This window comes from Hungatella effluvii (genome assembly GCF_003201875.1).
Lineage (GTDB): Bacteria > Bacillota > Clostridia > Lachnospirales > Lachnospiraceae > Hungatella > Hungatella effluvii.
Window position 1 is genome coordinate 57,672 of record NZ_QJKD01000017.1, and the last position, 57,671, is coordinate 115,342.

The following is a 57,671-nucleotide window of genomic DNA, read 5'->3' on the forward strand; positions in this document are numbered from 1 at the left end:
GTTGGGTTCCAGAAGAAGCCCTTCCTCCGGAATCACGATCCGCTTAGTCGGATTGGGCTTTTTCATATCCAGCTCATCCTGCTCGTAAACCAGAAGTTCATCCGCCAGAGACAGGTTATAGCTGTTAGGATTAATTCTCTTTTCATCAAATGGAGTAATGATGATCTCTTTCCCCATGTGCTTTAATATTTCTTTTCCCGAAAGAATCATGATTCATGCCCCTCATCCCAGATAGTCGCCCAGCTCCGCCTCGTTCTTCTTCCCATAATGCTTCATCAGATCCCGCTTTTCCGCGGAACTTAAGCTGTTCCAGAGCTTCTGAACCCTCGGGTCCTTAAAACCGATGTAGGGAACGCCGTTTTTCTCACATTCATAGGATGACAAATAATGATTCAGCGCACTCCACTCCACGAAAAAACTGTTAATTTTTGTGCTAAACCTCTTTACCTTCGCCATAAAGGTATTCCTCCCCTTCGGACAACCGTCCTGATACTTTAGACCTGTTTGTGCCTTGCCGATTCCATTGCTTTAAGTATATCACAGAGACTGCCGGCAGGCAAACAGGGATTTGGGAACCTTAAGTATTTTTACAGAAAATTAATAAATTCCTCCCGCGCAGCCGCCATGCGCGCCTCAAACTGCTGATAGAAATCCAGCTCCTTCTGAAACGAAATCATATAGAAAAGCTTAAGCACCCCCATAGCAGTCCGCTTCCTCGCATCTTCCCCACCGGCCTGTTCTGATCCCTCTTCCGGTTTCCGCTCCGGATTCTGCTCCCGTTTCTTCTCCAGTTCCCTGAGGAAGTAATGCCACTCCACAATATAGCTCTCATAACGGCCCATATCCGGAGTATCCATCCACTTGCGGATCTTGACCTTCGTCTTCTGCTCCTTCCGGCATTCGTGAATCTGGTTAAAATACCGGAAGCCGTGGTCCTCATAGATTCGGCCAAGCGGAAACATCCGGCAGATTCCCGGTCTGAAGGGATGAATCCGGCAGCGCCCCTCCTCGTTTAAAAAGGTGCAGGCCTCCCCCTCTCCGGACATCTTCAGGTTTGGCAGAATTATGCCATCCACCAGATTCAGCTCCACTGCCTCCGCCAGCAGCCCCTCAAAGGACAGGCCGAGGCCCGTCTCCAGCCGAAAGACGTCATAGGGATCTAAAACAATGGAACTTCCCATGCCCCGGCAGCAGGCGGAACAGCCGCGGCAGTCGTCACAGCCCACCTTCACCATGTCGCTGCTGCCATACAGTTTCCCATCTGATATCTCTTCCAGGCTGACTTCCCGTTTCATCCAACCTATTCCCCCTTTACCTATCCATTTCAGCAAACAGCTCCGGACAGCCCGGTTCATGAATCTGCAGCACTCGCTGATTGCTGCTGCCCCGGAATTTCAGTTTGAGATCGTAAAGCTCCTGGTCGAATTCGCCATCCACCAGGATATCGATGCACGCAAGAAATTCGGGCGTCACCTCGCAGTGTGCCCGTCCCTCCTGCACCAATAGATCCGTCTCGTACGTATAACCGGTGTAGCACCAGATCGTCTTCTCCGGATACAGCTCCTTAAACCGGAGAACCAGAGGCAGAAGCGCCCGCTGGTTCTCCGGCTCCATCGGCTCTCCGCCCAGCAGAGACAGACCGGATATATAGCTTTTTCCACAGGAATCGAGGATCTCCTGTACCGCCTCGCCCGTGAACTCATTTCCATAATTAAAATCCCATGCGATCTCATTAAAACAGCCCCGGCACCGGTGAGTGCAGCCGGACACAAAAAGGCTCGTCCGCACTCCGGTGCCGTTGGCAACGTCACAATGTTTGATATCGGCGTATTTCATGATATTATTGCTCCTCAAATGTAACAGTTCAGCCATGCATCAGACTACAGATGAAGCACTCTGGCCTTGATTTCCTTTGTCTTTCCGGCATTCCAGAAATTCTCGCCCAGGTAACCGCAGGTTCTTCTGGTCACGTTCATCTTGTCCTTGTCCTTATTATGACACTGCGGGCATTCCCACTCCATGTCCTCATTGATGATGATCTCACCGTCGAAGCCGCATTCCTGGCAGTAGTCGGATTTGGTGTTGAACTCCGCATACTGGATATTGTCATAGATAAATTTGACCACTTCTTCCATAGCCTCCAGATTCTTCGCCATATTCGGAACCTCCACGTAAGAGATAGCGCCGCCGGAAGAAATCTTCTGGAACTGGCTCTCAAATGTAAACTTGCTGAACGCGTCGATCTTCTCTCTCACGTCCACGTGGTAGGAATTCGTGTAGTAGCCCTTGTCCGTCACATTCTCTATCTGGCCGAAGCGCTCTCTGTCGATTCTGGCGAAACGGTAGCAAAGGGACTCAGCCGGAGTTCCGTAAAGGCCGAATCCAAGACCGGTCTCCTCTTTCCAGCACTCAACCGCCTCTTTCATGTGGTTCATAACGCGGAGGGCAAACTCCTCTCCCGCCGGGTCCGTGTGGCTGACTCCTTTCATCAGCTTCGTCATCTCGTAGATACCGATGTATCCTAAAGAGATCGTGGAGTATCCGTCATGAAGCAGCGGATCGATCTTCGCCCCCTTCGGGAGTCTGGCGATCGCTCCGTACTGCCAGTGAATCGGGCTCACATCGGATAATGTGCCTTCCAGGGCCTTATGCCTGCACATAAGCGCCTCGAAGCAGATGGCAAGACGTTCGTCTAAAAGCTTCCAGAAAACCTCCTCGTCGCCCTTTGCCAGGATTCCGATCTGCGGAAGATTCAGGCTCACAACGCCCTGATTGAAACGGCCTTCAAATTTATATTCCCCGTTCTCGTCCTTCCAGGGAGATAAGAAGCTGCGGCAGCCCATACAGCTGAACACATTGCCCTCATAGTTTGCCTTCATCTTCTTCGCGGAAATATAATCGGGATACATACGCTTTGAAGAGCAGCGCACCGCAAGCTTCGTGATGTAATCGTATTTTCCGCCCTTTAAGCAGTTATTCTCGTCCAGAACGTAGATGAGCTTTGGAAATGCCGGTGTCACATAGACGCCCGCCTCATTCTTGATCCCTTCCAGTCTCTGGCGCAGAATCTCTTCCACGATCAGCGCGTTCTCATCGATGTATTCATCCTCGTCGTCCAGGCGAAGGAACAGCGTCACAAACGGCGCCTGGCCGTTGGTCGTCATCAGGGTGTTGATCTGATACTGGATCGTCTGAACGCCTGATTTCAGTTCATCTCTCAGACGAATCCGCGCCATCTTCTCCACCGCCTCGTTATCCAGGCTGTCGCCAAACTCTTCCCGGATCTGTCTGTGGAATTTATTGCTGCTCTTCCTTAAATACTTACCAAGATGTCTCATATCCACGGACTGGCCGCCATACTGGTTGCTGGCCACCGCCGCGATGATCTGGGTCATAACCGTACAGGCCACCTGAAAGCTTTTGGGGCTCTCGATCATCTTCTCGTTCATCACGGTGCCGTTATCCAGCATGTCCGCGATATTGATGAGACAGCAGTTAAAGATCGGCTGAACAAAGTAATCCGCGTCATGGAAATGAATCGCTCCCTGTTCATGGGCCATGGAAATGCGTTCCGGCAGAAGCATACGCTTCGTCAAATCCCTGGATACCTCTCCGGCGATGTAATCCCTCTGTGTGGATGCCAGAATCGTATTCTTATTGGAATTTTCCTCCGCCAGCTCCTTGTTTTCATTCCGGATCAGCTTCAGGATCGATTCATCCGTCGTGTTCGCTTTTCTCAGAAGCGCCCTCTGATACCGGTAAATCATATATTTTTTCGAGAGAGTGTACTTGTTCTGCTTAACCAGGCGGCTCTCAATCATATCCTGAATGCTCTCGACATGGACAACATCCTCACATTCCTTCTCCACATCATCCAGAATACCGTCAATCAATGCCTCCCCGGCGCGTTCTGCCGCGTCCACTTCCGCATTCGCCTTCTGAATAGCCCTTACAATCTTCTCTCTGTCATAATTTACAATTCTGCCGTCACGTTTCTGTACCTTAATCATCGCTGTCTCCTTATTCCCTTTAATCCATATTCTACTTTATAATACTGCTAAAAAATAACACAGCAGCTGTTACTTTGCCGTGAAATCTTCTACATTTTGCGTATGTAATTATTTCCTCACCATATATAGTGCTTTTCCATTATACAACAGATATGGCAAAAGTAAAGGCCTTTTTCTCTTTTTCTTTCTCTCTAAAGCCCTGAAAAAACACATCAGCGCTCTCCGCAGGCCGTTTCCGGGGCATTAAAATTTTTTCTCAACGGAGTCAGTACACAGCCGAAGAACCAGCGGGCAATGAAAGGATTGCTCCTTCCGCCGCCCGCCGGTTCTCCGGCGTAACCTCCAGTTTTAACGGATAAAGTTAGTCTTAAGCTTCTGCTCCGCTTCCGGCGTCGTGATTCCTGCCGCCTTACCCGCCTCGATGCAGCGAAGCATCCACGCCATATTCTTCCCCAACGTGCGCATGATCTGCAGCCCCTCCAAATCCTGCTCTACGTCCTCCGGCGAATTGCCGTGAACCATGTTCCAGTACTGGGACGATACGACCGGCATCTGGGAAATCGTAAAGTATTTATTCAGGGTATCGAGCGTAGCCGTCGTTCCCGCGCGCCGTGCAGAAGCCACCGCGGCAGCCGGCTTGAACGCAAAACAGCTTCCCGCGTAGAACAGACGGTCCAGAAAGGAATAGAGGGAGCCGTTAGCCGACGCATAGTAGACCGGAGAGCCGACGATCAGTCCATCCGCGTGCTCCATCTTATCCAAAAATGCATTGACCGGATCTCCCTTGAAGACACAGCGGCCCGTCGCGGCGCATTTGCCGCATCCGATACATCCATGAACGGCCTGATTGCCGATATGGACGATCTCCGTCTCGATTCCCTCCTTCGTAAGAGCCCCCGCCACTTCCGTGAGCGCACGGTATGTACAGCCCTTTTCGTGAGGGCTTCCGTTTAACAGCAGTACTTTCATCTTAATCCATCCTTTCTTTTTCAACTGAAAATAAGCACACCCTAATCTAGTCCAACCGGCGCATTTACGCCGGGGGACACCAGCAGGCCGATGAGATCATCCTTCGTCAGGCTGCCTAACGAGACGGTGCCTTCTGTTATGATCTGTTCCGCCAGATTCTTCTTTGATTCCTGAAGCTTTAATATATTTTCTTCAATGGTTCCCTTCGTAATCAGCTTAAACACGGTTACCTGCTTTTCCTGGCCAATCCGGTGGGTACGGTCCGTCGCCTGATTCTGCGCCGCCACGTTCCACCATGGATCGTAATGGATAACCACATCCGCGGCCGTTAAGTTTAATCCCGTTCCTCCGGCCTTCAGGGAAATCAGGAATACCGGCACACCGTCGTCCTTAAAGGAGTTGACCATGTGAAGGCGCTCTTCCTTGGGTGTCGCACCCGTCAGAATATAATATGCCATCCCCTCTTTTTTCAGCCGCTTTTCGATGATTTCCAGCATCGATGTAAACTGGGAAAAGAGCAGAATCTTATGGCCGCCCTCCACGCCGTTCCGGATCAGATCGATACACGTCTCGAGCTTGGCGGAGCTGCCGTTATAGTTGCTGTAGCAGAGATGCGGATCGCAGCAGATCTGGCGCAGCTTCGTCAGCTGAGCAAGGATCTGAATCCTGTCGGAGCCGCCGTCTCCGGCCTGCTCCAGCTGCTGTCTGACCTGCCATGCATTGGCGGTGTACAAATCCTTCTGTTCCTTTTCGAAGCCGGAATAGATAACATTCTCCAGCTTATCGGGAAGTTCCTTCAGCACATCCTTCTTTAAGCGGCGCATGATAAACGGACCGATCATACGGTGCAGCCCCTTTAAACAGGCTTCATCCTGATCCCGCACGATGGGGAGCTCATACTCCTTCTTGAATCTCTGATAGGAAAACAGGAATCCGGGCATGAGGAAGTCAAATATACTCCACAGCTCGCTGAGCCGGTTCTCAATCGGCGTTCCCGTCAGGGCGAATCTCGTTCTGGCATTCACCGATTTAACCGCCTTCGCGCTCTGGGTCGAGGCGTTCTTGATATACTGTGCCTCGTCGATGATCTGAAAACGGAATTCCTTTTCCTCGTAAAAGGCGATATCCCGCTTCAGCAGATCGTAGGAGGTAACTAATATCTCCCCCTCCGAGGCCGCATTCAGAAGTTCTTCCCGCTCCTGTGCGGTACCGCTTATTGTACGGACTTTCAGGGTCGGTGCGAACTGATGAATCTCATTTTCCCAGTTGTACACCAGGGACGCCGGGCAGACGATCAACGCGGACGTGTCCGGCTCGCGGTTCCTCTCATCCAGGAGGAGCGCGATAACCTGAATCGTCTTTCCAAGGCCCATATCATCCGCCAGAATTCCGCCAAACCCGCAGGAATCCAGGGTCTTAAGCCACCGGAAGCCCGTTTTCTGGTATTCTCTCAGCACGGGACGGAGCGTCAGCGGTATCTCAAAATCACTGTCTTCCACGGATTTCATGCCGCGGACCACGGCCTTAAACAGCGCATCGCGGTAAAGCGTGATGCCTGTGCCCTCTTTTAAAATACCATCCAGATAGAGCGCCCGGTATTTGGGAAGACGAATCTTCTGACTCTGTAAATCCGACTTGTTGACTGCGAGGCCCTCCACCAGCTTCGCCACCGTCATCAGGCCGTTATCGTCCAGAGCCAGAAACTCGCCGTTTTTCATGCGGTAGTACCGTTTTTTCTGGCTGTACTCTGAGAGCAGCCTCGTGAGCTCGGCCCCCGACATTCCGTCCGTGTCCACCGTCAGCTCCAGCCAGCTGCCGCTGCTCTTCACACCGATGGAAATCTTCGGGGGCGGAAGAACCTTCAGTTTTTTAAAGGACTCCGACAAATATACCTCACCCTGAGCCATGAACTCGCTCATGCCCTCCGTTAAAAGGCGGTAGATGGCCTCCTCGTCGTCGCGGATCGCCGGATATTCGGTATCGTGTTCCTTGTATTTAAAATACTTTGTAATCAGCTGGCTGACCCGGAATTCTCCCGGCACATCCCGGCATACGGTTCTGGGAAGCTTCTCATCCTCCACCGGCTGAAACGAGTATTCTCCATAAGACAGAACCGGTTTTAAGACCAGGTCGTTCGGCCCCTGGCTGTCAAACTCGAATCTCGCTTTCAGTTCCTCCGGCTTGTATGCCTCCAGTTCCACGTCGCCTGCGTCGATCGTACTGTAGGCAGCGATCTTTTTCAGCACGCGCTCATAGAAAAGCGGCATATCCTTGTCATTCACTTCCGCCTCACAGTTGGAGCCGAAGCTCTTTATCATCTGTTCCAGGAAGACGTGCAGTGTGGCACTGCATGCTTCGTCACAGCGAAAGATCCGTTCCTTGTCCACCACATAGAGATGGCGCTCTCCCTCAAAGATCAGAAGCCCCTTGTCGATGGATACCAGGATGCCATCCCGTCCCTTTCTTCTGACTTTGACCGCCAGATCGGGATTATGATCCGTCACCGTCACCATTCTCTTGTGGGCACGGTAGTCCTCCAGTTCCAGCGTCTCGCCCATCATCAGGCTGAAGAAGCGGTCCCGGTTGCCCCGGCTCAGATTTAAGCCCCGCAGAGTCGGCAGGTTCGAAAAAGAGCTCTTCTGAAACTGTTCATAGTGCTCACAGTAAATGCCCACCAGCTCCATGATGAATTCCACCAGCGGCCTGCTCTCCTTTGCAAAGACGGACAGATTGTGGTGGAAGGCCAGGTTCTTCCCGTATTCCACCAGCGAACCGCTCTCTACTGCCCTCGTAAACGCCACAAGATCCTTGAGCACATAGAAACGTTCCCGCCCCAGACGGAATTCCAGCTTCACATCGCTTCGGTCCGCTATGATACGGACAGCCAGCTGCACCTGCTTTTCTTCTCCCTCAATAATGATCTGAGCCACTTCCCGGTTGGTGTACTCCCGGATCATGGTTCTGGCCTGCTGGGAGGTGGTGACGGGCCGTCCCGAATTCTCAGCCGCCTTTTCCCGGTACTCCCTGTAGAGCTCCTGACAGTGCGGACACATCCCCTTATAGGAATTTCCCTGCACACAGGAACAAGAGTAGTCATAAACCTGACTACCCTTGATATATAAATTAGCTTTATACTGTTTTCCCTGGTCTTCAACCAGGCCTTTTACGCCCGATTCGCCTTTCCAGAAGGCGCTTGTTGTCATCTGTGATACTTTCATAAGTTTTTCACATCCGTTCACACATTACATACGTTCCGGAGCCTCAATTCCAAGCAGATCGATACAGGCGGTAAGGACATCCTTCGCCAGACTGATCAGACTGAGCCAGGAAGCACGCTGTTTTTCGTTTTCCTCGGCAATGATCTTCGTGTCGTGATAGAACCGGTTGAACGCGTTAGCCAGTTCATATACGTACTGGCAGATCTTATGGGGAGCCAGTTCCAGAAAACTGGTCTCGATCACCTCATTATATTTCGAAAGCTGAAGCATCAAATCTTTTTCCACACCGGAGGCGGCCGGAAGGATATCTCCCGTGCACACGCTCTGCACTTCCAGCTCGGAAGCCTTAGCAAGGATGGACTTGATACGCACAATCGTATACAGGATATAGGGACCTGTGTTTCCCTCAAAGGAGACGAAACGGTCCATATCGAAAATGTAATCCTTGGAAGCCTGATTCGATAAGTCGCCGTACTTGAGAGCCGCCATACCGACGATCTTCGAGGTCTTTAACGCCTCTTCCTCGGACACGGAGCGGTTCTCCATGATCTTATCGTAAGCCGCTGTGTCAATATCGGAAATCAGTGTCTCCAGACGCATCACGCCGCCGTCTCTTGTCTTAAACGGCTTGCCGTCCTTTCCATTCATGGTGCCGAAGCCTAAATGGGACATCTTCCGCTCTTCCGGTACGAATCCGGCCTTCTTGGCCACGCGGAATACCTGGGTAAAATGAAGCTCCTGACGCTTGTCTGTTATATAAATATACCAGTCCGGGCAGTATTCCTTCTCACGCTCCAGAATAGTTCCCAGATCTGAGGTAGAATAGAGGGCCGCGCCGTCGGATTTGCGGATGATGCAGGGCGGGAGTTCCTTGGAATCGCCTGGCTCGGCGATATCGACCACCAGCGCTCCCTGGCTTTCATACGCCAGCTTCCTGTCTTCCAGTTCCTTAATCAGACCCGGAATATAGTCCTGCGCGTCGCTCTCTCCCTTCCATAAATCGAAGGTTACATTTAAGCTGCCGTAATTCTTCTTTAAATCCGTTACGGAAACATCGATAATGTGATTCCAGATCGCACGGTACGGTGCGTAGCCGTTCTGCAGCTTCAGTGTCGCCTCATGGGCTCGCGCGCTGAATTCCTCGTCTGTCTTAGACTTTGCGCTGGCCGCCGGATAGATCTCTTCCAGCTCGCCGATGGTAAACGGAGCCTCCTTCGGATACTCTCCGGTATAGTTCTGATCAAAATAGGCAAGCTCCGGCTTTCTGTCGCGGAGTTCCTCAATGATCAGGCCCATCTGAAGCCCCCAGTCTCCCAGATGAACGTCGCCGATCACCTTATGTCCCAGGAAACGTCCCATCCGCTTAATGCTCTCACCGATCACAGCAGAACGGAGATGGCCCACGTGCAGCGGCTTTGCCACATTGGCTCCGCCGTAATCCACAATGATCGTGAGAGGCGTTTTGGCCTTTTCACAGCCGCAGTGGTCTCCCTCTCTCATGTTGTTCATGTAGGTTGCCAGATATCCGGCTTCCAGTTTTATATTAATGAAACCCGGCATCACGGCATTTACTTCTGAAAACATATCGCCGCCAGCCAGCTTCTCCACAACTTCGTTCGCAATGTCGATCGGTTTCTTCTTATATGCCTTCGCGGCTGCCATGGCACCATTACACTGGTACTCACAGAGGTCCGGCCGGTTGGACAGTGTAACCTTCGCAAAGCTCTCATCGTAACCACAGGCTGCGAATGCCTCTTTTACCTCTGATGTGATTAAATCAAGAATCTTTTTCATCGGTTCCTGTTCTCCTTTTTGAATATTCTTCCTGTTTCTCTTTTTCCTATGCATTCCCATTTCACTAATTTCAAGATACTTCCAGGCTAAAAGTTAATTATATTACAACCAGGTTGAAAAATCAACATTTTTTCCAGATCTCCTGAAATCCAAAAACACACCGGGCTGCAGTTCACAGCAGAAAACGAATACAGAAAGTTTTTTTCGAAAAAGCTAAACATTTTCACCGCCTGTACGATAAGGATAGTAACGGACATCAAAGATCGGAGGAAATGGAATGAGAGTAAATCTGAATTTCAACCTGCATAAAAATACGCTTATCAATACCGCACGGGTAAATGCATCATTCGCCAAATACCAGTCAGGGCAGGATAGCAAAAGCGGGGGCATACTGGGAAACCGTCCGAAAAACGACCGTTTCACCCTCTCCCCTCAGGGTAAATTAATAAACATGATTGAGAATCTGACCAAGCAGAAACAGGCGCTTGTGGATCAAAGAAACAGTCTGGTGGAAACGACCTTAGGCGACGGCGGAAAGATGGAGGACATCAAGGATCAGCTCAAATCGTACAAGAAGCAGATCGAAGCCATTGATAAACAGATCTCTAACGCCTACACCCAGCAGGCCAAACAGTGCATAGAGCCGGAAGACAAAAAGAGTTCTGACAAAACAGACAAGAGTAAAACCGACGATCAGCTGACGACTGAACACCTTACGACTCTGGCCGCTGTCTCCCAGGATCTCTGCCATGCGGAAAAGATTTCCGCAGTTCAGAGCCACATAGAGGGTGAAGCCAGAATCAAAGAATCGGAAATTGATCTTGGAGCGGCTCACGTCGACGCCTTAGTGAGCAAGGGACTCGACGGCGACACGGTAGGCGCCCTCATAGAAAATGAGATGGACTCCATCGGACGTTCCGAGCAGGAAGCCGGACAGCTGCATGACAAAGCATCGGAGCTGGCGCTTCGTCAGGGAGAACAACTCCGGAAATCCCGGGAGGAATTAGAGCAGACGGATGACGCCCAAACGAAAGGGGCAGCGGCACCGGAAGGCACGGAAGGGCCGATGGTTGATCAGGGGAAAGATGGGAATGACGAGAGGGATGGGGAGTAGAGCCTGAACCTGCATTTGTATATGGCACTATGACAGAAACGGCCGATAAAAATTATTTTATGGCCGTTTTTGTCATGCTGTTTCGTTTATTAGTAATTGGGCTCCAGATCGCTGAACAGACAAGGAAAGATTGTTGTCTCCTCACAGGATTTGAGATCGGTTTATACATCCATCATCCGGCGGTGAACCGTCCTGCCGTCCGGCAGGCTTATATAAATCTCCAGATCCAGTCTTCGGTTGGGAAGGGCATCCAATAACACTCCGTCGTCACCCAGGATCGGCTGATTCTTATATAATAAAACCGTATAAGGAACACTTGGATAATCTTCGGCGGTCCATCTTTTTACATGGTTATTTGGAAATGTTGAATTAATATCATGGTAGAATAACTGATCTGTCTCTGCTCTTGCTTTATTATTTACTGCCTGCTCTTACACCCCATGCGCCTCTCTCCACGCCTTCACTTCCTCCAGCCGCTTCTTCGCCGCCTTCTCATTCCCCTCTTCCGTGGGAACATAATACGTTCTGTCTTTCAGAGAGTCAGGCATACACTGCATGGCGGCGATCTTGTCCTCTGTCTGGTGGGCGTACTGATAGCCTTCTCCGTAATGCAGCTCCTTCATCAGTCCCGTAGGCGCGTTGCGGATCACGAGGGGAACCGGCTCTGCCAGTGTATGCAGGGCGTCCTCCTTGCAGTGTTCATAGCCTGCGTAGGCGGAATTAGATTTTGGCGCCATGGATAAGTAGATCACCGTGTGCGCCAAATTGACGTTGCACTCAGGCATTCCGTTAAAATGACAGGCCTGATAGGCAGAGACCGCCAGCGTAAGCGCCTGACTGTCCGCCATGCCGATATCCTCGCTGGCAAAACGGATCAGCCGCCTTGCCACATAGAGCGGATCTTCTCCGGCCTCCAGCATGCGGGCGAGCCAGTAAAGCGCCGCGTCCGGATCACTGTTTCTCATGGATTTATGAAGGGCGGAAATCAGGTTGTAGTGCTCTTCGCCATTTTTATCGTACAGGAGGGACTTACGGCTGATGCACTGCTCCAGCACCTCGGCTGTCACCGTGGTTTCCTCCGCGCTGATCTCCCCGTTTAAGACTGCCATCTCCAGCGTATTGAGTGCCGTTCTCGCGTCACCATTGGCAAACTGAGCTATCATCCGGAGCATGTCCTCCGTAATCCCGATTCTCTGATCCCCCAGTCCGAGAGGACTCGTCAAGGCATGGTGCAGAAGCTTTACCAGGTCATCGGTCTGGAGTGCCTGGAGTACGAAAACCTTGCATCTCGAAAGAAGAGCCGCGTTAATCTCAAACGAGGGATTCTCCGTCGTTGCTCCGATCAGGATGATACTCCCCTTTTCCACATAGGGAAGAAATGCATCCTGCTGGGCCTTATTAAAACGGTGGATCTCGTCCACAAATACGAGCGTGCGCAGACCTATATGACGGTCCCGCTCCGCCTGGGCCATCACTTCCTTTATTTCCTTGATTCCGCTTGTGACAGCGGAAAAGTCCACGAAGGAAGCCCTGGTCCGGTTGGCAATAATTCTGGCCAGAGTAGTCTTTCCTACTCCCGGCGGTCCCCAGAATATCATGGAACACACCATGTCCTGATCAATGATCCGGCGCAGCACCTTCCCCTCGCCCAGGAGGTGCTTCTGGCCTACAAACTCTTCCAGCCCACTTGGTCTCAACCTGCTTGCCAGCGGCCCCACGGCAGCCCGGTCGTCAAAAAGCGATAATTGTTCCATCATATCTCAACCACCTTTTTCATTCGATCCATTTATTCCCGCGAGCAGCGAGCCGGACGGACATGCTGGCATGTCCATCCGGCGACTGCCGCGAGGTATTCGACTTAGCTTCTATTTTACCATGGCCTGAATAAAATATCAAACTCCATACCAGGCAAACTTATACTTATTTGTGTATAAACAAACAGGGGAGTCCGAAGGAGGCCGTGATCATTTTCCTGGCAGAATAGTGAATGAGCAGCCTCCCGACTTCTTTATATGGTATACTGGCATCATAGCACCGCAGTGCAAACAAGATACTTTATTTACCGGATTATCGCCGGAGAACGAAAACGGTTAGAGGAGGAGAAAATGAAACTATCTGCATTGATCGGACACTGGGGTCTGGAATCCGGGGAAATCCGGCAGATCCAGGACTGCGTATGGGAAGTCTCAGGAACATATATTATAAAGGCATATGAAAGGCTTGGTGATTTGGAGCGGAATGTACAGATTATGAAGGTGCTGCGCTCCATGGGCATACCGGCGGCTGAAGTGATTTCCACCAGCGAGGGCACAGATTACTTATACAGCGATGAGCGATGTTATATGGTGACAAGGAAGCTTCCCGGAGCACCAGAAAAGGATATCAAAGAGTTGAAAAATCTTGCCTGGCAGATGGGTGACATAATCGGCAGACTTCATCTGGCCTTCCAAAAATGTGAGGATAAGCTGGAGTTCTGGGACAACAGCCTGTTAAGCGAGATGAGGGGCTGGGTAAAGGATGAACTGAACAAAAATGGCTGGATGGTAATTGCACAGTCTGATTATGAGTCCACGGTTTCCAGCCTGGAACGCGTGTATGACAGGCTTCCATTTCAGCTGATTCACAGAGATGTCCATTTTGGAAACTTCCTTTTCCAGGAAGGGGAATTTACCGGTTACATCGATTTCGACTTAAGCCAGAAAAATATCAGGGTTTTTGATCTCTGCTATTTCCTGATGGGACTGCTGGCAATGGAGGAAGGTCACCGCCCCGGCAAAAATGAATGGCTTCAGATAATCGCTGAAACGGTAGCCGGATATGAGAGCCAGATTACACTGACAGCCGTGGAAAAGGAGGCATTTCCCTGGGTAATGGAAAATATCGAGCTTCTCTTCGCCGCCTGGTCCACCGGAATTTCCGACATACGGTGCGCGGAGGATGCGGTAAAGCTGTTTCATTTTGTGCAGGAAAATGAAACAGCGATAACGGAGGCGCTCAAAATTGTAAGTGTTTAATACCAGAAGAGGGACTGTTTTAAGAATACTCCTAAAACAGTCCCTCGCTCTTTTTATTCTGTTATTCCATATATTCTGTTATTCCATAATTTCTGCTGTTCAATCGACCCTGACACCATTTTTATCGACTCTGCCGCCGTCCGGTGTCACTGTATCTGCCAGCATATGGCCGGATTCATCCAGGTAATACCACTTTCCGTCTGTCTGAACCCAGCCGGTCTTCATCGCTCCGGATTCTCCCATATAATACCAATAGCCTTTTTCCTGAACCCAGCCGGTCTTCATCGCTCCGGACGGGTTGAAATAGAACCAGTGGTCTCCTGTATTGACCCATCCGGTCTTCATTGCCCCTGACGGGCTGCAGAAATACCAGACATTGTTTAAATGAATCCAACCGGTAATCATCCGGCCGTCAGCACCGATCCAGTACCACTCTCCGCCGACTTTGATCCACTCGCTCTGCGCATAGGTACCGTCCTCCTTTTCGAAGTTCCAGATTCCGTCCTTTGCCTTCCAGCTTCCGCTCGTTTCTTCCGGATCATTCCAGACGCTGTTTGATGAATCTTCCCGATCTGACTTTTCTTCCGGTACATTGCCCTCCGGCGTCTCGTCTGGTGTCGTCCCATCCGGCGTCTCGTCTGGTGTCGTCCCATCCGGCGTCTCGTCCGGTGTCGTTCCATCCGGCGTCTCATCCGGTGTCGTTTCGTCCGGCGTCTCATCCGGTGTCGTTTCGTCCGGCGTCTCGTCATCTGCCGTATCCCGCTTAACCGTATAATCGTCCTGGCTTCCGAACACAGTGAGCGTTCTTTCCGTAAACGTTTCATCGGCTACTTTGCAGCCTTCCGTCTCAACCGAAAACGTCACATCACTGTCCGCGGTTACCACAATCGTTCCGAGATTTAGCGCTGTACCCTTTTTCAGGATATCATCCGCTGTACCCGATACGTAGATCGTAAATGTTCCGTTATCCCGGTTATAGCGATACGACTGCACCGTAATATCGGAATTATTTTTTATGGCGCTGTCGAACTTAAAATCTATGCTCTCTATCCCATCCGAATCATCGGAGGCAACTCCGAGCTGAACCTGAAAGGTTCCCGCTTTCTGCACATCCTCCCGTGCAGAAAGCATGATACTCACTTTTACCTCATGATCATTGGTTCCCTTTTCCCATGTGACAAACCGGTATTCCTCCGCCGGTGTTGTCATAATACGGCCAAACGCTGCAAGCAGGATCAGGATTCCCAGCAGGCCAATTATTACTTTCTTATTCATAAGTCGCTGCAACATATTTTCTCCTCCTGTACGTTCAGTCCTGTGCTTTTATCTCGATCTCCGGCAGCGTCTCCGGCACATCGACAAACAGAGTGTTGCTGACAAGACGTTCTCCCTTGTTGTCATGTGCGTTGTCTACCCGGTAGAGCTCCGCTCTCACACGTTTAGGAAGAGCGGCATTTTTAAGGTTTTTGGGTTCAATGTAATAGATCCACGTTCCGCTGCTGGTCTCACCCAGCTCTCCGTGCTTTGGCACTTCCGCAAAGATCATCTGTGCTGCCAGTATATTTCCTTCTGCATCGGTACCGCCTACAATCTTTCCCTGCTCATCATACAGCAGGACCACATTGTACGCCGGATTCCCTTTATACGTTCCTGTGAACAGGAGGGAGCCCGCCGGAATAACGGCCTCGCCGCTCTCTCCATTTCCCGCATGGTAATCCTCATTTAAAAGGCCAATCGAATCCGTTTGACCAAAGTCGATATCGTCTCCGGTCTGTCCCAGCAGATCAATCTCCGAAATGGAAATATCGGTTCCCTTCTGATCCACCGCCGTAATCCTTACGTATGAAGTATCATAGGCATACAGCCATGTGTCGTTATCCTTGTTAAAGTAGACGGTCTGACTGCCGCTTGCCAGCTGTCCCTGCGCTACGGCAAAGGTTCCGGCCTTGACCTGGGTCCAGGAACCATCTGCGCCGGTATCGCTGATCTCCACTTTAAAATTGCCGATCGGACTTCCGGCCGCGTTATCCGCCTTACTCAGCTTATACGTGAAACCGGTGATGGTCTCTTCTCTGTTTAAGTGAATGGTGACAGAGGCCGCAGGTACTTTTCCGTTACTTCCAGCTACCGTCTTTCCTGTATAGGTGGTTTCTGCATCGTTGTCGATGACCTTTCCGATGGCCTCCATGGTTACCACATCCGGATTTATCTCCTCATCCACTTTGTCCTCTGCCGAGACCATGTTTGTGGTCACGGTCCAGTCTGACTTATCAATCACACCGCCGTGGGAGACTTTAACCGGCTCCAGTACCACCGGTTTCGTGGCATTTAAGTACTTGTCGTAGCCTACCACTTCGTAGGTGAAAACTCTGTTGTTAATAGTAGAGATAGAATCGACAAATTCTGTCTGGTCCGCGGTCACAAAGCCGACCGGTTTCTTCTCTACATGGCTCTTGATAGTTTCGGAACGGTAGATTTCGTATCCCAGCATTGCCTCCGGCTGCTTCGACTGGCTTCCGAGATGAATTGTCACCTCGTTGGAATTCGGCCTGTAGCTTAAGTCTGCCTCGACCGTGGCGCTGGCTGCGACAGAACCATTTTTGCCGTTTTCCAGCACGTAAGCCCTTGCCTCATCGTTTACAAACCAGATCGCTCTTGTCTCTTTCTCAAACTGCTCCGCGTACTTTCTTGTGTTCTCATCCGGCACCATACCCCAGCGTTCGAAAAACTCCAGAATATTCTTTTCAGCCGCCGCACAAGCCAGACGCATGAGCTTGTTGTCCACATCTCCGCTTACACTTAACGCCACGTTGCCCGGCTTCGGCGCCGATCCCGGATTTCTTACGTAGGAATCTACTCTGGCAAAGAACAGATTGTTGAACTGTTCCTTATACGTATCGTACGTTTTATAGTTATAACCGCCCATATCGTATGCAAGATGAAGCTGCCAGTATAATCCCAGCTGTGTAAATACATTGGAGGACCGCCCCGTTACGCCCGACGTCACCTTCTTATAAACCTCCGGATACTGGAACCGCACGCTGTCATTGGTATCACGGGCCTGCGCCAGCACAGAGAAGTAGTTATTGGTGATTTCGGCTATGGCATATGCGCCTTCATTGATTTCATGGCCAATCTCATGAGCGATGCCCCAGCCAAAGTAATGGCCGCTTTCGTATTTGCCTTCCGGCGTTGTCTTCATCGGAACGGACTTGGTAAGGCCCGGTACGGACCCCCACTCGATTCCGATATGCAGTCCGCCTGCATACATAAATGCGCCTGCAAACATCCTCTGGTAGCGCAGATTCAGCCGGCTGACCGGCAGTTTATTTTTTACATCGGCATCGGGATCGCTGCTCAGTCCCTTGTGCTGGTAGAAGAGATTTACCATCTCATCGGCCGCCGTCAGCGCCTGATACAGCTGCTCCGCCTTTTCCTCCGTAGTTCCGCCTGATAATCCGGCGAGTATCTGCTGGGAGGAAACGGAATACATCATATATCTCGTTACGATATCCGTGGCGCCCAGAATACAGTTTTTCCGCGCAGCGCTCCAGTCTCCGTCATGCGCTTTTTTATGGTTCTCATGGTCTGCCTCCAGCTCCGCTGTGCTGGCCTCCAGATCTTCCACATACTTCGTCACTAGGGCTCTCTTCGCATTGGAATCGGAGGCTCTCGTTATATCCAGCGTTGGAATGTGATTTCCTCCGCTGACTCTCACACTGTAGGTCTCCTTATCCTGCCCGCCAGTATATTCGATGTAAAGCTGTCCGCCCTGCTCCACGTCGAGGGCAGTGATCTGGGGTATGGTTATCTCATTGATTCCCACTTTCAGCATGCCGATCGTGTTCGACCATGCGCTGGATTCCCCGTGATACTGAGTCGCTATAAGGCGCAGGTTCGTGCTGTCTCCAGTCTTCCTGGACGGGCTGCCCACATAGACCAGCACCGTGTCTCCGGCCATGGCTGTAATGCCAAGCGGCTGCCAGGCGTTTAATCCGCCTTTAAAAGTAATATTGCCGTCCGCATTTTTCGTTACATGATTGTCTATGGTAAGAATTCCAGCCAGAGCCTCATCCGTTAAAAGCTGTTCTGCCGTATCCAGTTCTCTCTCCAGAATCTCTTTCTTCGGATGGAATTCCCCGCTTACCTCATCCTTCTCATCCAGACGCGCCCTCAGGCTGCTAATAAGCTCCTGAGTCACCCCTTCCTTCAAAGAAATGTGCATATCGTCTGCAAACAGATCGTATACCTCATGCTCAATCGGATCGTAGTGATAGAATTTCATCTCCGCAATGCTGATTCTGTTGGAAGAACCATATCCTGCCGTCAGTCTGACCTGAATCCGGTCTGTCGTTACCGGCTGTTTCGTCTGGAACTCATAATATACTTTTCCGTTAGAGCTGGTTTTTCTGCTTAAGGTGCCTGCTGCCTGCACCTGTGTGCTGCTTCCCTCCGGCCAGTAGAAGAAGGTCGCATCGGTATATGCAAACTTCTGAGCCGGGTCCGGGATAAGGACCACGGTGTCCATCGTATAGCTGTCGTCGAGGGTCACCGTTGGCGATTTCGATTCTCCCGGGTAAACGCAGCCCGCATCCCAGTCGTTGCGCACCCACGCAGATACCATATCGTTGTCCGCAATTGCAAACTCACTGTCTGCATTTCCGCCGTGGTTGTTTACCGCCTTGATATGTTTGGTTCCGCCATTCTCCCCTGCCACATTGATCAGTTTGTAGTTTGGCGTTATGGGGGCATTGACGCTCTCGGTCGTTCCGCTGTAGTGCATGGAAGGCGCACTTTCCCCAATTTTGTTCGTACCGGTCAGATAGATATCGTACTTTGTTTCATCCTTTAGACTCTGGATTATCTGGCTGGTATTTTCAATGTTGTCGATTCTGGTGTATTTACCGTCGGTATCATCGTATTCCCGGTAAAACAGAGAATACATATCCGTATCCTTCATCTTTTTCCAGGACACATCGAGGCTGCGGTAACCGCCCTTTACCGTAATTCCCTCCGGCGGATCAGGCCGTTTGGAGGCTACCGGCGTCACCTTCACAGCCGTGCTGTAACCACTTTTCCACGCCCCGTTTACAGACTGCACCCGTACGGTATACTCTTCTCCATTGATCAGGTCCTCATTGCTTATTGACTTTACGCTTAAACGGTTGTCTGATACCGGCAGAACCACCGTCTTGACTCCGCTTTTTACCTTGCCGGTAATTTCGGCCTCATAGCCGGTTACGTTTACCGCACGCTTCCAGGTTAAATCAAAGGATTCGCTGCCTGCCACAGCCTTTAAGTCCTCCGGGATGTTCATCTCCGGCTCCGGAATTCTGCTCTCCATATCATTTAAGAATTCCACCTTGGATATCTCGACCAGAGTGGCCTCCTTTTCTAATGCAGCCGTCACCTTGATCGTCACCTTCTTGATCGCCACCTTCTTGCCCAAATCGATGACAATGGTCTTACCAGCGGCGGAATCCTCAGGCGCGCTTCTAAAGGCCGCGCGCATCCTTGTCCCTGTCTGTCTTTCCGCCACGCCGTTCTCAATCCTGAATACGACAGGCTTCTCTTCGCCTTCCAATTCGACCGTGACCCAGCCGTCTTTGATGGTGTTTCCGGAACCTGTAACCGGCTGGATTGTAAATCCTTCCGCCTTTAAGCTCTGTCCCAGGTCTGCGGTGATCTCAATTGGCGTTTCCGGTGTGATCGCCGTCTCCGCTGTAAGCGTCAACGCCTCGCTGTCATTTCCAGCAAACACTTCCTTCAGCGTCTCCTCGGAGAACGCCGCATTGCTGGATGATGCAACAACAGCAGCGGTATCCACCAGGGCCTGCCTCGTTACAGTCGCCTTTGTATTGCTCTTATTTTTATAGAAGATGGTAAAATACTGAAGGTCTACAAGATCTATCTGTCCGTCTCCATTAAAATCGAACCTGGAATCTGCGAAATTACCGTCTGCTTCATCAATGGCGTCAATGAAAGCCTCCATGTCCTCGCTGTCGATCGTTCCATCACCATTCACATCACCCATCCGGATTACACCGGGCATTTTATCCCCGGCATAGCCATATTTCTCCGGGTAGTCGTTTAAAAGCAGAATCGACGCCCGTTCACCGTTAATTGAAATATTTTTCTGTATGTAGTCCTCATAACCGCCATTTACCGCCTTCACCTGAAGCTGATACTTCCCCTTCGGAAGGTCTGTAAATGTGTAACTGCCGGAGGAATAGACCCCGGCCGAATCCACGGCCTCATACTGCACCGAACCCTGATCGGTCAGTTCCTCGTCCTTTGTCAGAAACAATTCCCACTCCGCGGCCTTCTGCACAGGAAGGACTCCACGAATTTCTACCTTTAATTCCCCGTTCTTACTGTCGCTGTCACTCTCTTTCCAGGCATCAGAAGGACTCGCCGATACGCTGTTCGACGGTGACGCCACTCCCCTCTGCCCGAAATCAGCAAAGCTGGTCATCAGACTTGCCGGTCCCTGTACGACCAGGCACAATGCAAGCAGACATGCGGCTGCTCTCTTCATACGTGTTTTTCCTCCTCTGTGTTTCACTTTTGATATCCCGTTCTGTTTTCTCTTATCTGCGATATCATTCTCTGTTTTTTCTTTTATTTTCCATTGAAGTTACATTTTAACATTTTTATCGAATTTTATCAACATTTCTGTAACTTCGTTTTAAAAATATTTTTATTACCTGTTTTAAACGTACTTTAAATCAAATAAAATGTACCGTTTCAGCCTGCCAGGACTCTTCTTCCGGTCCGGTTGGCTCAAACGGTACGCTTTTTCTTGCTTATTTGCCTGTTTCTTTTATTTCAATCCACATTCTGAGTCCAAATTGCAAAATCCAGAATGACATAGCAGCTATGCTGCCATTTTATCCGCTTGTCCGAATTGTTTTAACCTCATGTTAATAGGGGATATCTGCCCGCCACTGCCGCTAATCTTCCCCCTCTTTGTCAATGTTTGAACGGTTACCAATGCTTCGTCAATACAAAAAAGACGGTAAAAGAGGGTAGTAAATGCTGGCCTCCAGGCCAACATTTACCACACTCTTTTACCGTCTTTTGCTTTAGTCTGCGGCGTATCCTGTTCTTATACTCTGGATAAATACTCCCCAGTACGTGTATCAATCTTAATCTTATCGCCCTGATCCACAAACAGCGGAACGTAAACGACTGCTCCGGTCTCTACGGTAGCCGGCTTTGTAGCGCCCTGTGCCGTATCACCCTTGAAGCCTGGCTCTGTATCAGTGATCTCCAGCTCTACGAATAACGGAGGCTCAACAGAGAACACCTTTCCATTGTAAGAACAAACCTTTAAAATGTCGTTCTCCTTCACGAACTTTAATGCGTCTCCGATTACTTCCGGGCTCAGTGCGATCTGCTCGTAAGTGTTCGTATCCATAAAGTTATGAAGATCGCCATCCGCATATAAATACTGCATGTCCACACGGTCAATTCTGGCCGCCGGGAACTTCTCTGTAGGACGGAAAGTACGCTCTACTACACCGCCGTTCACTACGTCTTTAATTTTAGTTCTGACAAATGCAGCACCCTTACCAGGTTTTACATGCTGGAACTCCATAATCTGATAAACATTACCATCAATCTCTAATGTGATACCGTTTCTAAAATCACCCGCTGATATCATAAATGATATTCCTCCTTGAAATTCTCTTAATCCTTTTTATTCTATACTATAATAATACCTTTTTCAACTATTTTTTTCAATTTCTGTATACACGCCGTTATTCACGTTACAGTTGACAGCCTGTCAAATAGTCCATGGCAAGGGCATAACCCTTCAGTCCCAGCCCCAGAACCTGGCCGTCGCAGACAGGCGCTGTAACAGAAGTATGCCTGAATTCTTCCCTTTTATGCACGTTGGAAATATGTACCTCCACCTTCGGAATCTCCACCGAGGAAAGGGCGTCTCTCAACGCGTAGCTGTAATGGGTAAACGCGCCCGGATTGATGATAATACCTTCCGTTCCGTTATAATATGCTTCCTGGATCTTATCGATTAAGCCGCCCTCATAGTTACTCTGGTAAATATCCAGTTCATGTCCTTCTCTCTCCGCCTTCTCTTTCATCATGCGGACAAGATATCCGTAATCCTCAGTACCGTATACACCTTTTTCCCTGATTCCAAGAAAATTTAAATTCGGTCCGTTTAAAAGAAGCAGCTTCATTCAAATCCCATCCTTTCTTCCAGCTCCGTCACAATCTCATCGACACTCCGTCCATTCACATCCACGATCAGTCCGGCGGCCTCCCGGTATATGGGACCGCGGGCCGCGATCAGCTCTTCCACACGCCGCGTCACGTCTCCGCCCTGAAGCAGCGGCCTTGTCGTATCTCCCTTCAGCCGCTTCAGCACGGTATCCGGATTCACCTCCAGATAGATCACGGTCCCGAGCTGTTTCAGCAGCCTTCTATTCTCTTCCCGCAGGGGAAGCCCGCCTCCGACGGAAATGACCTTTTCCTGTGTATCGGAAAGAAGCGTCTGGAGAACCGCCGTCTCCGTCCTCCGAAACTCGTCCTCGCCCTTCTGCGCAAATATCTCCGATATCGTCATGCCGGCCCGCTCTTCGATCAGCCAGTCCGTATCCACCATAGGGAGACCGTGCTTCTCCCCGTACCGTTCTCCGACCGTCGTCTTACCGGCCCCCATGAAGCCGATCAAAATCACGTTCTTCATCGCGACGCCTCCAGTTCTTCCCGCATCAGCACTCTCGCACCGTCGATCATCTCGCTGGTAAATACGGTCTCCGGATTCCACAGCTCGTAGGCGATAACGCCCTGGTAAATCAGCATATCGAGCCCTCCAACGGCCTTGCCGCCGGCTGCCCGGACGTATTTCATAAATTTCGTCTCCATCGGCGTATACACAATGTCTACCGCCGTATCGATCTTTTTATAGAATTCCGCATCCTCCACCGGGGCGTGATCCACGTGCGGATGCATCCCTACGCTGGTGGTCTGAACCGCCAGGCAGGAGCTGCACTCCAGCTTTCCGTAATCGTCCAGGGCCATGGGAAGCATGACTCTGCGGCCGAACCGCTCATTGACGATCTCAGAAAGGGCCTCCGCCTTTTCCAAACTCCGGTTCAGAACATAAATCACAGATGCGCCTTCCTTCGCCAGCACGCAGGCTGCCGCCCTGGCCGCGCCGCCCGCTCCGAACAGGATGCAGGTGCGGTCCCGGATTTCGATTCCCGCCTCTGTCATGGCTCGTTTCAGTCCTGCCGCGTCCGTGTTATAGCCCTTGTAGCCGCCGTCTGTCCGCACCAGCGTGTTGACGGCACCGATGGCTTTTGCGTCCTCGTCGATATCCACCAGGTATTTCATGACCTCCTGCTTGTGAGGAACCGTAACATTCATGCCGGTAAAATTAAGGGCGTAGGCTCCTTTTACCGCTTCCTCCACACGTCCCGGCTCCACCTTAAGCGGTACATAGACGAGATCTGTTCCTGTCTTTTCCGAGTAATAATTATGCATGAGCGGTGACATGGAGTGCTCCACCGGATACGCCATGACTCCGCATACTTTACTTTTTCCGCTTATCATACTGTCTCCTCTTTTTGTCCCTGCGATAAAAAAATAAGATAAGTGCCTCCGGATACCGTTTTAATACGATCTGAATCTCTTCCTTCGGATTGATCGGCTTCACCAGAAAGCTCCTGATTCCCGTCCGTTTGGCCCCGTAAACGTCGGTAAACAGCTGATCTCCCACGAATATCGTGCTGTTTAAGCTCGTCCCCATGAGCTCCATCGCCTTCTTATAATTCTTCACGCCCGGCTTTCCGCCCTTATAGATATAGTTAGAGCCGCCGACAGCTTCTGCAAAAGCTGCCACCCGCGGCTCTTTGTTATTGGAAAGCAGGCAGGTGTCCATGCCAAGCGCCCGCAGATGAGAAAACAGGTTCTTCGCTCTCTCATCCGCCGGCGCGTCATGGGGCACCAGGGTGTTGTCTACATCAAAGATTACACCTCTGATTCCCTTTTTATAAAGGGCGTCATACGGAATGTCATACGCAGAGGCCACGTCTTCATCCGGATAAAATCTGTTAAACATACCCATTCCTACTTTTTCAATAATTTTCCGATCTCTTCCATGAACGTATTCACGTCCTTGAACTCACGATATACGGAGGCAAAACGGACATAGGCCACCTCATCGACCTCCTGCAGCTTTTTCATAACAAGCTCTCCGATCGCGGAGCTGGAGACTTCCTTCTCTTCCATATTGAATATCTGTGTCTCAATCTCGTCCACCATGGAATCAATCTGCTGGGAAGAAACAGGACGCTTGTGGCAGGAATGAAGGATTCCTTTTTCCAGCTTGGAACGTTCATAGACTTCTCTGGACTCGTCCTTCTTAATAACCATCAGCGGCAGAGTCTCCAGTTTCTCATACGTTGTAAATCTCTTTCCGCATTTCTCACACTGCCTGCGGCGTCTGATGGAGCTGTTGTCATCCGCCGGTCTTGAATCAATGACCTTTGTATCTGCTTCATTACAAAATGGACATTTCACGTCGCTATCCTCCTGTTGGGCGATTTCTCTTTCCTTCTTTTCAGAAATGAGAAATCCCACTGTTTTTTGTGCAGGGCCCAAAACCGCGAAAAAAAATACACATTTTTTCGCGGCTCCGGATCCGTTACTTTTTAATTATGTATATCATACCCCACAATCCGTAGATTCGCAAGCACATATTACACTATATCTTGCATTTTTCCTCAGCTTTTTCCAGATCTACTTTCACCAGGATAATATCTCTCCCCACCTGACAGATGTCACAGAAGGGAATGATGTACTCTTTTTCTCTGACCAGAAATCCACAGAAGCAGCCCGGCCCGGGAACGATAATCGCCAGAAGACAGCCCGTATCCATATCAAAATCCACGTCGCCCACATAACCAAGGCGTTTACAGTCGCAGATGTTAATCACTTCTTTTTGTTTAAGATCTGAAATGCGCATAGCCTGCACCTTCTATATTCCTTAGTGTATTCTATGCGCATTTCCTATGTGTGATACAAATTATTACTCCGGTACATTTCCGTAAAGGCCGTCACAGCTTCTGCCGTCATAAACCGATTCCTCGTAATCATATGCTTCTTCCCGGCGAGGTCCATCGCTCATATCGAGATAGAAGTGAATCATGGTCGTCTCTATATACGGTAAAATCCATAAAAACCCGATTCCAAACGATCCGAACCCCAGCAAATACATCCCGATCAGGCTGATTCCCAGATAAAACAGGCGGCCCTTGTTCCCTTTCATGAGCGCCGCGCTCTCCCGGAAGCAGCTGATCACCGTCCGCTCGGGGTCTTCCATCAGAAGGTAAACCGCCATTTTAAAATGCAGGCTATACACGACGATTCCGACTATCTGAAGCAGATACATCAGAAACTGAAGCGCTGCCAGTATGGGGATATAACCCGTAATACGGGCGGAAACACTTACCACAAAATATGGGATTCCAATGATCATACCAAATACCAGGTTGATAAAGTATACGCCTAAAAATCTTTGAGGCCTGTGAGTAAAGGCAAACAACATATCTCCCAGTGAATACGGCTGGCCTGTACACATATGGTAGAACATCCTTCGTATTCCGACCATTATGAGGTAAACCAAAAGGATTGCGATGAAATAAATCACCATCTCGATTGCCAGTGAGCGCATCCAGCCTCCCCGGTTGAAGCCGGGTTCGCCGATCCAGGAAAGTGTGCTGACTGCAGATATACCGATAAAAATCATAATAACGACGATCAGAAGGACATACACAATCAGCATGGCGCCCACGGCTGTTCCATAGTTGCCTGACAGCGTAAGCTTCGCACGTTTTTTCAGTTCCGTTGATGTTGTCTTCATTAAAAAGCACCTCCTGACAGAAGGGATGAACTCATCATTCCAAATAGAAATATCATTGCCATGGCCGCCAGAAACAGCGCGATAATCGAGGTAATGAGACCTGCCTTCGCATATCCCTCCATCGTATCTCCCATTTTGGACAACAGCGCAAACAGGATTCCCAGGCTGCCAAAAATCACCCCGCCGTAACAGCAGCAGGATGTGACGATCCCGATGATCCCCATGATCAGGGAAGCCAACGCCATGCTGCTCTGCTTTTGAGGCTGTGTATACGCAGGATTAGCCGCCTGCCGGTATTCGTCCCGGTAATAGCTGTTCTGGGGGGTGGGCTGCTGGTAGTTGGGCTGCTGGTAGTTGTTTTGCTGACGGTTGTCCTGCTGCCAGTTGTCCTGCTGCCAGTCGCCCCTCTCACGGTTGTCCTGCTGCCAGTTATCGTTCTGCCTGTATTCTTCTCTGCCCCAGCTCTCATACTGTCTGCTTCCGGTATCCGGATATCCATTCAACTCATGGAAATCCGATCCCGTTCCGCTGTTCTGCGTGTCGTAACAGTCAGCTGCGTCTTCTGCTGCTGGTTCTTCTGCATTCGCCAGTTCTTTCTCTGCATTTGCCGGACCCTCTTCTGCAGTTACCCGACTCTCTTCTGCAGTTGCCGGACTCTCTTCTGCATTTACCGGACTCTCTTCTATATTAGCCGGTCCTTCCTCTGTATTCACCGGTCTTTCTCCCGCGCCGGCCAGCCCTTCCGCTGGTGTCAGCCCTTCCTCCACCGGTTCCCTTCTGGAATCAGGACCATCATATCCATACAGCCTGTCTTCTTCCATATCCTGCCTCCCATTCTGTCTGTTTGTAAATCTGTATATATTTACCTATTATACAGCACGAACGAGTATCTGTAAAATTAAGTTTTTCTTGCACTCGTCTATCCGTACATGAAAAACCAGGCGTTTAAAACGCCTGGTCGTTTTTTTCTGCTCCTATATGAGTCCCTGTTATCAGGCTGATGCCTTTTAATAGGAATCGCTCTCCACATGCTCCTGCTTGGCCAGCTTCACGATCCGGCTGGTTCCAAGCCGGTCTGCTCCCAATGCCAGAAACTTTTCTGCATCCGCTTCGCTTCCAATTCCTCCTGCTGCCTTAATCTTCACGCCAGCGTCCACATGGGCTTTAAACAATGCGATATCCCCGAAGGTCGCACCCGCTTTTGAAAATCCGGTGGAGGTCTTGATAAAATCGGCTCCGGATTCCGATATGATCCGGCACATGGTAATCTTTTCATCCTCTGTCAGCAGACAGGTTTCTATGATTACCTTTAAAATCCGTCTCTTACACGCCGCCTTCACAGCCTGAATCTCGGACTTCACGGTCTCATAATCGCCATCCTTTAACGCACCGATTGAAATCACCATATCAATCTCATCCGCTCCGTTCCTTACCGCATCCTCCGTCTCAAACACCTTCACTTCCGCTGTCTGGTATCCGTTGGGAAACCCGATAACCGTGCAGACCTTCATACGGTCTCCCACATACTCCTTTGCCCGTTTCACATAGGAAGGCGGAATACAGACGGATGCGGTCCGGTACTCCACTGCATCGTCACAAATCTGTTTTACCTCTGCCCATGTTGCTGTCTGTGTCAGCAGGGTATGATCCACCGCGCTTAAAATTTTCTGATCCATCCGTTCTTCCTTTCTATCCGATCACTTCCTCCAGAATCGTATCCAGCAGCTCCACAAACGTTTTCTTCACTCTCGCTGCGGTCTCCACCACTTCCTTATGATTCAGCGGCTGTTCCAGAATTCCGGCACCAAAGTTGGTAATGCAGGAGATTCCAATCACCGGAATCCCGCAGTGTGCGCAGACGATCGCTTCCGGCACAGTTGACATTCCGACCGCGTCGGCGCCTAGGATTCCGGCCAGCCGAACCTCGGCCGGAGTTTCATAGCATGGCCCTGAAAACATCATATAGACGCCTTCCTCCAGCTTAATGCCCTTCTTCGCAGCAGCGCTCCGCAGACGAGTCCGCAGTTCCGCCGCATATACCCGGGTCATATCGGGAAAGCGCGGTCCGTCGTCTTCCCAGTTCGCTCCCATCAGCGGATTTCCGCCCGAATAATTGATGTGATCCCGAATCATCATCAGTGTACCCGGATCAAAATTCCGGTTTACGCCCCCTGCGGCATTGGTCAGCACCATGTACTGAACCCCCAGCCGCTTCATAATTCGCACCGGAAGCGTTATCATTCTCTGGCTGTAGCCTTCATAATAGTGGACTCTGCCCTGCATCGCAATGACGTTCTTTCCTTTGCAGGTTCCCAGCACAAACTGTCCTGCATGCCCCGCCACCGTGGAGACCGGAAAATCCGGAATCTCCCCGTACGGTATCACCACCGGATTCTCAATCTGCTCCGCGTAGTCACCCAGGCCGCTTCCAAGAATCAGGCCGATCTCAGGCACAAAATCTGTCTTTCCCCTAATAATCCCAATACTATTTTCGATGATCTCTCTTTCATTTAACATATCTGTATCCCCAATCCTTCTTTTAGACCCACTGCTCCAATCCGAGTCTTACATACTGCTCGTCCGGCGCGTCATTTTCCTTCATCATACGCACCATGTTCCGGAGCATCCGCTCCTCAGTCGCCTTGTCCTCCAGCGGATGCTCCTGGCCCGGATCTATCTCCGTATCATAAAGTAAAGTTCCGTATTCCATCAGTGATCTCGGCGGAAATCCCAGCGTACGGATACCGTAGCCACCCTTTATTCTCAGCATGGGACAGCCCTTTGTAAAGGAAAATCCCTCGTGGAGAACCGCCGTTTTCAGTTCCTCCACCGTGATTGCTCCCGGATAGCTGGTCGGTTCCACCACATAGTTAAAGAGCTCCTGTTCCTTATCCGGCATCGGACATCTCATATACACGTATCTGCCGTCTGTGATATTTACATGAATTCCATGCTGGCCAAAGAGCGCATAATCTCTGATCTTCTTATCGCTCTCAATCGTCTCACGGAGCGGACGTCCCTCCATATCCGCCGGAATTGAAAGCCCGAAATACTCCAATAAGGTTGGGGCAAGATCGATAGTCTGTACCAGCGCCTGACGGCGTTCCCCGCAGACTCCGGTTCTCGGATCCCAGATGAAAAGCGGCGTATGCGCCAGCTCATTATAATACGGCATCATCATCTTTCCCCACCAGTTATGCTGGCTCAGCATGAAGCCATGATCCGTATTGACAATCAGCATGGTGTCTTTCCACAGGTCATACTCGTCCATCATATCCAGCACCTTTCCCAGATACGTATCACACATGGTCACAAGCGCCCGGTACTCATTGATACAGTGCTCCACCTGTTCCGGTGTCTCCACCACTTCATGGTATCCCGGCCAGTCAAACATCACGCCCTGGTATCCGTCTTTATACGGCTCTTTGTAGCTTTCCGGTGTAAAATACGGTTCATGGGGATCGTAATTCTCCAGCTGAAGGTACCAGTTGTCGGCTCCGTGATTATCCCGGATAAAATCAAGCCCGTTGGAGAAATTCTGGGCAATCGACTGATTGGCCTCATCCTGCATGTAATAACGGTTGATGTACTCCTGCCTTCCGCAGAAGTCCTTTCTTCCGCCCAGGTGCTCCGGAACCTCCCATTCCACTCTGCCCTTCCAGGGGTCCCCCTCCTGTCCTCTGACAAACTCATAGGAATTGTACTTATTTACATAGTTTCCGCCGCCCTCTTCCCAGTAATGCCAGTGATCCGTAGTCAGATGGGTATAAATTCCGTTTGCCTTTAAAATACCCGGCATGGAATCGTCGTAAGGCTCCAGCGGTCCCCAGCTTCTGTGCAGGAAATTGTAGCGTCCCGTATGGATCTCTCTTCTCGCCGGCATACACGGAAGGCTGCCTGCGTAGCAGTTGTCAAAGGTTACGCTTCTTTCTGCCAGCCGTTTAAAATTCGGCGCTATCACGTCATCACAGCCATAGGGAGGCAGCATATGACGGTTCAGGGAATCGAACATTACCATTATCGCTTTCATATTTTTATCCTCTTTCTTCCTCATAGTATTTATTCATCATCATGCTTTCCGACACCGGCAGGCGGTGTGATATGGCGGACACCGAAGGCGAGCACGAACAGCGTCACCACGTAAGGAATCATCGCCATAATCTGCGGCGGAACTCCGTACCCCTGAAAATTGATCTGTACCGCGTCGGAAAAACCGAATATCAGGGCGCAGAACAGGACCATGACCGGGTTGTACTTTGCGAGGATCATGATTGCCACCGCAATATAACCGCGTCCGGCCGACATATCCCGCACATACATATCCAGGTGGTCGATGGAAAGGTATGCGCCCCCCAATCCGGCCAGTACGCCGCAGGCAATGACTCCGATATACTTGATCTTATGTACCGCCAGCCCCACGCTGACCGCAGCCTTCGGGTTTTCCCCCACCATGCGCAGCCTTAAGCCAAACCGTGTTTTAAACAGAACCACATACTCTGCGATTACGGCAAAAAGCATAATATAGGTGATTGGAGATGCGAACACACCGGCGTTAATGGAGGCCACCTGCGGAGACGATCCCTTGTTGTCCCATAAGAGCTGCATCAACAGTGTGGTTGCCGCTACCGACAGGAGGTTGAGCCCGATTCCGCTGATTACCTGATTAACCTTATACCGTACACAGAGAACGGCGTGGGCCAGACCAAACAGCGCTCCGCCCGCCATACCGGTCAGGAGACCCGCAAAGACATTTCCCGTATAATAGGAGCCGAGAACTCCGCAGAACGCCCCCATGGTCATCATACTTTCCAGTCCCAGCGCCATGACGCCGCTTCTGACGGAAAGGACTCCGCCCAGGGCCGCCAGCACCAGCGGAACGGACATGCTGAGGGTAGATGTAACGATTGACATGAACTGATTCATCATTTCTTTCCCCCCTTACTGCCATTTTTGATTCTTAGAATTTCCTTAACGAGAAGCGGCGCTGCCACAAGCAGAATAATGAACGCCTGAATGACATCGATAAATTCTGTCGGTATTCCGGTCGTACGGTTTAAGACCATACAGCCGGCTCTCAGTGCACCGAAGATGATTCCGGAAAGGATGACGCCCAGGGGACTGTCTGCCGCCAGAGCCGCTACCGCGATTCCGTCGAAGCCGTAGCCCGAGGAGAAATCCGCAATCAGCCGGTGATCCACGCCCAGCACATGAGTTCCTCCCAGAAGACCGGCAATGGAGCCGCTGAGCACCATGGCGATGATCATAATTTTCCCGATCTTGATTCCTGCGGTCTCGGAAGCCTTCAGATTCAGCCCGACACACTTGATTTCATAACCAACCACAGTCCGTTCAAACAGAAGCTTAATCAGGACGCAGAGAACCACTGCGATGATAATCGCCGCCGTAAGCTGTGTCTTATCCACCAGCTTCGGAATCCACACCGATTCGGAAAATCTGGCCGTCTGCGCCATGCTCTTTCCCGCTTCCTTTAACGGATAGTTCACCACATATGCCACAAAATTCTGTGCTATGGTATTTAACATAACGGTCGCTATCACCTCGTTGGAGCCAAACTTTACCTTCATAAAGCCCACCAGGCCAGCATACAGTCCGCCGAAGATGATTCCGCCCAGAAGTGACAGCGGGATCCAGATCACACCAGGCAGATTGACCGGCATCAGGGCGATCAGGCTGGTACCAAGGGCGCCCATGTAAAGCTGCCCTTCAATTCCTAAGTTGATCAGATTCGCTTTCTTTGCAACCGTGTAAGCAAGTCCTGCAAAGATTAAGGGAGTCGCCTGCACCAGCGTCTGGCAGATGGCCTTCCTGCCAATAAACGCCCCCTTTAAAATGGACCCGTACGCCTCAAACGGATTGTATCCACAGACCAGCATGGCGATTCCGCCCAGAACCAGGGCCAGAACCAGAGCCACCGCAGACATATTTTTATTCAGAAATTCTTTTTTATCGAACTGCAATCCTGCTGCCTTCACGCTCTCTGTCCCCCCTTCCCCACTGCGCCTGTCATCAGAAGTCCCAGCTGCATATCGTCAAAATCCGCCGGTTCCCCTTCCGCCACGATCTCGCCGTCGTACATGACCATCAGCCTGTCACTTAAATTCTTCACCTCATCTAAGTCGGCAGAAATCAAAAGGATGGCCTTCCCCTCGTCTCTCAGCTTCAGCAGCCGGTCGTGTATGTATTCAATCGCACCGATATCCACGCCGCGGGTCGGCTGTGCGACGATAATAATATCCGGATTTTCACTGAACACCCTTGCGATAATCACCTTCTGCTGATTTCCTCCGGAAAGGGCACTGCATTTCACCACGGAATTGGGCGATTTGATCAGGAACTCCTTTAAAAGCCCCTCGGAAAAGCTTCTGATCTTCTTTCTGTCCAGAATTCCCCTGTTCTGAAACTGGTCCTGATATCCCAGTATCAGGTTGTCCAGAATCGATAGCTCCAGGATCAGCCCCCTGGTCATGCGGTCCTCCGGGATATGGCCGATCTTTTTCCGGATAAAATCTTTCGGCTTGCCGGAGATCTTCTCCCCGTCCTTTTCCATGTCCAGAATGTCAGGATTACGAATCCCTGTCAGACATTCGATCAGCTCCGTCTGCCCGTTTCCTTCGATTCCCGCAATACCCAGAATCTCTCCCCTTTTCAGTTCAAAGCCCACATGATTTAGTACGGTTCTTCCCTTTTCCTTCAGCGTAATATCCCGCACCGTGAGCCTGGTATCCCCGACGCACTCACTTTTCCTTCGAATTCCCAGCTCCACCTCTCGGCCAACCATCATCTGGGCCAGGCTGTCAGGAGTCGCTCCTATGGTGGAGACACCCGACTCGATCATCCTGCCATCTCTCAGCACGCTGATGCTGTCAGCAATCTCCAGTGTCTCCTTCAGCTTATGGGTGATAATAATTATGCTGGTTCCGGCCGCTTTTAACCTTCTTAAAATATGAAACAACTCCTCGACCTCCTGCGGAGTCAGAACCGCAGTGGGCTCATCCAGGATGAAAATCTTCGCGTTCCTGTAGATGGCCTTTAATATCTCCACCTTCTGCTGTTCCCCCACGGAGAGCTCCTTCACGATCTGAGATGCGGATATGTGGAAACCATACCGCTCGATCATCTCCTGAACTTCCTTTTCGGCCGCCGCCTTATCAAACAGAATTCCATTTACCGGCTCCTGTCCGACTACGATATTCTCCGTGACGCTCAAGACCGGAGTCAGCATAAAATGCTGGTGCACCATACCGATTCCAAGATCAATCGCCTGCTTCGGCGTCCTTAAGTTTACCTTTTTCCCCTCCACCAGGATTTCTCCCTCATCCGCTTTGCAGATTCCGTAAAGGATCTTCATGAGCGTCGATTTCCCAGCCCCGTTCTCTCCGAGAAGAGAGAGGATTTCTCCCTTTTTCAGGGAAAAATCCACATGATCGAGCGCTAAAACCAGAGGATACTGTTTCGTAATATTTTTCATTTCAACTACAACCATCAGCCGTCTCCTCCAATCGTTTCCGACTACTTCGTATACTGGTTTTCAGCCACCCAGGCGTTAAGCTCATCTGCCGTCTTACATGGCACCAGCTCTCCAGCCACCATTTTTTCCCTGATATCCTTCAGTGCCGCCTGAATCTCCTCTGGAATGGCTACATTGGAGCCTTCCGTGTCACATCCTACGACGCCCTCCCGGATGCCGCTCATATGGAGGCCCGGCTCCCAGGTTCCGTCGATCACCTTTTTCACTTCATTATAGACCATGTTTTCCACGCTTCTGACGGAAGAGGCTACGATATAGTCCGGGTCCTCCGCATTCTGATTCGATCCGACGCCGAACGCGTAGCGTCCCGCTTCCTTTGCAGCGCCAAACACGCCCAGACCGGATGCTCCGGCGATACACTGGATAAAGTCAGCACCCTTGTTGTACATGGAAAGGCCGATCTCTTTGCCTTTTCCAGGATCGTTAAACGCTCCCACAACGCCTTCCAGCACTTCCACATCCGGATTCACATACTTTGCTCCCGCTGTGAACCCAACGATGCCCTCTCTTAAATTAGGCTGGTCCGCACCGATGATGACTCCAATGACGTTATCTGCATTCGCCTTGTCCATACTGCTCTTCGTCCCCATGCCCGCGATAACACCAGCGAGGAAGGTCTGCTCACACCACTCTGTCTGAAGCGTGCTCACACCGGTAATCTCTTCCGTTCCATCGACCAGTGCGATCCTCTGATCCGGGAATTCTTCCGCGATCTCTTTTACTGCCTCCTGCTGGTCGGAACCGACAGCAATCAGCAGATCGTATTCTTCCGTCTCTGAGAACTGCCTTCCCAGAGGAACGAAATCACTGATGGCATTGGGCTCCACATAGTCGAACTCGATCCCTAAGTCCTCCTGCGCCTTCATGATTCCGGCATATGCCATATCATTGAAGTTCTTATCGCCAAGTCCTCCGGTACCGAAGATCACGCCGATTTTTGCAGTCTCCTTACCGGTGCCTCCCTGTGTCCCGGCTGCTTCCGTGCCTCCCTGTGCTCCGGCGGCCTCCGGGCTCCCCTTCGTGTCTGCCGTCTTTCCGGCGCATCCTGTCATGGATACCGCCATTATCACTGCCATAGCTGCTGCTGCGATCCTCTTTTTCATTGCTCTTCTCCTTCATTTTTCAAGATTTTCATCTGTATTTCATGTATATATTGTACTAATTTCCATTTAAAACATAAATAAAAGCTGTGTACTTTGTCATGAAGTATTTTAACTTCTTTTCAGTCCACAGCTTTTTTATCTATCACTATTCTGACTTTCTGTCACTTTGTTGACATCTCGTCATTTCCGGCGTCACTCCCATATAGTCGTGATACACCTTTGAAAAATAGCTCGGCGCGGCATATCCCACCGCGTACGCAACCTCATAAATCCGCATATCCGTGCAGAGCAGCAGCTCCTTCGCCTGATTCAGCCGGTAAAGCATCAGATAAACGGAGAAATTCTTTCCCGTCTCCGATTTAAACCGGCGGCTTAAATATTCCGGCGACCGGTAGACCGCCTGGGCCACCTCCTTTAAGGAGAGATCCTGGTTCCCGTAGTTGTCGTGGATGTACTGTATCGCCTCCCTGACACTCTGGGAATAGTTCAAATAGTTATCAGAGTAAAGCTCCTCTATGATATAAGTGCAGAATTCCCGGCATTTATCGAGGGTCCATCCTCTGTCGATCTCCGGCTCCTCCTGGCTGTTTTTACAGTATTCCAGGAAAATCTCCTCCAGCCCCATAACGAAGCTCATACAGGCCTCCTTGGCCCAGCCCACGTCCTGGCACGGAACATGAACAAAAAAGGAAAACCACTGGTCAATATCTTGATTCAGCGTATCCCTGTCCTCGTGCATGACGCGGTTTAAGAGCTTCCGGCATTCCTTTTTAATTGTATTCCGTTCCAGCCGCTCGCCGTTTTCCGCTATTTTTGCCGGAAAGAATCCCTTTTTATAGAAGAAATCGTACTGCAGCATCCGCTCCGCCTCTTCGATTCCTCCCATCACCCGGTCGATTCCGTGCAGGCTCCGGCTGGAAACAATGATCCCAGGCTCCCGTTCATTCCAGTAACTCACAAAGGCCTGAACGGCTTCCTTCAGCAGTTCCCCGCTTTCCGCCTGCAGGATCAGGTAAATACTCTCATTTCTCAGCACCGGCCGCAGAATATGAAGCTTCTGATCCCTGATAAACCCGTCCAGCTTCTCCTTCTGTCCTTCACTGCTCCGGCTTCTCAACGCCACGACGACGAAGTCCAGTTCCTCCATAAAATGGTGTTTCTGCCAGAACAACCGGATAAAGGCATCGTCGTCCAGGCGGTGGCAGCAGGTGAAGATATCGAGATAGCCGTTTGAGTAGCAGTCCTCCTCCTTCGCTTCCAGAAGGGCCGCCCGCTCGCTCTCGATCTCTAAGAGCGCTTCCAGAATGTCCTGTCCGCGAAGCTCTGACTTTAAAAAATACTTCTTGGCTCCATAGGTAATGGCCTCCCGGGCATAAGAAAATTCCGCATAGTTTGTCAGGATGATAAACGAGACGTACGGCATCTTTTCCAGAAGCTTCTTCATCAGCATCAGGCCATCCATCCCCGGCATTTTGATATCGGTGATCACTGTATCCACATGGTGTTCCAGCGCCAGTTCCAGGGCATCGTTTCCGTTTTCCGCCACTCCCACGATCTCAAAATCCGGATGATTACCGCGTTCAATGCTGAATTGTATCCATTCTCTGATGGGTGTTTCATCGTCCGCTATCAGTATTTTCATCTAAATTCTTTCCTCTCATATTTACCGGCATACTTAAGATCACCTCGGTTCCCACACCTTCCTCGCTTAAGATCCGGATCCCGTATTCTTCGCCGAAATTCAGCTTTAATCTCTCGTTCACATTGCGCAGGCCAACCTTGTTCATATTCATGCCCTTATCCAGGACAGTGCTTAATTTATCCTCATCCATGCCGATTCCGTCGTCCTTTACACTGATACAGAGCGTCCTGGGGCGTGTTTGAAAATTGCTTTCTGTCAGATGTACGTCAGCATCGAGATAGCTCCTGATTACGATATGGCAGACCTGCTTCTTCTGAAGACTGTAAAAGATTGCATTTTCCACAATGGGCTGCAGTATAAAATCCGGGACAATACAGGAAAGCGTATTTTCCGGCATGTCGAACTCCACCTCGAAACGGTCCCGGTATCTTGCCTTCTGGAGGTCAATATAATAGAGGAGAGTCTCCCGCTCCTCTCTCAGGCTAATCATTTTCTCGGAACTGGAGAGCGTCTTTCTCAGTATTTTGGAAAAATCAATCAGCATCTTCTCGGCGGCCTCATTTTTTCCCATCTCCACATAAAACCGAATAGAGCTGAGCGTATTGTAGATAAAATGCGGGTTGATCTGCGTCTGTAAAAAGTCCAGCTGCAGCAGATGTTTTTTCCGCTCCATCACGCCGATCTCATCGACCTGGCTCTCCAGCTTCCCGACCATGTAATTGAAGGAATCAGCGATCTCGGAAAGCTCCCCTTTTCCCTTTTCCGCCTCCTCGATCCTGGCCTGAAGTTCTCCGCGGGCCACCATGTCCATCTTATTCTTTATGGCGTCGATCGGCTTTAATATCACCCGGAGGGAGACGGCTGTCACCGGCAGAAAACAGACGGCGAACACTGCCAGCAGCAGAAAGGAGAAGAACGTCATCCTGTCGATCGGCGCAAAGAGATGGTGGATATCCGCATTCTCCAGCAGGAACCACTCCGTTCCTGAGATATTCTCATAGAAATAGACATTATCCGGAAATGCCTTCGATATCCCATAACCGGAGCCAAGGGCCTCCCGGTTCTGGATGACGATATCATTTTTCTGGTAGGGCAGCCCGATATGGTTCTTATTCTTGCCGGACAGCACGATGCCTTCCGCGTCCACTATGCAGTAATCCCTGTCTTTTTCAATCATGTCCGAATAGGAATCGTACAGAACCACCTCGCTGAACTGCATCAGGGCATAACCGCAAACACTGCCGCTTAACAGGTCCTTAATTGGCTGGGTCAGGTAAAAGCTGTGGCGGTAAAGCCCCTGCTCCTGCCCACTCTGCAGCGGCCCGCCCAGATATCGATTGTCCTTCGGATTTTTCTGCTCCAGAAGCGCCGCCTGCTTAAGCGCCTCCCTGGCCTCCTCCTCCGGCAGCTCCGGAGAGTCACTGGCATAACGCAGCTCATCCAGATCGTAAATATAGATCCGGAACTTATTGCCTTTCTTATAATTCCCGTAAATCTCATCGCGGATATACGCGTCGATCTCTTCCGTGTCCCCCTCACCGCCTACGATCCAGTCGATCACGCGGGTGTTTTCCGTAATCTTTTCCAGACTTTCCTTAAGACTCCGGATGGTCTCGGCCGGCTGCCGGATCGTCTGGTTTAAGATCGAACGGTGCAGACTGATGATCTCATCCCCCACCACGCTCTTGGAAAACCTGGTCATCATGAACACCAGAACGCCCACCAGTATGATGATCAGCAGAAGCATCTTCAGGAAATAACGCTTCATATAGCTGAGTCTTCTTCCGGAACCTTTCGGCGCCGCATGCTTCATCTCCCGGATGCTGTCACTGATCCGGCTTCGTATCTCGTTCCATCCCCTCATATGGTTCTCCGGCAGCCGTGCAGGGCTGCATACTCTTCTATTTTAATATGGTTATACTTTACCACAGAGAATATGGATTTTCAATGACGTCTGAGCAAAGATTGCCGCCCGCCAGACCCCTGCTCCGCCGCATTTTGCCAAAAAAAGAACAGCCCGCCAATAATCCGGCGGTACTGTTCCCATTTACATATCTTAGAATAACGGAACTACTGCACCCTGATACGTGTCTTCAATATACTTCTTTACGGTATCGCTTGTCAGCGCATCAATCAGAGCCAGAGTCGCGTCGGATTTCTCCTCGCCTGCGCGAACCGCTACGACGTTGCCGTATGTGGTGGCTGCGATCGACTGGGAATCCTCGGTAACCAGAGCATCCGTCACCTTTAAGCCTGCCTCGATGGCGTAGTTGCCGTTGATAACGGCGATGTCCACATCACCCAGGGAGCGCGGAAGCTGTGCGGCCTCGATTTCCATGATCTTTAAGTTCTTGTCATTCTTTACAATGTCATTCTTTGTTGCTTCCAGACCAACGCCTTCCTTTAACTCGATCAGGCCGTTGTCAGACAGGAGGAGAAGCGCTCTCGCTTCGTTGGATACGTCGTTCGGTACCGCTACCTGCGCTCCGTCCGCTAAATCTGCCAGGGAAGCGGTCTTTCCTGCATAGATTCCGAACGGTTCGTAGTGGATTGCACCTGCGGATACGAGATCCGTGCCGTTTTCCTGATTGAACTGCTCTAAGTATGGGAAGTGCTGGAAGTAGTTGGCATCCAGATCACCGGATTCCAGCGCCAGATTCGGCTGTACGTAATCGGTGTACTCCTTGATTACCAGATCGTAACCCTTTTCCTTTAAAATGTCCTTGGCTGCCTTTAATATCTCTGCGTGAGGTGCCGGGGAAGCTCCCACCACCAGCTTCTTTAATTCTCCGGCTGCTGCCGTTGTCTCATCGGCCGGTGCAGCGCTTTCGGTCTCCTTGGACTCTGTAACAGCCGCTGTTGTCGTCTCGGCATTCGTCTCCTTGCTGTTTCCACCGCAGGCGGTCAGTGCTCCCGCTGCAAGCAGTGCGGCAGCCAGTACGTAAAGTGATTTTTTCATAATTGTTTCCTCCTTTTTGTTGTGCAGTTTCCTGCGCCTCTTGATTGCTACGGTGACTCGTGCGCAAAGCGTGCGAGTGATCGTTTTTATGGTAACGCCTTACGGCCATTACTTCTTTATGATCTATGATCTAGCGGATTCGCTTATCGCTGACGCGGGACAGCTTCATGCCCGCCTCCTGTATGATCTGGACGATGATAACAAGAATCGCCACGGTTACGAACATCATCTCTGTCTGATAGCGGTAATAGCCGTATTTGATGGCAATATCGCCCAGACCGCCGCCGCCGACAAAGCCGGACATGGCCGAATAGGACAGGATGGTGGTCACCGACAGCGCGGCTCCCACAAGCAGGGAAGGCTTCGCTTCCGGAAGGAGCACCTTCCATACAATCTGCATGGTGGAAGCCCCCATGGACTTGGCTGCCTCGATAACTCCCGCATCCACTTCCTTGAAGGACGACTCCACGACTCTCGCCACATAGGGCGCGGCCGCGATTACCAGCGGCGGGATCACCGCCTTGGCGCCCAGCGTCGTTCCGACGATCTTTTTCGTAAGCGGAATCACCATGATCAGAAGGATGATAAACGGCACCGAACGAAGCAGGTTGATGGCCAGGCCGAGAATCTTCTGAAGCCATGGAACCGGCCGGATTCCGTCCTTATCCGTCACAATCAGGATAATTCCCAGCGGAATCCCGATTAAATAGGCAAAGAAGGAAGATGTGAATGTCATGAACAGTGTCTCCCATATTCCTGTTTTTAACATATCGAATGTAGCAGCATCAAATGTCAAAATCCGTCACCTCCTCAAATGGTACTTTGGCTGTTTTTAAGTAATTGGCCACCCGGTTAGCATCGACCTCATCCTCGGGAAGCTGGATCACCATCTGTCCCATGGCCGTTCCGTTTATGTCGCGCGTCTCCGCGTGGATAATATTCACCGGCACCTTGCAGGCCAGGATCATATTGGATAACACCGGTTCGAAGGAGGAACGTCCGTCGAAGGAGATTCTCACCCGTCTGGACTTTCCAAATCTCGCCGCCTGCTCGGCCGCGTCTCCTAAGATCAGCTGCCGCCCGATCTTCGACTTCGGCTCGGAGAATATCTCCGATACGCTTCCCACTTCTGCGATGTGGCTCTGGTCAATGATGGCCACGCGGTCGCAGATCGCTTCGATGACGGTCATCTCATGGGTGATCACGACTACCGTAACGCCCATGGTTTTGTTGATCTCTTTTAACAGGGCCAGGATCGACTTCGTGGTGTTGGGGTCCAGCGCGCTGGTGGCCTCATCACATAAGAGGATCTTCGGATTGGTGGCCAGTGCCCTGGCGATCGCCACCCTCTGCTTCTGTCCCCCCGAAAGCTGAGACGGATACGCGTCCTTGCGGTCCGCAAGCCCTACAAGCCCTAACAGCTCCATGGCCCGCTCTCTCGCTTCTTTCTTCGGTGCGCCTGCGATCTCCAGCGGGAAGCAGACATTCTGAATGACATTTCTCTGTGCCAGCAGGTTAAACTGCTGGAAGATCATGCCCATGGACTGTCTCGCCTTTCTCTGATCCCGTCTGGACATGGACGCCAGGCTCCTGTTCTCAAACAGGACCTCTCCGGAAGTCGGTACCTCCAGATAATTGATGCATCGTACCAGCGTACTCTTTCCCGCACCGGAAAGACCGATAATTCCAAAAACTTCTCCCTGGCAGATCGTTAGGTTGATGTCGTCCAGCGCCTTGATCGGGCCGCCCGACGTCCTAAACTCCTTGCCCAGCCCCACCAGCTGAATAATTGGTTCTGATGACTGCATGTCTTTCGTTTCCTTTCTTTTCCATACTGTTTAACGGATATGCCCGAATCCGGCAGGCCGGCTCGCACGCCGAAGCACGGCTGCTTCAGCGGCCAGGCTTCCTCAGCGCGAAGTGCGCATACCCGATAAAGGAGCAACTTCCCTATTACACAAAAAGGCCGCAAGCCCTGCACAGACTTGCGACCACAGCGATTCAAGATTCAATCTCCCTGTTTGCCATAAACTTCAATCACAATCCATACAAATGAATATCATTTTCGATTTTTTACGCACATTGACATACGGCACATCATCATGCCGTTCATCATGTACATATTCATCTGCATGGCTTTAAACTGGTTCATAGCGGTTTCTCCCTTCGCCTATTCCTATAGTTCGACTAGGATTTTAACTTATGAGGCGTATTTTACGCTACATCATACCATTTGTCAAGTGTTAATTCGTCTGACAGACAGATTTTAGGAACAGAGATCGATAATTACCTGTGCAAACATCTTTGCACTTACGATCAGTTCCTCGATGACTGCGAACTCATCGGCTCCGTGCATGCGGTTATCCGTCTCCGGCATGGCGGCGCCAAAAGCGACTCCGTTCTTCAGCTCGTGAACGTAGGTACCGCCTCCGATGGCGATACACTCTCCCTTACGGCCTGTGTACTCCTCGTAGGTGCGAAGAAGCGTGCTGATGAATTCGGAATCTCCATCCACGTGATGAGGCGGCCTCATGGAGTCATTCAGAAGGGTAAATCCTTTTTCCGCCATCTTTGCCTTTGCTACATCCAGTACATTCTCTTTTGTGGCGCAGATCGGGCATCGGCTGTCGAAGGTACCATCCAGCTCGCTGTCAGAGATGGTGAGCAGGCTGAATGCCAGCGTTAAATCTCCTGAGACCTCATCGCTCATGGCGATTCCCAGAGCCTTACCGGAGGTGTCGCCGTGAGGAATCAGTTCCAGAAGGCGGTGAGTGGTACTGATCTGCTCGCAGGCCGCAAACGGCAGTCTCTGAATCAGGACAAGAAGACCTGTCAGCGCGTTGTTGCCCTCTTCCGGTTTGGACGCATGAGCGCCTTCACCGATGGCTGTGATCGTCGCAAAATCTTCCTCCACTTCGAATTCAAAACGGATTCCTGTTTCTCCGGTCACTGCCTCAGCGGCCTTCTCCATTACCTCCACATCGATTCCCTGAACCACAGCACGGGCTTTTCCCGGCACTACATTGACCTTTAAGCCGGCTTCCACGGATACCAGCTTCGGCAGTGCCTCAGACGGAGCGAAGGAAGCGGTGAAGTGACCGTTTAATGAGCCTTTTTCCGTGTTGACCACCGGGTAGGAGCCGTCCGGTGAAAATGTCATCGGAGCCTCTTTTTCAATCGCATAGTAATGCGCAATGTCAGAGCTTCCGCACTCCTCGTCGGTTCCCAGAATCAGGCGTGCATTCTTCTTAAGAGGGACTCCCAGCTCTTTCACGGCTCTCATGGCGTAGAGCGCTGCGACTGCCGGTCCCTTGTCATCCGCGGTGCCGCGTCCAAAGAGCTTATCGCCCTTTACCACCGGCTCAAACGGTTCTGTTTCCTTCCAGCCTTCTCCTGCCGGGACGACATCGAGATGGGCCAGAATATCCAGCTGGCGTTCTTTATCATTCAGGTCTGCGGTTCCAACGTAATTATCGTAATTGGTGATGGAGAAACCATAGGCCTCAGCCATGGAAAGTGCCTCAGACAGTGCGGTAAATGCACCCTGGCCGTATGGCATGCCTTCTTTATACGGCATTTTCTCACTGTTAATGCGGCACAGAGTACAGATGTCATCAAGCATCTCCTGTCTGTGTGCCTCGATAAACTCTTCAATCTCTTTTCTGTACATGTCTTATCCTTTCCTGCGGCGGTAAAGCCGCGTGTTATTTCATCATGGAAGCCAGAATCTCATTAACCACCTTGCCGTCCGCCTTGCCTTTTACCTTCGGCATTAGGACTTTCATAATCTTTCCCTTGTCTGACGGCGCCGGCTTTTCGATCCCCAGCTCAGCCAATACGGCTGTCACTACCTCACGGATCTGCTCCTCGCTCATATCCTCGGGCGCAAATTCCTTATAAACTGACAGGCGGTAAGCCGCCTCCTCGCGGATGTCATCCCGGTCCGCAGGCGCTGTATCAAAGGTCTCCTGGGACTGCTTGATCTCTTTCTTCACAACCGTATTCGCCTCGTCCTCGGTAATCGGCTCGTGATCCTTTTTATCGATTTCGAAATTCTTCAGTGCAGAAAGAAGCATGGATAATGCATCTTTCCTCTGCTTGTCTTTCGCCTTCATGGCTTCTACCATCGCTGCCCTGACTACATCAATCTTACTCATATCTGCTGCCTCCTTATTAATTTACGCTGTCTGAACTGTTACTAATTTTTACCGAACTCACTGAGCTTCAGGCCCGGATTGCGGTCCAGAACCATGCCCACGCTCCAGCTGTTGACAAACAGCAGAAGCGGATTATCCTTCAAATCCTTGATGCGCTTCATGTCGGAGGTTCCCTGAATCTTCGCCACATCAATCTCATTCTTATTCTCTATCCAGCGGATGTATTCATACGGGAGCTTCTCCAGCTTGACTTCCACGTTGTACTCATTTTCCAGACGGTAGGTGAGAACCTCGAACTGCAGTTCGCCGACTACTCCGACGATGATCTCCTCCATGCCCGTATTGAACTCCTGGAAAATCTGGATGGCGCCTTCCTGGGCGATCTGGTTCACGCCCTTTATAAACTGCTTCCGCTTCATGGTGTCCATCTGGCGCACTCTGGCAAAATGCTCCGGCGCAAACGTGGGGATTCCCTCGTATTCAAACTTCTCATTGGACAGGCACAGCGTGTCTCCGATGGAGAAAATCCCCGGATCAAAAACGCCGATAATATCGCCTGCGTACGCTTCCTCCACGATCTTTCTGTCCTGAGCCATCATCTGCTGCGGCTGGGACAGCCGGAGTTTCCTTCCGCCCTGTACGTGGTTTACCTCCATGCCGGCCTCAAACTTTCCGGATACGATTCGCATAAATGCGATTCTGTCACGGTGGGCCTTATTCATGTTCGCCTGGATCTTAAACACAAAGGCCGAAAATTTCTCTTCAAACGGATCGATCACACCCTTATCCGCCAGTCTCGGCAGCGGCGTTGTCGTCATCTGAAGGAAATGCTGTAAAAATGTCTCCACGCCGAAATTCGTCAGCGCCGATCCGAAAAATACCGGTGATAAGTTCCCTTTCCCGACACGATCCATATCCAGTTCGTCACTGGCTCCATCCAGCAGTTCGATGTCCTCCATCAGCTGGTGGTGGTAATCCTCGCCGATCAGCCAGTCCACCTGGGGATCGCCTAAAAGTACCTCGGTGGCATCAACCGTCTTCTGTCCGCCCATAGCGGCCTGGAAGGTGGTGATCGTCTTCTTGTTTCTGTCGTAGACACCCTTAAACTCATGGCCGCAGCCGATCGGCCAGTTGACCGGACAGGTACGGATTCCAAGCACCGTCTCGATCTCGTCCATCAGTTCAAACGGATCCCTGGCTTCCCGGTCCATCTTGTTGATAAAGGTAAATATGGGGATGTGGCGCATGACACAGACCTTGAACAGCTTGATCGTCTGCGCCTCAACACCCTTGGAACCGTCTATGACCATGACCGCGGAATCCGCCGCCATAAGGGTCCGGTATGTGTCCTCCGAGAAATCCTGATGCCCCGGGGTATCCAGGATATTAATGCAGTATCCATCGTAATTGAACTGCATTACCGAGGAGGTAACGGAAATACCTCTCTCCTTCTCGATCTCCATCCAGTCTGAGACCGCATGCTTTGCCGCCTTTCTTCCCTTAACGGAACCGGCCAGATTAATGGCGCCTCCGTAAAGCAGAAACTTTTCCGTCAATGTCGTCTTACCGGCATCAGGGTGGGAAATGATGGCAAAGGTTCTTCTCTTCTTTATTTCTTCAGTTATATTCGACAAAATGTTTCCTCCAATTTTACGTGTCAATCTTTTTTATTGTATTATTATTCCATTACAAAGTCAAGATTCATGTGGTGAAGCGGACATTTCTCTTTAACAGGAGTTACAATTCACGGCCCCTTTGCCCGTCCCCGCCGTTCGGTCTGCTCTGACGGTTTGCACTCCGGTTCCTGTGACTTTGCAGGGCATTAGCGGTTCTTAACGCGCAGAATTTTTCGTTCAGGGGAAATGCCCACCTGTTTGAGCGTAGCGAGTTTGGGCATTTTCACTGGCTTTTAGAAAAACATTGCACGTTTAGAACCGTTTATGCCCGAAACCGGAACAGGAACCGGAGTGCAAACCGTCAGAGCAGACCGAACGGCGGGGACGGGCAAAGGGGCCGTGAATTGTACCTAACAGGACGCCTCGAAATGCTTCAGCCACATTTTCACAAGAGGAATCCAGCTCTGGCACTGTTCCACCACCTGGAAGCCGTTCCCGGCCGTCTCCTCGTCGGCCAGAGAAAGCCCGTGGCCGCCAGTGGGATAGATATGAAGTTCAAAGTTGACATTCTTCCGTTTCATGGCGGCTGCCAGAAGCAGGCTGTTTTCCACAGGAACGTTTTCGTCCGTATACGTATGCCAGATAAATGCCCTCGGCGTCTGTTCCGTCACAAAATTCTCCAGGGAAACCGCATCTCTCTGTTCCTGGGTCACGTCGTCCCCAAGCAGACGCTTAAAGGAGTTCACATGCGCGTACTCGCCGCCTGTAATGACCGGATAACAAAGGATCAGGCCATCCGGGCGAATCTGTGCGGGTGTTCTGCCGATCGCATCATATACCAGCTCATTGTCCCAGAATACGCCGAGACTGCAGGCCAGATGGCCCGCAGCGGAAGAACCGCACACGATGATCTTTGCCGGATCGACCTTCCACTCTGCCGAGTGTTCCCTGATATAGGCAACCGCTTCCCCAAGCTCTCTCACAGAGGTTGGGAAATGGTTCGGGGCAACGCTGTAGTCGAGAATAAAGGCATGGCATCCCATGGCCATAAACTGAAGCGCCAGGGGCTCACTCTCCCGATCCGATCTCTGCCAGTATCCGCCTCCGGCACAGACGATCACAGCCGGCCGCTTTCTGTCCGGCGCCACACTCACTTCTTTTATCAGATATCCTGTCAGCAGCGCCGGTCCTGTCAGCTGCCCCGGAACTTTGATTTCTTTTTTCTCTGTATTCATGATGATTTTTCCCCTTTGTCATTCCATTTTATTTATCTGCTGATACGGCAAGTATCTCATCCAGCAGCCGGTCGGCGACCTCTTCCTTCGTCATCTTCTCCAGCTCCAGATTCCGCTCTCTCGTGATGATGGTCACGACGTTCGTATCCGTGCCAAAGCCGGCGCCTTCCACCTTCAGATTATTTGCCACAATCATGTCAATATTCTTTTTATCCAGCTTCACCCTGGAATTCTCCAGCATGTTCTGGGTTTCCATGGAAAATCCACAGAGAAACTGACCTTCCCTCCGGTGTGCGCCCAGCCATTTTAAAATGTCATCGGTCCGCTCCAGCTCGATCGCCATATCACCGTCCGTCTTCTTCGTCTTTTCCGTGCCCACTGATTTAGGCCGGTAATCCGCCACGGCCGCCGCCTTAATGATAATATCCTGTTCCGCTGCCGCTGCCGTCACCGCCTCGAACATGTCTCCGGCGCTTTGGATCTCGATCAGTTTTACGAAACGCGGTTTGGGCGTGTCTGTCTTTCCGGTAACCAGCGTCACATCGGCCCCTCGCAGAGCCGCGGCCTTAGCAACGGCATAGCCCATCTTGCCGGTAGAATGGTTGGTGATATAGCGGACCGGATCAATCGCCTCTCTCGTAGGGCCCGCTGTGACGAGAATCTTCTTTCCCTCCAGATCCTTCTGCGCTCCGATCTCCTGTTCAATGTAGTCGAACAGCTCGGCCGGCTCCGGCATCTTTCCCGCTCCCGTATCGCCGCAGGCCAAGTAGCCCACCGCCGGTTTTATCACTTCCATCCCATACTTTTCACAAATCTTTATATTATCCTGAACAATCGGGTTTTCATACATATTCGTGTTCATGGCCGGTGCAATGATCTTCCTGCAGCGGCAGGCCAGCACGGTCGTCGTCAGCATATCATCGGCCAGCCCGTGAGCCAGCTTAGCGACCACGTTGGCGGAAGCCGGGGCAATCATCACCACGTCCGCCTGCTTCGCGAGCGCCACATGCTCCACGCTGAATTCAAAATTCCGGTCAAAGGTATCTACAAGGCATTTATTTCCTGTCAGTGTCTCAAACGTAATCGGATTGATAAAATTAGTCGCATTCTCTGTCATCAGTACATGGACATGGCAGCCCTTTTTCACCAGCATGCTGGCCAGTCCGGCCGTCTTGTATGCCGCGATACTTCCCGTAATTCCCAGAACAACATGTTTTCCTTTCAGCATAAACGTCTCCTGCCTCGCTTCTTTTTATTTCTGCTTACATTGTTATTTTGACTAAAATGTGGTAAACTCGTGAAAAACCTCACTAAGTTCATGAAAAACCTCACTAAGTGCTCATAGTATACCATTCGTACTAAACTCGTGAAAGACCTCGTTAAGTACTCAGGTATGACTCGCACTAAGTTCGTGAAAAACCTCACTAAGTGCTCATAGTATACCATAACCTCTAAATTTTGGAAAGGAGTTCCCTTTATGATTTTAGCAATTGACATGGGAAACAGCAATATTGTAATCGGCGGTATTGATGACAGCCGCACCTGGTTTGTGGAGCGTGTCACCACGAACCTTGGGAAGACAGACCTGGAATACGCAGTTAATATCAAAGACATTATGGCTATCCATAACCTGCCGCTTTCCTCGATTGAAGGGGCCGTGGTCTCTTCCGTCGTTCCGCCGCTGACGGACGTGGTGCTCTCTGCAGTTAAGAAAATCACCGGAAAGACGCCTATGCTGGTTGGCTCCGGCATGAAAACGGGACTTAATATCATCATGGATAATCCGAAGACCGTGGGAAGCGACTTAATTGTAGACGCCGTGGCTGCGCTTAAGGATTACCCGTCTCCCATCATCATCATCGACATGGGAACCGCCACCACCATGTCCGTCATTGACAGGGCGGGCAACTATACGGGCGGCATCATTTTCCCGGGTCTACGGGTTTCTCTGGATTCTTTGAGCAGCCGTGCGGCTCAGCTTCCCTACATCGGTTTAAACAGACCGGCCCGGGTCATCGGCAAGAATACCATCGACTGCATGAAAAACGGTATTCTCTATGGCAATGCCGCCATGATTGACGGCATCATCGACCGCATGCAAGAAGAGCTGGGACAGGCCGCAAGCCTCGTAGCCACAGGCGGTCTTGCCCCTTCCGTCCTCCCTCTCTGCCGTCATAAAATCAATTACGATGAGGCGCTTTTATTAAAAGGTCTCCTCATTCTTTACGAAAAAAACAAATAAAATCCGCAGCTCACGCGGCGGACCGCAAACGTTCATTGGCTCATCTGCGCACCTGATGCATGAGCCAATGCGATAAACAGGCACTTTGCGGACCGCCGCCAGAAAATGGAAATAAAATTTAAATCTGGCATCGTATAAAAGCCTCCGAATAAGTACATCATTCCTTTATGACTAAAAAGAATGATGCGGAGGGAAAGACATGCCTGTATACAAAGTAGAGATCTGCGGCGTTAACACTTCAAAGCTGCCCCTTTTAAACAACGAAGAAAAAGAAGCCTTATTTAAGAGGATCCTGGATGGCGATATGGAAGCCAGAGAGGAATATATTAAGGGTAACTTAAGACTGGTTCTCAGCGTCATACAGCGTTTTTCAGGCAGTAACGAAAATGTGGACGACTTGTTCCAGATTGGCTGCATCGGCCTGATCAAAGCCATTGACAATTTTGACATTACACAGAACGTACGCTTTTCAACGTATGCCGTTCCCATGATACTGGGCGAGGTACGCCGCTATCTTCGGGATAACAATTCGATCCGTGTCAGCCGTTCCTTACGCGACACCGCCTATAAAGCCATCTATGCAAAAGAAAATCTCATGAAGAAAAACTTAAAAGAGCCTACCATCATGGAAATCGCCAATGAAATCGGAGTCAGCAAGGAGGACATCACCTATGCTCTGGATGCCATTCAGAGCCCTGTCAGCCTGTACGAGCCTGTATATTCCGACGGCGGCGATCCACTCTTCGTCATGGACCAGATCAGCGACAAAAAGAATCTGGAGGAAAACTGGGTGGAGGACATCTCCTTAAATGAAGCCATGAAACGCCTTCCCGAACGGGAACGCCACATTATCGACATGCGCTTCTTTGAAGGAAAGACCCAGACTGAGGTGGCGGAGGAGATCCATATCAGCCAGGCCCAGGTCAGCCGTCTGGAAAAAAACGCATTGAAAAGCATGAAGGGATACCTTTCGTAAAATATAGAGAGAAATACGTAATCAGATAGAAGTATTGAACTGCATTTCCGTTATGAACCTAAAACAGGAAGGGAATTCAATAATTTTGAATTTCCTTCCTGTTTTAAGTTTTTATTTTTAGTTTCGTCTACAAGCTGATCACTATATTCACAGGTCTAACACTGCAATGTCTTCTACAAGTCCCCCGCCGCCAGCGGAATCTCATAATTCACATACTCCCGGTTCCCCGACAGATTCACGAACTTCATCGCAAGCTTCCCGTCAGCCGCAGATGCCGCCACGCACTCATAATTCTTCGCGTCGTATCCGCACTTATCGTAATACTTAACCTCATCAAAGTGACCTTCCCGCGTCAGCACAATGGCTGGTTTCTCCGCGCTTAACAGATAGAAGGTTCCATCCACCACGGATATCAGGTTTCCGTTAAAATCTCCCAGCTTTGTTATCTCACTGAAATCAGGCTTCATGCGGTAAATCGGGCGCGGGAACTCCATGGCATTTTTCCAGCCTTCATAATAGAGATAGCCGTTGTCGTAGGACAGCCCCCTGCACACCGAATAGTCGATCCCGGCTACCCGGCGGTCGCTGCCATCCGTGCGGATGCCGATCAGGGAATGAGATTTAAAGCTCAGCCGATCCTCCTTTGCCGCCCCGTAATAGTAGATCCTTCCTTCTGCCAGAACCATCTTCTGGCTTTCCGGCTGTCCCATGATCACCATGGGATCCAGAACCTGGACAGATCCCCCTGCATTTCTCACCAGCTCCAGCCGGTCATATGGAAAATGAAGACTTTCCGGCTCTTTTCCATCCTGCAGTTCAAATTCAAGAGCTGTCTGCGGAGTTCTGAGGAAGTAATCAGCGCCGTCGGTCGTAAACAAGTACCGCCGCTCTTCGATCTCTCCGCTGTTATTTTCCACCATTGCACCGTCTCCGGCGAATAAGTATGCCTGATGCATCACCATATCGTCCGGATGGTACCAACCGTAAAATACATCCACCAGCTTTCCCGTCAATCCTCCATTACTCGAGGAGGTCCCCATACCTCCAAGTACGGCGATGCTTCCGTCGGCAAGCTTTTCCACATCGTAATCAATAAAAGAACTTCCGGCTGCCGGATTCTTACCCACGAAAGAATCTTCTCTGTGAACGCTGTCTTCCGATTCCGGTTCCTTTTTCACCGCATCAAGCGCGCTGGTTACGGCCTCCAAATCGATGGTTCCCGTATCATCCGGCCCAATGATTAAGTTCGGCACCCATTTTCCGTCTTCAAGCTGAAAACTGAACAGGCCGCAGCTTCCATGGAAAATAATCTGATCCTTTGAGGCGTAATCTATGGTAATGGTACTTTCCAGCCCCTTTTCCAATACCTGCCCGGAGAGCCAGGAGGTATCCGGCATTTCCACAGGCATGGCCGGCGTCTCTCCGTCATCCTTACCTGCAATGAAAATGCTGGTAGGACCGTCTCCGCCTCCAATGATGGAAACCGCCTCCGGATCCACGGGTTTTTCCCTGACTGTCATGAGGCACAGCACGGCCGCTGCCGTTACGATCACGGCGCAGAGCGTGATCCAGAAGCCCGCTTTCTTATAGTTTAACACATTCTTTATTCTCGATTTCGTATGGCTCTCTCCAAAGGCCAGGGGCAGGCGCGCTCCGCTGCCTTTCTCCGCAGCAGACAGGAGTGCCAGCGAGTACTGCCTCTTTCCGCCCTCTCCCAGCTCGCTCACCACCGCCTCGTCACAGGACATCTCCATGTCCTTGCAAAGCAGATGAAAGCTTATATGGGCGATGGGGTTAAACCAGTGCACGATAACCATCAAAAGCCCCAGAAGCTTAACGATATAGTCACGACGCCGGATATGGATCCGTTCATGCCTCAAGACACACTCCCGTTCCATCTCCGTTAAGTTTGAAGGCAGGTAGATCACGGGACAGAATATTCCCATGACAAAGGCGCCGGGAATCTGGTCGGATTCATAAATCCCGTGTTCTGGTCTCCAGCCTTTTTCATTTTCATGATCCGGATCAGGCTCCTGAACCTTCACTGCCGTTCCAAGCCTCCATTTCAAGCGGATATACCCGGCAAAATGGAAAAGAAAGAAGACCAGCATTCCCGCCTCCCAGACTACCAGCATCACAAACAGCAGGATCTGTATGGGATTGACCGACATATAGAGATTGGTCACGGTCATGGTCTGTTCCAGAACCTGGTTCACGGGACGGTCTATAAAGAAGACCCCCGAATCAATGGAGGGCGTGTTTTCATAGATGAGCCGCTCCTCCAGGGGATTTGAATAAAACGGCAGCAGGCTGTAAGCCGACTGGAGAGAAAACGGGCATAAAAAGCGAAAGATCACCACCAGCCACAGCACACAGGAAAACTGCTTGGGAAGCCTCTTATACAGCAGGCGCAGCGCCATCACCAAAAGGGCGGCAAAGCCTGCGGTAATGCTCATGTTCAAAAGAGTGATCATCATCTGATCTACAGCCATTACTTCACCGCCTTTTCTATCATCTGTCTGATTTCCTCCGCTTCCTTCTCTGTCAGCTTTCTGTCCTTCAGAAAAGCAGTCACAAAGGCGGGCAGAGAACCGTCAAAGTTTCTGTCCACTACCGTCTCACTCTCGTACTTTAAAACCTCTTCCCTGGGAATCAGTGAGCTCACGATGGCCTGTTCATTCTTCACGAAGCCCCTTCCTGCCAGTTTTTTTAAGACCGTATAACAGGTGGACTTCTTCCATCCCAGCTCTTTTCCGCAGATTCTCACAAGCTCCGTGGAATTCACCGGCTCGTTGTCCCAGATCAGGTTCATGAAACGGTATTCGCTCTCATACAGTTTCTTTTCTTCTATTTGATTCTTTTCTTCTATCTGATTCTTTTCACGAATCTCCTTCTTCTCTTCCATGTAAATGCCTCCCTCCAATCCATCATTGCCGCATGGTTCTGGTCTATCGCAGTAGTCCTTTACATTAAGTCTATCACGATAGACCTCTCATGTCAAGCGCATCTTCGGGGAGACTGTCCAGTATCCTTTTCAGAGAGGCCGCCTTTCCCCGCCTTACAGATCAGTAATTGATTCCATTAACGGCCAGTTTTCCATCCACAATACCAAAAGTGATGCCAGGTTTCTTCTCCTCCGACTGCTCCTGCATATGAAACCCTGCCATGCTCGCCTCCAGTGCCGTAATATCCGTATTTTTTATGGAGGATATAAGATCGGCCGTAAAAACCTTCTCTTTTCCGAAAGCGAGAAATTCTTCTCTCGTACTGACCACGACGCCTTCATCTGGAAAACCTATATAGGTAGGGAAGGAGATACAGTCCGCCAGCGCCTCCAGATCCTGTTCTGCGACAGCTTTCTGAATTCTGCCGGCAAAGGCCTCCGCCTCACTCTGATCCACGGAGAAATTATCCAGGCCGCCGGACTCCGCCTGTTCTTCTGTCATACTCTCCTTTGCCGCGGTTTCCATTGGCGCTTTCTCCTCCTCCGCATGCCTTTCGATCTCAAACTCCGGACGTCCGAGCGCCCCGGGCGCAATCTCATACTTTTCAAATACTACGACTGGATTGCCCTTCTCATTGATATAGAACGGGGTATCCGCCGTCACGGTTTCAAAGCCGCCTTCAGCCTTTGTAAAGAATTTCACTTCAGAGTCCGCTTCCTGCGCTTTGATCTGGGCGCGTATGCTCTCATTCGCCTTTTCCATGTAATCCGGTCCTAAAAGGTCCTCCAGGCTCAGATACCTTCCGTTTGTCAGGTCGATATTGTAGTAATACGTTTCGCTGTAGGCGGAGACCCAATTTTCGGATCCGCTGACCGTAAAGGAGAGATGGGAATCGTTCTGGCTTTTCAGTTCATACCATACGCGAATCTGGATATCATGCTCTTTCCACTCCGCTTCCGTTCCGCCCGTATCCAGGAATGCCTTTTTGTACTCCTTTGCCCGTTCTACGGCCGCTGCCGCGTAGGCGTCGCACTTCGCTTTTATTTCCTCGTTGATCTCTTCCGCCAGATTTTTCGTCTCGCCGCGAATCATCTCAATTCCCGGGACCTCCACCGAAATTCCGGCATCATCCGTGTCGGACTGCCACGATTCTGCGGTAAACAGCCTTACGATAGCTCCAATCACCGGAATGCCCCGTATTTCTTCGGCAAACGTCGGGCTGGTATTAACCCCGACGGCGACCACTACCGTCAGTGCAGCCGCAGCAGCCAAACCACAGCCGGAGATCACTCTGCCCCGTCTTCTCCATTTTTTCCTGTCCCGGCGATCCATTGCCGGCCGGTCCGGTACGCCATTTTCTTCTTTTCGCCGCGCGGCGGCCTGCTCAATGGCTGAGGCCACAGTCTCCTCCAACCGGTCCGGGATCGGAATGTTGTCGTATACGTTCTTGCTGTCCTTCAATCTGCTCATATCACCAGCTCCTCCTTTAATGATTTAAGCCCTCTGTACAATTTCGATTTTACAGTGTTTACACTCAGTTCCATAACCTCTGCAATTTCCTGCAGAGACATCTCCTCATAAAATCTAAGTCTGATCACATTCTGGGTATCGGCCGGAAGACGGTCCAACTCTTCAAAGAACCCCTCCGTCTCCCCGTAGCCCGGCTCCACATAGGCGGCCTCTTCGCCCAGCAGTTCATCACTCACAATTTCCCGGTTCTTCTTTCTGACATAGTTCAGGCTCTCATGAACCAGCACTCTGTAAAACCAGGTTTTAATATACGAGATCTCCCGTATCGACTCATAATGCTCCAATGCGCTGCAGATGGCATTCTGAACGATATCCAGCGCGTCATTCTCGTTTCTCACATAGGTATAGGCCAGCCTGTAAAACTTCTTCTGATTTGCAATGATATAATTTACCACAATGTCGTAATGATCCTGTTTCATATTTTGTTTTCTGTCTCCTTTCACAGGCATGCTGTATTTGTTCCCGTCTACTTTATTGACAAACACAGGATGTGAAAAGTTTCATCTCCTGCAATTTTTTATTGAAAGAGTGGGGTCGAAAAATTATATCACTGTATGAGACAGGACGCAACAAAAAAACAGAAGCAGGCATCCGGACTCATTCGTCCAGACGCCTGCTGCTTTGATTTCATGGGAGAATCCGGACAGCCGGACTCTTTATTCCAAAATATCCCAATCAGCCAATATCTCCCGTTACCGATTTCGGGATGGTAAATTCCACAACTCCCATATATCCCGGAGCCACGGTATACTCGTCAAATACGAGCACCAGTTCTCCATTCTCGTTGAAATAGAAGCTCTCGTCACCTGTAATCTGATTGAAGTCCTCTGCGGCCTCCTCGCCGGATTCAAAGAAATACATCTTGGAGTCGTCCGCCGCCATCTGAGCCCTCATCTGCTCTTTTATATTATCGCTGAGAGCCTGAATATAATCCGCTTTATTCCGAAATAAATCCTTCAGGGTTACTACCTGGCCTGTTGCCTTGTCTATTGTAAAGATCTTCACATAATCCGCCCCGCTGGCCATAATCACGGTTGTGTTGATTCGCAGAGACAGATATTTATCATTGTCTGTCACCACCTGATAGTTGGAGGTTACAGAGTAGTGGCCCTCGCCGGCAACGTCCTCTGTCACTTCCTTCTCATATTCGGCGATCAGCTGGTTCGCATACTCCTCGATGGACTTGTTGACCTCTGTGTTCGCCTGATCTCCGATGGATACCTGGGGAATATCGATCTTCGCCTCATAATTATCTTTTGTATCTTCAAAGGTGCGGAAGGTTACCACCTTGGCAATGGTTCCGAGCACAGGAATATTTTCCATGGCGTTTGCGGTAGTAGGGCTTACGTTTGCCATCACGGTGATGGCGAGCAGCGCGGCCGCCGCCGTTAATCCTGTCTTCTTTGTAAACTGTATCACGATTCTCATCCTCTTTTCTTTTTTTGCCTTTTCAATTCCTGCCATTATGTTTTCCCTGGCCGAGGCCGGCACCGGAATGTTATGATATTCTTCTTTTAACTTCTCCAATTTGTTTCTGCTGTCGTTTTCCATAATGTGTCCCCTTTCTGTGACATTTTGGACCTTACTGAGCATCGCGAAGCGTGTTGCCGGTCACGAAGTAAACGGTGACATTTCCGGCTCCAGTTCGATTCTGAGTTTTTTTAGTGCCCGGTACAGTCTTGCTTTTACCGTATTGACATTCAAATCCAGCACCACGGCGATCTCTTCCAGCTTCAGTTCCTCTATAACCTTTAACACCACGATGGTACGGTCTTTTTCATCCAGTGACTTGAGAAGCTCCATCGGATCATCCTCATGATAGACATCCTCGTGGGGGATCTCCACCCCCTCCAGGCCGATGCTCTCCTTCTGTCTCTTCCTCAGAAAATCGACGGCCGTGTTCATCACCACGCGGTAGATCCAGGTAGATAAATAATCCGGCTCCCGCACCTTACTAATATCTTTCATCACCTTATAAGCACTTTCCTGGACAATGTCCAGCGCATCCTGTTCGTTATTCACATAGCTGTAGGCGAGACGATAATACTTTTCATAATTGGTCAGGAGTATTTTCTCAGCTTCAGCATCCAAATTCTTCTTCAAATATTCTTCCTCCTCTCTCCTCTTCTGTCTGTTAGACGTTTCCTGTTCTAAAAAAGTTGCGAAAAATAATCTTATTTATTCAAGTAAAGTAAAAAATGGCACCCGGAAAGCCTTATACCTTTCCGACGTGCCACATTTTATTATTATACTATACATTAAATTATTTTTAAAGAAAAAACGCATAAATATTACATTTCTGCCGCTACTCAAAACGTACGATTTCTTTTTTCAGCCTCTTCATAATCTTCTTTTCCAGACGGGAAATATAGGACTGGGAGATTCCGAGCAAATCGGCCACCTCTTTCTGGGTCATTTCCTCTCCCTCCTCGTCGGACAGGCCAAAGCGGAGCTCCACGATCTTTCTCTCCCTTGGACTCAGCCGGCTGATGGCGGAATTTAAGAGATTGCGTTCCACTTCTGTCTCTAAATCCTTGTATATCACGTCCTCGTCTGTTCCCAGAATATCGGACAGCAAAAGTTCATTTCCATCCCAGTCCACATTTAACGGCTCATCGATGGAGACCTCCATCTTCGTCTTATTGTTGCGCCGCAGATACATGAGAATCTCGTTCTCAATACAGCGCGACGCGTAGGTGGCCAGTTTGATGTTCTTCTCAGGGTTAAAGGTGTTGATCGCCTTGATCAGGCCGATGGTTCCGATGGAGATTAAGTCCTCTACGCCGACACTGGTATTATCAAATTTCTTGGCTATGTAGACGACAAGGCGGAGATTATGCTCGATCAGCTCCGACTTTGCGCTCTGGTCGTCTTCGCCTCCCAGCATGGCAATCACTCTCGCCTCGGACTCATTATCCAGTGGGGCCGGAAGAATATCGGCGCCGCCAATGTAATGAATCTCTCCCTGCTTCGGCATCATCAGCGTCTTAAACGTTGGTACGGCTTTAAACTGGAAACGGTTTGGTACGGAAACTTTTAATATCATATCGGTAATCTCTCCTTTTCATCTGAAACTAATCTTCATGCAGAAGCATCTGGTATTCCCCATCTACAGACAGGGGACGGCGGCAGACAGCCACCAGAGGCTTTTCTATAATTTTCACGTCACTGCCCTGGCGTATTTCCATTTCATCCAGGAAAATCCCGGGCATCACGCCTTCCTTCTTTCCCACACTCCCAAACGGAATGTATATGACAGAGGACACGCTCTCGCACAGTTCCTTAAGCGCCTCGTAGGTCACCACATGAACCGGCCGGTGCGTCACTGGCTCATACAGCCGGTTACCGGTATCGAGAAGCGCTGTCACCGTCTTCTTCCGCCCTCTGTAATGCATTGTCACCTCGTAGAAATGGTTCCGGCTCTTTCTGGCCTCCAGAACGAAGCCCAGAATACACCTCATTCCGAAGTAAGCGCCGGCAGCCAGCAGCAGCAGCCGGCAAAACGGCATGGCCGCACGGTTATTTCCGCGAAGGATCTGTTCTATATAATAACCGGCCATCGTATGCTGGTAGAGAGCCTGCATGGCTCCGGCCATCATGACGGTCACCAGATAGAGGCAGGCTACAGCCTTGCCAATCTCCCGCTTCTTTCTGACGCCGAATGCAGTCACCACCATCAGGCAGCTGACCACGGCGTAGGTC

General features: G+C 50.6%; 49 protein-coding genes (2 of these 49 cut by a window edge). 4 read left to right on the forward strand and 45 right to left on the reverse strand.

The genetic code is table 11. From position 1 onward, the window contains the following. The 8 genes from dcd to argS form a co-directional block, all read right to left on the reverse strand. Positions 1-210, reverse strand: the start of a protein-coding gene (dcd, locus tag DFR60_RS24500) for a dCTP deaminase (protein WP_110325239.1). 309 nt of this gene lie to the left of the window's left edge; the window shows 210 of its 519 coding nt (coding positions 1-210); it begins with the start codon at positions 208-210; its stop codon lies off the left edge, out of view. A gap of 12 nt (positions 211-222) precedes the next feature. Beyond that, positions 223-456, reverse strand: a complete 234-nt coding sequence (locus DFR60_RS24505; RefSeq protein WP_002603638.1) for a hypothetical protein — start codon at positions 454-456, stop codon at positions 223-225. Positions 457-587: 131 nt separating this feature from the next. Further along, positions 588-1,295, reverse strand: a complete 708-nt coding sequence (locus DFR60_RS24510; RefSeq protein ID WP_110325240.1) for a YkgJ family cysteine cluster protein — start codon at positions 1,293-1,295, stop codon at positions 588-590. Positions 1,296-1,311: 16 nt separating this feature from the next. Next, a complete protein-coding gene (gene nrdG, locus DFR60_RS24515) occupies positions 1,312-1,836 on the reverse strand; it encodes an anaerobic ribonucleoside-triphosphate reductase activating protein (protein WP_110325241.1) in 525 nt (174 codons plus the stop codon). A 44-nt stretch (positions 1,837-1,880) separates the two neighbouring features. Further along, on the reverse strand, positions 1,881-4,010 hold the full coding sequence (nrdD, locus tag DFR60_RS24520; protein ID WP_110325242.1) for an anaerobic ribonucleoside-triphosphate reductase: 2,130 nt from the start codon (positions 4,008-4,010) through the stop codon (positions 1,881-1,883). Positions 4,011-4,358: 348 nt separating this feature from the next. Then, positions 4,359-4,979: a flavodoxin family protein gene (locus DFR60_RS24525; protein WP_110325243.1), complete on the reverse strand. Its 621-nt coding sequence runs from the start codon at positions 4,977-4,979 to the stop codon at positions 4,359-4,361. A 41-nt stretch (positions 4,980-5,020) separates the two neighbouring features. Next, the gene (locus tag DFR60_RS24530; RefSeq protein ID WP_110325244.1) at positions 5,021-8,197 is read right to left on the reverse strand and encodes a DEAD/DEAH box helicase; all 3,177 of its coding nucleotides are present in this window, start codon (positions 8,195-8,197) and stop codon (positions 5,021-5,023) included. Positions 8,198-8,221: 24 nt separating this feature from the next. Beyond that, positions 8,222-9,991: an arginine--tRNA ligase gene (gene argS, locus DFR60_RS24535; protein ID WP_110325245.1), complete on the reverse strand. Its 1,770-nt coding sequence runs from the start codon at positions 9,989-9,991 to the stop codon at positions 8,222-8,224. A gap of 277 nt (positions 9,992-10,268) precedes the next feature. Here argS and DFR60_RS24540 point away from each other — a divergent pair, with 277 nt between their 5' ends. Next, positions 10,269-11,105, forward strand: a complete 837-nt coding sequence (locus tag DFR60_RS24540; RefSeq protein ID WP_110325246.1) for a hypothetical protein — start codon at positions 10,269-10,271, stop codon at positions 11,103-11,105. A 431-nt stretch (positions 11,106-11,536) separates the two neighbouring features. Here the strand turns inward: DFR60_RS24540 and DFR60_RS24550 are convergent, their stop codons facing one another. After that, complete coding sequence (locus DFR60_RS24550) at positions 11,537-12,859, reverse strand: replication-associated recombination protein A (RefSeq protein WP_110325315.1); 1,323 nt, start codon at positions 12,857-12,859, stop codon at positions 11,537-11,539. Positions 12,860-13,210: 351 nt separating this feature from the next. Here DFR60_RS24550 and DFR60_RS24555 point away from each other — a divergent pair, with 351 nt between their 5' ends. Further along, positions 13,211-14,119 (forward strand): phosphotransferase enzyme family protein, encoded by a 909-nt coding sequence (locus DFR60_RS24555; protein ID WP_167437721.1) that lies wholly within the window; start codon positions 13,211-13,213, stop codon positions 14,117-14,119. A gap of 99 nt (positions 14,120-14,218) precedes the next feature. Here the strand turns inward: DFR60_RS24555 and DFR60_RS24560 are convergent, their stop codons facing one another. The 28 genes from DFR60_RS24560 to coaBC all read right to left on the reverse strand — a co-directional run bounded on the left by DFR60_RS24560 (position 14,219) and on the right by coaBC (position 47,504). Further along, positions 14,219-15,409 carry a PspC-like choline-binding domain-containing protein gene (locus DFR60_RS24560; RefSeq protein WP_110325249.1) on the reverse strand — a complete coding sequence of 397 codons (1,191 nt, stop codon included), beginning with the start codon at positions 15,407-15,409 and terminating at the stop codon, positions 14,219-14,221. A 19-nt stretch (positions 15,410-15,428) separates the two neighbouring features. Further along, a complete protein-coding gene (locus DFR60_RS24565; RefSeq protein ID WP_110325250.1) occupies positions 15,429-20,657 on the reverse strand; it encodes a fibronectin type III domain-containing protein in 5,229 nt (1,742 codons plus the stop codon). 570 nt (positions 20,658-21,227) lie between these two features. Beyond that, complete coding sequence (gene efp / locus DFR60_RS24575; RefSeq protein ID WP_002603599.1) at positions 21,228-21,785, reverse strand: elongation factor P; 558 nt, start codon at positions 21,783-21,785, stop codon at positions 21,228-21,230. A 106-nt stretch (positions 21,786-21,891) separates the two neighbouring features. Then, a complete protein-coding gene (gene aroQ / locus DFR60_RS24580) occupies positions 21,892-22,326 on the reverse strand; it encodes a type II 3-dehydroquinate dehydratase (RefSeq protein ID WP_110325252.1) in 435 nt (144 codons plus the stop codon). Further along, entirely contained in the window at positions 22,323-22,835 is a 513-nt protein-coding gene (locus tag DFR60_RS24585) for a shikimate kinase (RefSeq protein ID WP_110325253.1), read from the reverse strand. Before DFR60_RS24585 ends, aroQ begins: the two co-directional genes overlap by 4 nt. Then, positions 22,832-23,704 carry a shikimate dehydrogenase gene (gene aroE, locus DFR60_RS24590; protein WP_110325254.1) on the reverse strand — a complete coding sequence of 291 codons (873 nt, stop codon included), beginning with the start codon at positions 23,702-23,704 and terminating at the stop codon, positions 22,832-22,834. Before aroE ends, DFR60_RS24585 begins: the two co-directional genes overlap by 4 nt. Next, complete coding sequence (locus DFR60_RS24595; protein ID WP_002603595.1) at positions 23,685-24,212, reverse strand: YqeG family HAD IIIA-type phosphatase; 528 nt, start codon at positions 24,210-24,212, stop codon at positions 23,685-23,687. The genes aroE and DFR60_RS24595 overlap by 20 nt, the downstream gene beginning before the upstream one ends. An 8-nt stretch (positions 24,213-24,220) precedes the next feature. Beyond that, positions 24,221-24,673: a transcriptional regulator NrdR gene (gene nrdR, locus DFR60_RS24600; RefSeq protein ID WP_002603594.1), complete on the reverse strand. Its 453-nt coding sequence runs from the start codon at positions 24,671-24,673 to the stop codon at positions 24,221-24,223. Between the two features lie 184 nt (positions 24,674-24,857). Further along, complete coding sequence (locus DFR60_RS24605; protein ID WP_002603593.1) at positions 24,858-25,118, reverse strand: PRC-barrel domain-containing protein; 261 nt, start codon at positions 25,116-25,118, stop codon at positions 24,858-24,860. 63 nt (positions 25,119-25,181) lie between these two features. Continuing rightward, on the reverse strand, positions 25,182-26,015 hold the full coding sequence (locus DFR60_RS24610; RefSeq protein ID WP_110325255.1) for a DUF975 family protein: 834 nt from the start codon (positions 26,013-26,015) through the stop codon (positions 25,182-25,184). Then, on the reverse strand, positions 26,015-26,836 hold the full coding sequence (locus DFR60_RS24615; protein WP_110325257.1) for a DUF4190 domain-containing protein: 822 nt from the start codon (positions 26,834-26,836) through the stop codon (positions 26,015-26,017). Before DFR60_RS24615 ends, DFR60_RS24610 begins: the two co-directional genes overlap by 1 nt. A 186-nt stretch (positions 26,837-27,022) precedes the next feature. Next, the gene (gene deoC, locus DFR60_RS24620) at positions 27,023-27,691 is read right to left on the reverse strand and encodes a deoxyribose-phosphate aldolase (RefSeq protein WP_110325258.1); all 669 of its coding nucleotides are present in this window, start codon (positions 27,689-27,691) and stop codon (positions 27,023-27,025) included. A 13-nt stretch (positions 27,692-27,704) separates the two neighbouring features. Continuing rightward, on the reverse strand, positions 27,705-28,532 hold the full coding sequence (locus DFR60_RS24625) for a purine-nucleoside phosphorylase (protein ID WP_002603589.1): 828 nt from the start codon (positions 28,530-28,532) through the stop codon (positions 27,705-27,707). Between the two features lie 22 nt (positions 28,533-28,554). After that, positions 28,555-30,045, reverse strand: coding sequence for a sulfatase (locus DFR60_RS24630; RefSeq protein ID WP_110325260.1), 1,491 nt, complete (start codon positions 30,043-30,045; stop codon positions 28,555-28,557). Between the two features lie 29 nt (positions 30,046-30,074). Beyond that, positions 30,075-30,941, reverse strand: coding sequence for an ABC transporter permease (locus DFR60_RS24635; RefSeq protein ID WP_110325262.1), 867 nt, complete (start codon positions 30,939-30,941; stop codon positions 30,075-30,077). Further along, positions 30,938-32,008, reverse strand: a complete 1,071-nt coding sequence (locus DFR60_RS24640; protein WP_002603586.1) for an ABC transporter permease — start codon at positions 32,006-32,008, stop codon at positions 30,938-30,940. The genes DFR60_RS24635 and DFR60_RS24640 overlap by 4 nt, the downstream gene beginning before the upstream one ends. Next, positions 32,005-33,519 carry an ABC transporter ATP-binding protein gene (locus DFR60_RS24645; RefSeq protein ID WP_110325264.1) on the reverse strand — a complete coding sequence of 505 codons (1,515 nt, stop codon included), beginning with the start codon at positions 33,517-33,519 and terminating at the stop codon, positions 32,005-32,007. Before DFR60_RS24645 ends, DFR60_RS24640 begins: the two co-directional genes overlap by 4 nt. A 26-nt stretch (positions 33,520-33,545) precedes the next feature. Next, positions 33,546-34,667 (reverse strand): BMP family lipoprotein, encoded by a 1,122-nt coding sequence (locus DFR60_RS24650; protein WP_110325267.1) that lies wholly within the window; start codon positions 34,665-34,667, stop codon positions 33,546-33,548. Positions 34,668-34,812: 145 nt separating this feature from the next. Beyond that, positions 34,813-36,309 carry a response regulator transcription factor gene (locus DFR60_RS24655; RefSeq protein WP_110325269.1) on the reverse strand — a complete coding sequence of 499 codons (1,497 nt, stop codon included), beginning with the start codon at positions 36,307-36,309 and terminating at the stop codon, positions 34,813-34,815. Next, positions 36,284-38,173 (reverse strand): sensor histidine kinase, encoded by a 1,890-nt coding sequence (locus DFR60_RS24660; RefSeq protein WP_110325271.1) that lies wholly within the window; start codon positions 38,171-38,173, stop codon positions 36,284-36,286. The genes DFR60_RS24655 and DFR60_RS24660 overlap by 26 nt, the downstream gene beginning before the upstream one ends. A gap of 192 nt (positions 38,174-38,365) precedes the next feature. Continuing rightward, positions 38,366-39,268, reverse strand: coding sequence for a MetQ/NlpA family ABC transporter substrate-binding protein (locus tag DFR60_RS24665; protein WP_002603581.1), 903 nt, complete (start codon positions 39,266-39,268; stop codon positions 38,366-38,368). Between the two features lie 130 nt (positions 39,269-39,398). Beyond that, a complete protein-coding gene (locus tag DFR60_RS24670; RefSeq protein WP_002603580.1) occupies positions 39,399-40,064 on the reverse strand; it encodes a methionine ABC transporter permease in 666 nt (221 codons plus the stop codon). Then, the gene (locus DFR60_RS24675; protein WP_110325273.1) at positions 40,054-41,076 is read right to left on the reverse strand and encodes a methionine ABC transporter ATP-binding protein; all 1,023 of its coding nucleotides are present in this window, start codon (positions 41,074-41,076) and stop codon (positions 40,054-40,056) included. Before DFR60_RS24675 ends, DFR60_RS24670 begins: the two co-directional genes overlap by 11 nt. A 458-nt stretch (positions 41,077-41,534) precedes the next feature. Continuing rightward, positions 41,535-42,938 (reverse strand): Sapep family Mn(2+)-dependent dipeptidase, encoded by a 1,404-nt coding sequence (locus DFR60_RS24680; RefSeq protein WP_110325275.1) that lies wholly within the window; start codon positions 42,936-42,938, stop codon positions 41,535-41,537. Between the two features lie 34 nt (positions 42,939-42,972). After that, a complete protein-coding gene (locus DFR60_RS24685) occupies positions 42,973-43,425 on the reverse strand; it encodes a GatB/YqeY domain-containing protein (protein WP_110325277.1) in 453 nt (150 codons plus the stop codon). 41 nt (positions 43,426-43,466) lie between these two features. Then, positions 43,467-45,059 carry a peptide chain release factor 3 gene (locus DFR60_RS24690; protein ID WP_110325279.1) on the reverse strand — a complete coding sequence of 531 codons (1,593 nt, stop codon included), beginning with the start codon at positions 45,057-45,059 and terminating at the stop codon, positions 43,467-43,469. Between the two features lie 392 nt (positions 45,060-45,451). Continuing rightward, on the reverse strand, positions 45,452-46,276 hold the full coding sequence (locus tag DFR60_RS24695; RefSeq protein WP_110325281.1) for an alpha/beta hydrolase: 825 nt from the start codon (positions 46,274-46,276) through the stop codon (positions 45,452-45,454). A gap of 28 nt (positions 46,277-46,304) precedes the next feature. After that, positions 46,305-47,504, reverse strand: a complete 1,200-nt coding sequence (gene coaBC / locus DFR60_RS24700) for a bifunctional phosphopantothenoylcysteine decarboxylase/phosphopantothenate--cysteine ligase CoaBC (RefSeq protein WP_110325283.1) — start codon at positions 47,502-47,504, stop codon at positions 46,305-46,307. Between the two features lie 249 nt (positions 47,505-47,753). Here coaBC and DFR60_RS24705 point away from each other — a divergent pair, with 249 nt between their 5' ends. Further along, complete coding sequence (locus tag DFR60_RS24705; protein ID WP_110325285.1) at positions 47,754-48,518, forward strand: type III pantothenate kinase; 765 nt, start codon at positions 47,754-47,756, stop codon at positions 48,516-48,518. 199 nt (positions 48,519-48,717) lie between these two features. Further along, on the forward strand, positions 48,718-49,494 hold the full coding sequence (sigG, locus tag DFR60_RS24710) for an RNA polymerase sporulation sigma factor SigG (protein ID WP_002603571.1): 777 nt from the start codon (positions 48,718-48,720) through the stop codon (positions 49,492-49,494). Between the two features lie 173 nt (positions 49,495-49,667). Here the strand turns inward: sigG and DFR60_RS24715 are convergent, their stop codons facing one another. The 8 genes from DFR60_RS24715 to DFR60_RS24750 all read right to left on the reverse strand — a co-directional run. Beyond that, complete coding sequence (locus DFR60_RS24715; protein WP_110325287.1) at positions 49,668-51,986, reverse strand: M56 family metallopeptidase; 2,319 nt, start codon at positions 51,984-51,986, stop codon at positions 49,668-49,670. Then, positions 51,986-52,381 carry a BlaI/MecI/CopY family transcriptional regulator gene (locus DFR60_RS24720; RefSeq protein WP_432764129.1) on the reverse strand — a complete coding sequence of 132 codons (396 nt, stop codon included), beginning with the start codon at positions 52,379-52,381 and terminating at the stop codon, positions 51,986-51,988. Before DFR60_RS24720 ends, DFR60_RS24715 begins: the two co-directional genes overlap by 1 nt. 178 nt (positions 52,382-52,559) lie before the next feature. Next, on the reverse strand, positions 52,560-53,909 hold the full coding sequence (locus tag DFR60_RS24725; RefSeq protein ID WP_110325291.1) for an RsiV family protein: 1,350 nt from the start codon (positions 53,907-53,909) through the stop codon (positions 52,560-52,562). Next, positions 53,906-54,388 carry an RNA polymerase sigma factor gene (locus tag DFR60_RS24730; protein WP_110325319.1) on the reverse strand — a complete coding sequence of 161 codons (483 nt, stop codon included), beginning with the start codon at positions 54,386-54,388 and terminating at the stop codon, positions 53,906-53,908. The genes DFR60_RS24725 and DFR60_RS24730 overlap by 4 nt, the downstream gene beginning before the upstream one ends. A gap of 256 nt (positions 54,389-54,644) precedes the next feature. Next, a complete protein-coding gene (rsiV, locus tag DFR60_RS24735) occupies positions 54,645-55,520 on the reverse strand; it encodes an anti-sigma-V factor RsiV (RefSeq protein ID WP_110325293.1) in 876 nt (291 codons plus the stop codon). Between the two features lie 60 nt (positions 55,521-55,580). Continuing rightward, a complete protein-coding gene (locus DFR60_RS24740; RefSeq protein ID WP_110325295.1) occupies positions 55,581-56,072 on the reverse strand; it encodes an RNA polymerase sigma factor in 492 nt (163 codons plus the stop codon). 202 nt (positions 56,073-56,274) lie between these two features. Then, positions 56,275-57,015, reverse strand: a complete 741-nt coding sequence (sigE, locus tag DFR60_RS24745) for an RNA polymerase sporulation sigma factor SigE (RefSeq protein WP_002603561.1) — start codon at positions 57,013-57,015, stop codon at positions 56,275-56,277. Positions 57,016-57,043: 28 nt separating this feature from the next. Continuing rightward, positions 57,044-57,671, reverse strand: partial view of a sigma-E processing peptidase SpoIIGA gene (locus tag DFR60_RS24750; protein ID WP_243005175.1) — the 3' portion only. Its footprint extends 212 nt past the window's final position; 628 of the gene's 840 nt are visible here — the last part of the coding sequence; its start codon lies beyond the right edge, outside the window; the stop codon is at positions 57,044-57,046.

Coding starts and splice junctions, on each gene's coding strand:
- DFR60_RS24645 (WP_110325264.1), bottom strand. CDS start 33,519: ATGGTTGTAGTTGAAATGAAAAATATTACGAAACAGTATCCTCTGGTT.
- nrdD (WP_110325242.1), bottom strand. CDS start 4,010: ATGATTAAGGTACAGAAACGTGACGGCAGAATTGTAAATTATGACAGA.
- DFR60_RS24705 (WP_110325285.1), top strand. CDS start 47,754: ATGATTTTAGCAATTGACATGGGAAACAGCAATATTGTAATCGGCGGT.
- DFR60_RS24610 (WP_110325255.1), bottom strand. CDS start 26,015: ATGAAGACAACATCAACGGAACTGAAAAAACGTGCGAAGCTTACGCTG.
- aroQ (WP_110325252.1), bottom strand. CDS start 22,326: ATGAAGCTGCTTCTTTTAAACGGACCGAATTTAAATTTTCTTGGAATC.
- DFR60_RS24660 (WP_110325271.1), bottom strand. CDS start 38,173: ATGAGGGGATGGAACGAGATACGAAGCCGGATCAGTGACAGCATCCGG.
- DFR60_RS24530 (WP_110325244.1), bottom strand. CDS start 8,197: ATGAAAGTATCACAGATGACAACAAGCGCCTTCTGGAAAGGCGAATCG.
- nrdG (WP_110325241.1), bottom strand. CDS start 1,836: ATGAAATACGCCGATATCAAACATTGTGACGTTGCCAACGGCACCGGA.
- DFR60_RS24505 (WP_002603638.1), bottom strand. CDS start 456: ATGGCGAAGGTAAAGAGGTTTAGCACAAAAATTAACAGTTTTTTCGTG.
- DFR60_RS24655 (WP_110325269.1), bottom strand. CDS start 36,309: ATGAAAATACTGATAGCGGACGATGAAACACCCATCAGAGAATGGATA.
- sigG (WP_002603571.1), top strand. CDS start 48,718: ATGCCTGTATACAAAGTAGAGATCTGCGGCGTTAACACTTCAAAGCTG.
- deoC (WP_110325258.1), bottom strand. CDS start 27,691: ATGGATCAGAAAATTTTAAGCGCGGTGGATCATACCCTGCTGACACAG.
- DFR60_RS24695 (WP_110325281.1), bottom strand. CDS start 46,276: ATGAATACAGAGAAAAAAGAAATCAAAGTTCCGGGGCAGCTGACAGGA.
- DFR60_RS24650 (WP_110325267.1), bottom strand. CDS start 34,667: ATGAAAAAGAGGATCGCAGCAGCAGCTATGGCAGTGATAATGGCGGTA.
- DFR60_RS24630 (WP_110325260.1), bottom strand. CDS start 30,045: ATGAAAGCGATAATGGTAATGTTCGATTCCCTGAACCGTCATATGCTG.
- coaBC (WP_110325283.1), bottom strand. CDS start 47,504: ATGCTGAAAGGAAAACATGTTGTTCTGGGAATTACGGGAAGTATCGCG.
- DFR60_RS24565 (WP_110325250.1), bottom strand. CDS start 20,657: ATGAAGAGAGCAGCCGCATGTCTGCTTGCATTGTGCCTGGTCGTACAG.
- DFR60_RS24510 (WP_110325240.1), bottom strand. CDS start 1,295: ATGAAACGGGAAGTCAGCCTGGAAGAGATATCAGATGGGAAACTGTAT.
- DFR60_RS24680 (WP_110325275.1), bottom strand. CDS start 42,938: ATGTACAGAAAAGAGATTGAAGAGTTTATCGAGGCACACAGACAGGAG.
- DFR60_RS24675 (WP_110325273.1), bottom strand. CDS start 41,076: ATGCAGTCATCAGAACCAATTATTCAGCTGGTGGGGCTGGGCAAGGAG.
- argS (WP_110325245.1), bottom strand. CDS start 9,991: ATGAAAAAGATTCTTGATTTAATCACATCAGAGGTAAAAGAGGCATTC.
- DFR60_RS24595 (WP_002603595.1), bottom strand. CDS start 24,212: ATGTTTAACAGATTTTATCCGGATGAAGACGTGGCCTCTGCGTATGAC.
- DFR60_RS24715 (WP_110325287.1), bottom strand. CDS start 51,986: ATGGCTGTAGATCAGATGATGATCACTCTTTTGAACATGAGCATTACC.
- DFR60_RS24685 (WP_110325277.1), bottom strand. CDS start 43,425: ATGAGTAAGATTGATGTAGTCAGGGCAGCGATGGTAGAAGCCATGAAG.
- DFR60_RS24625 (WP_002603589.1), bottom strand. CDS start 28,532: ATGTTAAATGAAAGAGAGATCATCGAAAATAGTATTGGGATTATTAGG.
- DFR60_RS24560 (WP_110325249.1), bottom strand. CDS start 15,409: ATGTTGCAGCGACTTATGAATAAGAAAGTAATAATTGGCCTGCTGGGA.
- DFR60_RS24540 (WP_110325246.1), top strand. CDS start 10,269: ATGAGAGTAAATCTGAATTTCAACCTGCATAAAAATACGCTTATCAAT.
- DFR60_RS24615 (WP_110325257.1), bottom strand. CDS start 26,836: ATGGAAGAAGACAGGCTGTATGGATATGATGGTCCTGATTCCAGAAGG.
- rsiV (WP_110325293.1), bottom strand. CDS start 55,520: ATGGAAAACGACAGCAGAAACAAATTGGAGAAGTTAAAAGAAGAATAT.
- DFR60_RS24525 (WP_110325243.1), bottom strand. CDS start 4,979: ATGAAAGTACTGCTGTTAAACGGAAGCCCTCACGAAAAGGGCTGTACA.
- DFR60_RS24635 (WP_110325262.1), bottom strand. CDS start 30,941: ATGATGAATCAGTTCATGTCAATCGTTACATCTACCCTCAGCATGTCC.
- DFR60_RS24730 (WP_110325319.1), bottom strand. CDS start 54,388: ATGAAACAGGATCATTACGACATTGTGGTAAATTATATCATTGCAAAT.
- DFR60_RS24605 (WP_002603593.1), bottom strand. CDS start 25,118: ATGCGCATTTCAGATCTTAAACAAAAAGAAGTGATTAACATCTGCGAC.
- DFR60_RS24585 (WP_110325253.1), bottom strand. CDS start 22,835: ATGAAGAACGTGATTTTGATCGGCTTCATGGGGGCCGGTAAGACGACG.
- efp (WP_002603599.1), bottom strand. CDS start 21,785: ATGATATCAGCGGGTGATTTTAGAAACGGTATCACATTAGAGATTGAT.
- sigE (WP_002603561.1), bottom strand. CDS start 57,015: ATGATATTAAAAGTTTCCGTACCAAACCGTTTCCAGTTTAAAGCCGTA.
- DFR60_RS24555 (WP_167437721.1), top strand. CDS start 13,211: ATGAAACTATCTGCATTGATCGGACACTGGGGTCTGGAATCCGGGGAA.
- DFR60_RS24550 (WP_110325315.1), bottom strand. CDS start 12,859: ATGGAACAATTATCGCTTTTTGACGACCGGGCTGCCGTGGGGCCGCTG.
- DFR60_RS24725 (WP_110325291.1), bottom strand. CDS start 53,909: ATGAGCAGATTGAAGGACAGCAAGAACGTATACGACAACATTCCGATC.
- aroE (WP_110325254.1), bottom strand. CDS start 23,704: ATGATAAGCGGAAAAAGTAAAGTATGCGGAGTCATGGCGTATCCGGTG.
- DFR60_RS24665 (WP_002603581.1), bottom strand. CDS start 39,268: ATGAAAAAATCACTTTACGTACTGGCTGCCGCACTGCTTGCAGCGGGA.